The organism is Halomonas sp. 141, from assembly GCF_002810305.1.
Taxonomy (GTDB): Bacteria; Pseudomonadota; Gammaproteobacteria; order Pseudomonadales; family Halomonadaceae; genus Vreelandella; species Vreelandella stevensii.
On record NZ_PINZ01000007.1, the window covers coordinates 56913 to 112627 of the forward strand.

60 protein-coding genes and 1 pseudogene (1 of these 61 only partly in view) are annotated in these 55715 nt (G+C 57.3%); 42 read left to right on the forward strand and 19 right to left on the reverse strand.

Going from position 1 to position 55715, the window contains the following annotated elements; all coding sequences use genetic code 11:
- Positions 1–11: 11 nt before the first annotated feature.
- The 19 genes from argC to mgtE (CWI66_RS05415) all read left to right on the forward strand — a co-directional run bounded on the left by argC (position 12) and on the right by mgtE (CWI66_RS05415) (position 17721).
- Positions 12–1046 carry an N-acetyl-gamma-glutamyl-phosphate reductase gene (gene argC, locus CWI66_RS05325; RefSeq protein WP_100731121.1) on the forward strand — a complete coding sequence of 345 codons (1035 nt, stop codon included), beginning with the start codon at positions 12–14 and terminating at the stop codon, positions 1044–1046.
- 212 nt (positions 1047–1258) lie between these two features.
- A complete protein-coding gene (erpA, locus tag CWI66_RS05330) occupies positions 1259–1612 on the forward strand; it encodes an iron-sulfur cluster insertion protein ErpA (protein WP_026001913.1) in 354 nt (117 codons plus the stop codon).
- A 149-nt stretch (positions 1613–1761) separates the two neighbouring features.
- The gene (locus CWI66_RS05335) at positions 1762–2529 is read left to right on the forward strand and encodes a transporter substrate-binding domain-containing protein (protein ID WP_100731122.1); all 768 of its coding nucleotides are present in this window, start codon (positions 1762–1764) and stop codon (positions 2527–2529) included.
- A gap of 98 nt (positions 2530–2627) precedes the next feature.
- Complete coding sequence (locus tag CWI66_RS05340; RefSeq protein WP_016915590.1) at positions 2628–3299, forward strand: amino acid ABC transporter permease; 672 nt, start codon at positions 2628–2630, stop codon at positions 3297–3299.
- Positions 3300–3309: 10 nt separating this feature from the next.
- A complete protein-coding gene (locus CWI66_RS05345; RefSeq protein ID WP_016915589.1) occupies positions 3310–4068 on the forward strand; it encodes an amino acid ABC transporter ATP-binding protein in 759 nt (252 codons plus the stop codon).
- 543 nt (positions 4069–4611) lie between these two features.
- Complete coding sequence (gene mnmG / locus CWI66_RS05350) at positions 4612–6516, forward strand: tRNA uridine-5-carboxymethylaminomethyl(34) synthesis enzyme MnmG (RefSeq protein ID WP_100731123.1); 1905 nt, start codon at positions 4612–4614, stop codon at positions 6514–6516.
- Positions 6513–7178: a 16S rRNA (guanine(527)-N(7))-methyltransferase RsmG gene (gene rsmG / locus CWI66_RS05355; protein WP_100731124.1), complete on the forward strand. Its 666-nt coding sequence runs from the start codon at positions 6513–6515 to the stop codon at positions 7176–7178. Before mnmG ends, rsmG begins: the two co-directional genes overlap by 4 nt.
- Complete coding sequence (locus CWI66_RS05360) at positions 7178–7945, forward strand: ParA family protein (protein ID WP_039179044.1); 768 nt, start codon at positions 7178–7180, stop codon at positions 7943–7945. The genes rsmG and CWI66_RS05360 overlap by 1 nt, the downstream gene beginning before the upstream one ends.
- Positions 7946–8011: 66 nt before the next feature.
- Positions 8012–8956, forward strand: coding sequence for a ParB/RepB/Spo0J family partition protein (locus tag CWI66_RS05365; RefSeq protein WP_100731125.1), 945 nt, complete (start codon positions 8012–8014; stop codon positions 8954–8956).
- A gap of 202 nt (positions 8957–9158) precedes the next feature.
- Positions 9159–9557, forward strand: coding sequence for an ATP synthase subunit I (locus CWI66_RS05370; RefSeq protein ID WP_100731149.1), 399 nt, complete (start codon positions 9159–9161; stop codon positions 9555–9557).
- A gap of 15 nt (positions 9558–9572) precedes the next feature.
- Positions 9573–10400 (forward strand): F0F1 ATP synthase subunit A, encoded by an 828-nt coding sequence (gene atpB / locus CWI66_RS05375; RefSeq protein WP_016915583.1) that lies wholly within the window; start codon positions 9573–9575, stop codon positions 10398–10400.
- 71 nt (positions 10401–10471) lie between these two features.
- Positions 10472–10699: a F0F1 ATP synthase subunit C gene (gene atpE, locus CWI66_RS05380; RefSeq protein ID WP_016915582.1), complete on the forward strand. Its 228-nt coding sequence runs from the start codon at positions 10472–10474 to the stop codon at positions 10697–10699.
- Positions 10700–10775: 76 nt separating this feature from the next.
- Positions 10776–11246, forward strand: coding sequence for a F0F1 ATP synthase subunit B (locus CWI66_RS05385; RefSeq protein WP_016915581.1), 471 nt, complete (start codon positions 10776–10778; stop codon positions 11244–11246).
- Positions 11247–11257: 11 nt separating this feature from the next.
- The gene (locus CWI66_RS05390; RefSeq protein WP_100731126.1) at positions 11258–11794 is read left to right on the forward strand and encodes a F0F1 ATP synthase subunit delta; all 537 of its coding nucleotides are present in this window, start codon (positions 11258–11260) and stop codon (positions 11792–11794) included.
- A gap of 16 nt (positions 11795–11810) precedes the next feature.
- Positions 11811–13355, forward strand: a complete 1545-nt coding sequence (atpA, locus tag CWI66_RS05395; RefSeq protein ID WP_100731127.1) for a F0F1 ATP synthase subunit alpha — start codon at positions 11811–11813, stop codon at positions 13353–13355.
- A 65-nt stretch (positions 13356–13420) separates the two neighbouring features.
- Entirely contained in the window at positions 13421–14311 is an 891-nt protein-coding gene (atpG, locus tag CWI66_RS05400; RefSeq protein ID WP_016915578.1) for a F0F1 ATP synthase subunit gamma, read from the forward strand.
- A gap of 76 nt (positions 14312–14387) precedes the next feature.
- Positions 14388–15767 carry a F0F1 ATP synthase subunit beta gene (gene atpD / locus CWI66_RS05405; protein ID WP_016915577.1) on the forward strand — a complete coding sequence of 460 codons (1380 nt, stop codon included), beginning with the start codon at positions 14388–14390 and terminating at the stop codon, positions 15765–15767.
- Between the two features lie 24 nt (positions 15768–15791).
- Complete coding sequence (locus CWI66_RS05410; RefSeq protein WP_016915576.1) at positions 15792–16220, forward strand: F0F1 ATP synthase subunit epsilon; 429 nt, start codon at positions 15792–15794, stop codon at positions 16218–16220.
- Between the two features lie 118 nt (positions 16221–16338).
- Complete coding sequence (gene mgtE, locus CWI66_RS05415; protein ID WP_100731128.1) at positions 16339–17721, forward strand: magnesium transporter; 1383 nt, start codon at positions 16339–16341, stop codon at positions 17719–17721.
- On the opposite strand, the gene CWI66_RS05420 is transcribed toward mgtE (CWI66_RS05415), so the two are convergent.
- The gene (locus tag CWI66_RS05420; RefSeq protein ID WP_016915574.1) at positions 17718–18917 is read right to left on the reverse strand and encodes a cation diffusion facilitator family transporter; all 1200 of its coding nucleotides are present in this window, start codon (positions 18915–18917) and stop codon (positions 17718–17720) included. The genes mgtE (CWI66_RS05415) and CWI66_RS05420 overlap by 4 nt on opposite strands.
- An 88-nt stretch (positions 18918–19005) precedes the next feature.
- Positions 19006–20355 (reverse strand): magnesium transporter, encoded by a 1350-nt coding sequence (gene mgtE, locus CWI66_RS05425; protein ID WP_081138486.1) that lies wholly within the window; start codon positions 20353–20355, stop codon positions 19006–19008.
- Between the two features lie 567 nt (positions 20356–20922).
- Between mgtE (CWI66_RS05425) and CWI66_RS05430 the strand changes: the two genes are divergently transcribed.
- The 9 genes from CWI66_RS05430 (at position 20923) to nhaD (ending at position 30120) form a co-directional block, all read left to right on the forward strand.
- The gene (locus CWI66_RS05430; RefSeq protein ID WP_081138487.1) at positions 20923–21723 is read left to right on the forward strand and encodes an undecaprenyl-diphosphate phosphatase; all 801 of its coding nucleotides are present in this window, start codon (positions 20923–20925) and stop codon (positions 21721–21723) included.
- Positions 21724–21750: 27 nt separating this feature from the next.
- The gene (locus CWI66_RS05435) at positions 21751–22848 is read left to right on the forward strand and encodes an FAD:protein FMN transferase (protein ID WP_100731129.1); all 1098 of its coding nucleotides are present in this window, start codon (positions 21751–21753) and stop codon (positions 22846–22848) included.
- Positions 22849–22863: 15 nt separating this feature from the next.
- A complete protein-coding gene (glmU, locus tag CWI66_RS05440; RefSeq protein ID WP_100731130.1) occupies positions 22864–24231 on the forward strand; it encodes a bifunctional UDP-N-acetylglucosamine diphosphorylase/glucosamine-1-phosphate N-acetyltransferase GlmU in 1368 nt (455 codons plus the stop codon).
- Positions 24232–24274: 43 nt separating this feature from the next.
- Positions 24275–26101 carry a glutamine--fructose-6-phosphate transaminase (isomerizing) gene (gene glmS, locus CWI66_RS05445; RefSeq protein ID WP_100731131.1) on the forward strand — a complete coding sequence of 609 codons (1827 nt, stop codon included), beginning with the start codon at positions 24275–24277 and terminating at the stop codon, positions 26099–26101.
- Positions 26102–26164: 63 nt separating this feature from the next.
- The gene (locus CWI66_RS05450; RefSeq protein ID WP_081195025.1) at positions 26165–27178 is read left to right on the forward strand and encodes an ATP-binding protein; all 1014 of its coding nucleotides are present in this window, start codon (positions 26165–26167) and stop codon (positions 27176–27178) included.
- Between the two features lie 26 nt (positions 27179–27204).
- Entirely contained in the window at positions 27205–27720 is a 516-nt protein-coding gene (locus CWI66_RS05455; RefSeq protein WP_198517457.1) for a hypothetical protein, read from the forward strand.
- A 117-nt stretch (positions 27721–27837) separates the two neighbouring features.
- On the forward strand, positions 27838–28029 hold the full coding sequence (locus tag CWI66_RS18625) for a hypothetical protein (RefSeq protein WP_332868056.1): 192 nt from the start codon (positions 27838–27840) through the stop codon (positions 28027–28029).
- A 58-nt stretch (positions 28030–28087) separates the two neighbouring features.
- Positions 28088–28420, forward strand: coding sequence for a hypothetical protein (locus CWI66_RS17955; RefSeq protein WP_157808949.1), 333 nt, complete (start codon positions 28088–28090; stop codon positions 28418–28420).
- A 233-nt stretch (positions 28421–28653) separates the two neighbouring features.
- Complete coding sequence (gene nhaD, locus CWI66_RS05465; RefSeq protein WP_100731134.1) at positions 28654–30120, forward strand: sodium:proton antiporter NhaD; 1467 nt, start codon at positions 28654–28656, stop codon at positions 30118–30120.
- A gap of 98 nt (positions 30121–30218) precedes the next feature.
- Here the strand turns inward: nhaD and CWI66_RS05470 are convergent, their stop codons facing one another.
- From CWI66_RS05470 to CWI66_RS05480, 3 genes are all read right to left on the reverse strand, one after another.
- Positions 30219–30836, reverse strand: coding sequence for a CBS domain-containing protein (locus CWI66_RS05470; protein ID WP_016915567.1), 618 nt, complete (start codon positions 30834–30836; stop codon positions 30219–30221).
- Positions 30837–30953: 117 nt separating this feature from the next.
- Positions 30954–32357, reverse strand: a complete 1404-nt coding sequence (locus CWI66_RS05475) for an ATP-binding protein (RefSeq protein ID WP_100731135.1) — start codon at positions 32355–32357, stop codon at positions 30954–30956.
- Positions 32357–33028, reverse strand: coding sequence for a response regulator transcription factor (locus CWI66_RS05480; protein WP_100731136.1), 672 nt, complete (start codon positions 33026–33028; stop codon positions 32357–32359). Before CWI66_RS05480 ends, CWI66_RS05475 begins: the two co-directional genes overlap by 1 nt.
- Before the next feature lie 56 nt (positions 33029–33084).
- Here CWI66_RS05480 and CWI66_RS17960 point away from each other — a divergent pair, with 56 nt between their 5' ends.
- The 3 genes from CWI66_RS17960 to CWI66_RS05490 all read left to right on the forward strand — a co-directional run bounded on the left by CWI66_RS17960 (position 33085) and on the right by CWI66_RS05490 (position 35035).
- Positions 33085–33897 (forward strand): GNAT family N-acetyltransferase, encoded by an 813-nt coding sequence (locus CWI66_RS17960; protein ID WP_157808950.1) that lies wholly within the window; start codon positions 33085–33087, stop codon positions 33895–33897.
- Complete coding sequence (locus CWI66_RS17965) at positions 33848–34009, forward strand: hypothetical protein (RefSeq protein WP_157808951.1); 162 nt, start codon at positions 33848–33850, stop codon at positions 34007–34009. The genes CWI66_RS17960 and CWI66_RS17965 overlap by 50 nt, the downstream gene beginning before the upstream one ends.
- A gap of 210 nt (positions 34010–34219) precedes the next feature.
- Positions 34220–35035, forward strand: coding sequence for a c-type cytochrome (locus tag CWI66_RS05490; RefSeq protein WP_100731138.1), 816 nt, complete (start codon positions 34220–34222; stop codon positions 35033–35035).
- 100 nt (positions 35036–35135) lie between these two features.
- On the opposite strand, the gene rep is transcribed toward CWI66_RS05490, so the two are convergent.
- Genes rep through CWI66_RS05505 form a run of 3 tightly spaced genes read right to left on the reverse strand, consistent with a single transcriptional unit; the run spans position 35136 to position 38238 of the window.
- On the reverse strand, positions 35136–37196 hold the full coding sequence (gene rep / locus CWI66_RS05495) for a DNA helicase Rep (RefSeq protein ID WP_100731139.1): 2061 nt from the start codon (positions 37194–37196) through the stop codon (positions 35136–35138).
- Complete coding sequence (gene trmL, locus CWI66_RS05500) at positions 37193–37678, reverse strand: tRNA (uridine(34)/cytosine(34)/5-carboxymethylaminomethyluridine(34)-2'-O)-methyltransferase TrmL (RefSeq protein WP_100731140.1); 486 nt, start codon at positions 37676–37678, stop codon at positions 37193–37195. Before trmL ends, rep begins: the two co-directional genes overlap by 4 nt.
- A 5-nt stretch (positions 37679–37683) precedes the next feature.
- Positions 37684–38238: a YfaZ family outer membrane protein gene (locus CWI66_RS05505; RefSeq protein WP_100731141.1), complete on the reverse strand. Its 555-nt coding sequence runs from the start codon at positions 38236–38238 to the stop codon at positions 37684–37686.
- 104 nt (positions 38239–38342) lie between these two features.
- Between CWI66_RS05505 and CWI66_RS05510 the strand changes: the two genes are divergently transcribed.
- Positions 38343–39311, forward strand: coding sequence for an IS30 family transposase (locus CWI66_RS05510; protein ID WP_100731142.1), 969 nt, complete (start codon positions 38343–38345; stop codon positions 39309–39311).
- A gap of 60 nt (positions 39312–39371) precedes the next feature.
- Here the strand turns inward: CWI66_RS05510 and pyrE are convergent, their stop codons facing one another.
- The gene (gene pyrE / locus CWI66_RS05515; protein ID WP_100731143.1) at positions 39372–40043 is read right to left on the reverse strand and encodes an orotate phosphoribosyltransferase; all 672 of its coding nucleotides are present in this window, start codon (positions 40041–40043) and stop codon (positions 39372–39374) included.
- Positions 40044–40194: 151 nt separating this feature from the next.
- Between pyrE and CWI66_RS05520 the strand changes: the two genes are divergently transcribed.
- On the forward strand, positions 40195–40962 hold the full coding sequence (locus CWI66_RS05520; RefSeq protein ID WP_100731144.1) for an exodeoxyribonuclease III: 768 nt from the start codon (positions 40195–40197) through the stop codon (positions 40960–40962).
- A 71-nt stretch (positions 40963–41033) separates the two neighbouring features.
- Here the strand turns inward: CWI66_RS05520 and rph are convergent, their stop codons facing one another.
- Complete coding sequence (rph, locus tag CWI66_RS05525; RefSeq protein ID WP_100731145.1) at positions 41034–41771, reverse strand: ribonuclease PH; 738 nt, start codon at positions 41769–41771, stop codon at positions 41034–41036.
- A gap of 150 nt (positions 41772–41921) precedes the next feature.
- Between rph and CWI66_RS05530 the strand changes: the two genes are divergently transcribed.
- Both CWI66_RS05530 and CWI66_RS05535 read left to right on the forward strand, forming a co-directional pair.
- Complete coding sequence (locus CWI66_RS05530; protein ID WP_100731146.1) at positions 41922–42800, forward strand: YicC/YloC family endoribonuclease; 879 nt, start codon at positions 41922–41924, stop codon at positions 42798–42800.
- Positions 42801–43049: 249 nt separating this feature from the next.
- Positions 43050–44324: a tyrosine-type recombinase/integrase gene (locus CWI66_RS05535; RefSeq protein ID WP_081138515.1), complete on the forward strand. Its 1275-nt coding sequence runs from the start codon at positions 43050–43052 to the stop codon at positions 44322–44324.
- Positions 44325–44401: 77 nt separating this feature from the next.
- On the opposite strand, the gene CWI66_RS05540 is transcribed toward CWI66_RS05535, so the two are convergent.
- Positions 44402–45097, reverse strand: a complete 696-nt coding sequence (locus CWI66_RS05540; RefSeq protein ID WP_016915555.1) for a hypothetical protein — start codon at positions 45095–45097, stop codon at positions 44402–44404.
- Between the two features lie 333 nt (positions 45098–45430).
- On the opposite strand from CWI66_RS05540, the gene CWI66_RS17970 reads away from it, so the two are divergent.
- The 4 genes and pseudogenes from CWI66_RS17970 (at position 45431) to CWI66_RS05560 (ending at position 49478) form a co-directional block, all read left to right on the forward strand.
- Positions 45431–46969 (forward strand): hypothetical protein, encoded by a 1539-nt coding sequence (locus tag CWI66_RS17970; protein WP_157808952.1) that lies wholly within the window; start codon positions 45431–45433, stop codon positions 46967–46969.
- Positions 46970–47047: 78 nt separating this feature from the next.
- Complete coding sequence (locus CWI66_RS05550) at positions 47048–47248, forward strand: helix-turn-helix transcriptional regulator (protein ID WP_016915553.1); 201 nt, start codon at positions 47048–47050, stop codon at positions 47246–47248.
- Positions 47249–47688: 440 nt separating this feature from the next.
- Positions 47689–48222 (forward strand): inovirus Gp2 family protein, encoded by a 534-nt coding sequence (locus CWI66_RS18660; protein WP_263065550.1) that lies wholly within the window; start codon positions 47689–47691, stop codon positions 48220–48222.
- Between the two features lie 114 nt (positions 48223–48336).
- Positions 48337–49478, forward strand: a pseudogene (locus tag CWI66_RS05560) (IS3 family transposase).
- Between the two features lie 609 nt (positions 49479–50087).
- Here the strand turns inward: CWI66_RS05560 and cadR are convergent.
- Positions 50088–50495 (reverse strand): Cd(II)/Pb(II)-responsive transcriptional regulator, encoded by a 408-nt coding sequence (gene cadR, locus CWI66_RS05570; protein WP_004364961.1) that lies wholly within the window; start codon positions 50493–50495, stop codon positions 50088–50090.
- A 95-nt stretch (positions 50496–50590) separates the two neighbouring features.
- On the opposite strand from cadR, the gene CWI66_RS05575 reads away from it, so the two are divergent.
- Together CWI66_RS05575 and lspA are read left to right on the forward strand one after the other, a co-directional pair.
- On the forward strand, positions 50591–51487 hold the full coding sequence (locus CWI66_RS05575) for a cation transporter (RefSeq protein WP_100731148.1): 897 nt from the start codon (positions 50591–50593) through the stop codon (positions 51485–51487).
- A gap of 3 nt (positions 51488–51490) precedes the next feature.
- Positions 51491–52003, forward strand: coding sequence for a signal peptidase II (gene lspA / locus CWI66_RS05580; RefSeq protein ID WP_016915550.1), 513 nt, complete (start codon positions 51491–51493; stop codon positions 52001–52003).
- On the opposite strand, the gene CWI66_RS18665 is transcribed toward lspA, so the two are convergent.
- From CWI66_RS18665 to CWI66_RS05620, 7 genes are all read right to left on the reverse strand, one after another.
- The gene (locus CWI66_RS18665; RefSeq protein ID WP_083844212.1) at positions 51897–52118 is read right to left on the reverse strand and encodes a DUF3330 domain-containing protein; all 222 of its coding nucleotides are present in this window, start codon (positions 52116–52118) and stop codon (positions 51897–51899) included. The genes lspA and CWI66_RS18665 overlap by 107 nt on opposite strands.
- A gap of 65 nt (positions 52119–52183) precedes the next feature.
- Positions 52184–52420 carry a broad-spectrum mercury transporter MerE gene (gene merE, locus CWI66_RS05595; protein ID WP_001087807.1) on the reverse strand — a complete coding sequence of 79 codons (237 nt, stop codon included), beginning with the start codon at positions 52418–52420 and terminating at the stop codon, positions 52184–52186.
- Entirely contained in the window at positions 52417–52782 is a 366-nt protein-coding gene (gene merD, locus CWI66_RS05600; RefSeq protein ID WP_001277466.1) for a mercury resistance co-regulator MerD, read from the reverse strand. The genes merE and merD overlap by 4 nt, the downstream gene beginning before the upstream one ends.
- Before the next feature lie 17 nt (positions 52783–52799).
- Positions 52800–54482, reverse strand: a complete 1683-nt coding sequence (gene merA, locus CWI66_RS05605; RefSeq protein ID WP_003055149.1) for a mercury(II) reductase — start codon at positions 54480–54482, stop codon at positions 52800–52802.
- A 38-nt stretch (positions 54483–54520) separates the two neighbouring features.
- Positions 54521–54928 carry an organomercurial transporter MerC gene (gene merC / locus CWI66_RS05610; protein ID WP_000522993.1) on the reverse strand — a complete coding sequence of 136 codons (408 nt, stop codon included), beginning with the start codon at positions 54926–54928 and terminating at the stop codon, positions 54521–54523.
- 27 nt (positions 54929–54955) lie between these two features.
- On the reverse strand, positions 54956–55231 hold the full coding sequence (gene merP / locus CWI66_RS05615) for a mercury resistance system periplasmic binding protein MerP (RefSeq protein WP_016915549.1): 276 nt from the start codon (positions 55229–55231) through the stop codon (positions 54956–54958).
- Positions 55232–55246: 15 nt separating this feature from the next.
- Positions 55247–55597, reverse strand: coding sequence for a mercuric transport protein MerT (locus CWI66_RS05620; RefSeq protein ID WP_001294660.1), 351 nt, complete (start codon positions 55595–55597; stop codon positions 55247–55249).
- 71 nt (positions 55598–55668) lie between these two features.
- Here CWI66_RS05620 and merR point away from each other — a divergent pair, with 71 nt between their 5' ends.
- Positions 55669–55715, forward strand: the 5' end (the start) of a protein-coding gene (gene merR, locus CWI66_RS05625; RefSeq protein ID WP_001166628.1) for an Hg(II)-responsive transcriptional regulator. 409 nt of this gene lie beyond the right edge of the window; 47 of the gene's 456 nt are visible here — the first part of the coding sequence; it begins with the start codon at positions 55669–55671; the stop codon falls past the right edge of the window.

Here is a 55715-nt window from a genome sequence, read left to right on the forward strand (position 1 = left end):
AGGAGTGATCTGTGATAAACGTTGGCATTGTAGGCGGCACTGGCTACACCGGTGTTGAACTTCTGAGGCTGCTGGCCCAGCACCCCGAGGTAAATGTTCAAGCGATAACGTCGCGCTCGGAAGCAGGCGTCAAGGTCTGTGACATGTACCCCAACCTGCGAGGCCACTACGATACCCTGACCTTCAGTGAGCCCGATGCCAAGGCCCTGGGGGCCATGGACGCCGTCTTTTTTGCCACCCCTCATGGCGTGGCCCATGCGCTGGCAGGCGAGCTATTGGCCAACGGAACCCGCGTCATCGACCTGTCGGCCGACTTTCGCCTGCGCGATGCCGACGAGTGGAGCCGCTGGTACGACCAGCCCCACGGCGCCCCTGAACTGTTGAAGGAGGCGGTCTACGGTTTGCCGGAAATGCATCGTGAAAAGATCAAGTCCGCGCGTCTGATCGCGGTACCCGGCTGCTACCCCACGGCGGTTCAACTGGGTTACCTGCCGCTGCTGGAAGCGGGCCTGATCGACCCGAATCAGCTGATTGCCGACTGCAAGTCCGGGGTCACTGGCGCTGGGCGTGGTGCCAAGGTCGCCTCGCTGCTGGCCGAAGCCAGCGAGTCCATGAAAGCCTACGGTGCAGGCGGCCATCGCCATCTGCCGGAAATCCGTCAGGGCCTGGGCGACATGCAGCCAGACACCGTGGGATTGACCTTCGTCCCCCACCTGACGCCCATGATCCGCGGCATCCACGCCACGCTCTACAGCACCCTCAGCACCGAGCCAGGCGACTTGCAGGCGCTGTTCGAAAAACGCTTTGCCAATGAGCCGTTCGTGGACGTCATGCCCGCCGGCAGCCACCCGGAAACCCGCAGCGTAAAAGGCAACAATACCTGCCGCATCGCCGTGCATCGTCCGGGCAACGGCAATACGGTGGTGGTACTTTCCGTCATCGACAACCTGGTCAAGGGCGCCTCCGGCCAGGCCATCCAGAACCTGAACCTGATGTTTGGCTTCGATGAGCAGATGGGCCTCAACGCCCCCGCTCTGATGCCTTAAACACCTCACAAAACCAGCATGCAGAGGGCAGCTCAGAGAGGAGGTCATTTGCCAAGGAAGGCAAATGTAGCTTCCATGGAAGGATTCACAGCGCCTCCTCGGCGAGTTGCCCTCTGCTTGATATACCAACGCAATAGTTGACCATTTTGCTGGGAATTACCCATAATCCCCCCATGCCATCTATTCGTTCCTAAAGCTCGCGGGAGGTACCCATGAGCGGTGCAGAAGCTTTTGTTCCAACCCCTTTAATGCTGTCCGACAGTGCGCGCCAGCGCATCAAGGCACTCATGGCCGAAGAGCACAATCCAGCCCTCAAGCTGCGTGTCTATGTCACCGGTGGTGGCTGTTCCGGCTTTCAGTATGGTTTTGACTTTGCCGACAACGTGGCAGAGGACGACACCCTGATCGAATTTGGAGATGCCACGCTGGTGGTAGACCCGCTCTCCTACCAATACCTGGTCGGCTCTACCGTGGACTACGAAGAGGGCCTGGCAGGGGCGCGTTTTCGCGTGCAAAACCCCAATGCCACCACCACCTGCGGCTGTGGTGCCTCGTTCATGGTATGACCAGCGTTGGTCGCAACGACTTCCCCATGACTTGACGCCTTGGCGGTTTCTCGCCAAGGTAAAAAGGTCAATAACGGTTCATCGACCGGTTTATAAGAAGAAACACGCTATAAACGGTGACGGAAACCACATAAAACTCGGGGAAACTAATGAAACACTTTTTTACCACCTCCGCTATCGCCACTGCCGTTGCACTGGGCTTGGGCAGTACCACTGCGTTTGCTGACACACCCACGGTCAATGTGGTGACTGACCCAAGCTTTGTGCCCTTCGAGATGCTCGACCCCGAAACCGGTGAAATGATCGGCTTCGACATGGACATCATCAACGAAATCGCCGAACGGGCTGGCTTCGACGTCAATCTCACCACCATGGAGTTCGCGGGCATCATTCCGGCCGTCCAGACCGGCAGCCAGGAAATTGCCATTGCCGGTGTGACCATCACCGAAGAGCGTGCGCAGATCGTCGACTTCTCTGACCCCTACTACGACTCGGGCCTGCAGATCATCGTGCGTGCCGACAACGATGACGTAGAGTCCATCGAAGACCTGGCCGGGCTCTCCATCGCCACGCGCATCGGCTCCACCAGCTACGACTTCCTGCAAGAGCAGCTGGGCGACGACGCCGATATCACTCCCTATCCAGGTAATAGCGACATGTACATGGCCCTGCTGGGGCGTAACGTCGATGCCGCGTTCTACGATGCCCCCAACGTTGCCTACTTCTCGCAAACACGCGGGGAAGGTCGCACCAAAGTCGTCGGCCCCCTGTACGAAGGCCAGCAGTACGGCATCGTTTTCCACAAGGGTAGCCAGTGGGTAGAACCCGCCAATGAAGCACTCGCGGCCATGCGTGAAGACGGCACCTACGACGAGATTTACCAGAAGTGGTTTGGTGAGTCCTCCGACGAAGAGTAAGCACTGTCTGAGGTAAGTGCGTTATCTCGCGTTTACAGGGCCGGGCGGCCTAGCCCCCGGCCCTGAATCATTGTGTGGTGCTGTTCTGGAGACGTCACGTGGAAGTCACTTTTCAATTCGACTGGGCGGCCGCTTTCCGCTCGATTCCCTACTTGTTACCCGGTATTCCGTGGACACTGCTGATCTCTTTCGGCGGCCTGGCCATTGGCTTTTTCATCGGCATCTTCTTTGGCCTGCTGCGCATCAGCCGCACGCGCTGGCTGCGCTGGCCAGCCATCCTGTATGTCGAAGTCTTTCGCGGTACGCCCATCCTGGTGCAGGTGCTGTTCATTTTCTACGGCCTGCCCCAACTACTGGGTGGCCCCATCAATGCGCTGGTGGCCGGCATTGCCGCCATTGCCGTCAATTCAGGGGCCTATATCTCCGAAATCGTACGCGGAGGCGTGCAGTCGATCGAACGCGGGCAACGCGAAGCATCGCTGTCGCTGGGGCTCTCCCGAGCGCAGTCGTTTCGTTACGTCATCTGGCCTCAAGCCTTCCGCCGCATGATCCCTCCGCTGGGCAACCAGGGCATCATCAGCATCAAGGACACCTCGCTGTTTTCCGTCATCGGGGTGGGTGAGCTGGTGCGCCAAGGACAGATCTACATTGCCACCACCTTCACGGCGCTGGAAGTCTATTTCATGGTCGCCCTGATGTACCTGGCCATTACCTGGACCCTCTCTATCATCCTGCGCCAGTTGGAACGGCGCGGCGTCGTTGGCCAATAAGGAGCGCACAATGACTTCGACCTCATCGCCCATTGTGCAAATGCAGAAGCTCAACAAGCACTTTGGCAGCCTGCATGTGCTCAAGAACATCGATCTGGAAATCGTCCCTGGGGAAGTCGTCGTCGTGATCGGCGCCAGCGGCTCTGGCAAATCCACGCTGATCCGCTGCATCAACGGGCTGGAAGAGTTTCAGTCCGGCAGCCTCGATGTCGATGGCAATACGCTGCTGCCCGATGGCAAAAGCAGCAAGGCCCTGCAAACCATCCGCACCGAAGTCGGCATGGTGTTCCAGCAGTTCAACCTCTTCCCCCATCTGAGCGTCATCGACAACATTACCCTGGCCCCCATGAAAGTGCGTGGCTGGAGCCGTAAGGATGCCGAAGAGACGGCTCAGCGGCTGTTGGAACGCGTCGGCATTGCCGATCAGGCACAGAAGTACCCCAGCCAGCTCTCTGGAGGGCAGCAGCAGCGGGTCGCCCTGGCCCGCGCGCTGGCCATGGAACCCCGGCTCATGCTCTTCGACGAGCCCACCTCGGCGCTAGACCCGGAGATGATCGGTGAAGTGCTGGACGCCATGCGTGAGCTGGCCAAGGAAGGCATGACCATGGTCATCGTGACCCATGAAATGGGCTTTGCGCGGGAAGTAGCCGACCGCGTCATCTTCATTCACAAAGGGGAGATCACCGAGCAAGGGCCACCGGAACAGCTGTTCGATGCACCTCAGCATGAACGCACCCAGTCCTTCTTGGCGCGCGTATTGAAGCACTAGCAGCCCATCAGAGTACCTCCGCGACCGGCCTGTCCTTGCGACAGGCCTTTTTTTTGCCTGTGGATAATATTTTTTTCCTCGGCTGCCACTATCGGGCTAACACCCGCGCCATGGGCATCTTTCAACGCACATGGTGGTCATCAGATCACTTGTTCACAGGTGCGGTAACAAGCACGGTAGCCAGCGGTGGATAAGCCGTCGTTAACCTGGCCTGTGGGTAAGTAAGCTTTTCATCCACAGCTCCGTCACCGCTTCTACGCAGGCACTCCGCTGGTTCGTCACTGCTTGGTCAACAATACAAATGCATGATCTATATGGTAAAAAATCATTTATCAACAGATTTTGTCCACACCATTAGTAACTACATTTACAGAACTTCTCTTATATATTTTTATTTTGTTATTAATCTATAAACTCGCTGATAGCAAGGGTGTGGAAAAACCTGACGGTTACCCACAGGAGGTTTATACTGGCGGGCTTATTCCAACAGCGGTGATCCGCTGACCACATCATCCGTGCCTTGGGCACAAGACGAGGTGTCTCTTGAACTACCCCGACCGCTTTGACGTGATTGTCATCGGCGGTGGCCATGCGGGAACCGAAGCCGCATTGGCCTCTGCTCGCATGGGCTGTCAAACCCTATTGCTGACCCACAACATCGAGACGCTGGGCCAAATGTCCTGCAATCCCGCCATTGGTGGGATCGGCAAGAGCCATCTGGTCAAGGAGATCGATGCGTTGGGTGGTGCCATGGGGCTAGCCACGGATTTGGGCGGCATCCAGTTTCGAGTACTCAACGCACGTAAGGGGCCTGCCGTCCGCGCAACCCGCGCCCAGGCAGACAGGATCCGCTACAAGGCCGCCATTCGCGGCATGCTGGAAAACCAGCCGAACCTGACGATTTTCCAGCAGGCGGCTGGCGACCTCATTGTGGATAACGACACCGTACGTGGTGTAGTGACCGAGACAGGCATTCGTTTTCATGCCGAGTCGGTGGTGCTGAGCACGGGCACGTTCCTTGGCGGGGTTATCCACATCGGGTTGGACCAAAGCCGTGGTGGCCGCGCAGGCGACCCGCCTTCCAATGCGCTGGCCGAGCGACTGCGGGCACTGCCTTTTCACGTCGACAGGTTGAAGACCGGTACCCCTCCGCGTATCGATGCCAAATCCGTCGACTTTTCACAGCTGGAAGAGCAGCCAGGCGACACGCCTACGCCGGTCATGTCCTATCTGGGGCATCGAGGCATGCATCCTCAGCAGGTGAGCTGCCATATTGCGCACACCAACGAGCGCACCCACGAGATCATCCTGAACAACCTCGATCGTTCCCCCATGTACTCTGGGGTAATTGAGGGCATCGGCCCCCGCTACTGCCCGTCGATCGAAGACAAGGTGCATCGCTTCGCCGACAAATCGAGCCATCAGGTGTTCATCGAACCGGAAGGTCTGGATACCCACGAGCTCTACCCCAACGGGATCTCCACCTCACTGCCCTTCGATGTGCAGCTGCAGGTCGTGCGCTCTATCAAAGGGCTGGAAAATGCCCATATCACGCGCCCGGGTTATGCCATCGAGTATGACTTCTTCGACCCGCGGGATTTGAAGCACTCGCTGGAAACCAAATTTATCCACAACCTGTTTTTTGCCGGGCAGATCAACGGCACCACTGGCTACGAAGAAGCGGGTGCTCAAGGGTTGCTGGCGGGGCTTAACGCGGCACGGCGAGCCAAGCAGCTGGAGGCGTGGTACCCACGTCGTGACGAGGCGTATCTAGGCGTTCTGGTGGATGACCTGATCACCATGGGCACCAAGGAACCCTATCGCATGTTCACGTCGCGCGCCGAGTATCGGCTGTTGCTGCGTGAAGACAATGCCGACCTCCGCCTGACCGAGCAGGGCCGCCAGCTGGGGTTGGTCGATGACACCCGCTGGGCGGCTTTCAGCCAGAAACGTGATGCCATCGAGCGTGAAGTCACGCGCTTGTCCAGCGCCTGGGTACATCCCAACAGCCCGGCTGCCGCCAGCATCGCCGAGAAAACCGGCAAGCCGCTGTCGCGGGAGTACTGCCTGAGCGATTTGCTGAAGCGCCCTGAACTGACCTACGCCGATATTGCCGACCTGCCGGGCATGGAAAGCGGCGGCGTGGAGGATGAAGCTGTCGCCGAACAGGTGCAGATTCAGGCCAAGTATCAGGGGTACATCGATCGTCAGCAGGACGAAATCGACAAGCTCAAGCGCCACGAAGCCACAGCGCTCCCCGCTGAGCTGGATTATCACAACGTGGAGGGGCTCTCCCACGAGATTCGCCAGAAGCTCAGCGCCGCGCGGCCGGAAACCCTTGCCCAGGCTGCCCGTATCTCTGGAGTGACGCCTGCTGCCGTCTCGATACTGCTGATTCACCTGAAAAAGCGCCGCCTGATCAGCCATACCGAGGTCGCCAACGGATGAGTTTCTTGCCGCCGCTGATTGAAAGCCTGCCCGCTAGTGTGGCCCCCAGACTGGAGCAAGGGCTGTCCCAACTGGATATCGCCATTACGCCCGCCCAGCGTGAGCAGCTGCTGGGGCTGCTGGCGCTATTGCACAAGTGGAACCGGGCTTATAACCTCACCGCCGTACGCGACGTCGATGAAATGGTGTCTCGCCACGTGCTGGACAGTGCGGCGGTGGCGCCCTTCATACGGGGGCCCCGACTTCTGGACGTAGGCGCCGGGCCAGGCTTGCCTGGACTGGTGCTGGCGATTTTGAAGCCCGAACTTCAGGTGACGCTGCTGGACAGCAACGGCAAGAAGGTTCGCTTCCAACGGCAGGCCGTCATGGAGCTGGCGCTGAGCAACGTGACGCCTACTCAGGCAAGGGTCGAGCAGTTTGCGGGCCAGCACTTCGATCAGGTGATCTCGCGGGCCTTCGCCAGCCTGGTGGACTTCGTGACCTTGACGCGCCCGCTACCGACCGCCGACGGCCAGTGGCTGGCCATGAAGGGCCCCGGTGCCGATGACGAGCTGCGCGACCTGCCAGCAGGTGTTGAACTGAACGCTCGGCACCTGTTGAATATACCCTTCGAGACGGCCGAGCGGCAGCTGTTGATCCTGACCCCAAAAGGAGTTGAGTAGTGAGCCAGATCATTGCCCTGACCAACCAAAAAGGCGGCGTGGGCAAGACCACTTCAGCCGTCAATCTGGCCGCCAGCCTGGCCGCCCTGGACCGGCGCGTACTGTTGGTCGACCTCGACCCCCAGGGACATGCCAGCATGGGCAGTGGGATCGACAAGTACGATCTGGAAAAGAGCGTGCTGGACGTGCTCTTGGGGGAAACCTCGGCCAGCGACGCTATCGTGCGCGGTTTGTCGGTTCGTTACGATGTCTTGCCGGGCAATGGCGATTTGACGGCGGCGGAAGTCGAGCTGCTGGACGCCGAGCAGCGGCAGAGTCGCCTTTCTCAGGCGCTGGCCAGCGTGGCCGACGAATACGATGTGGTGCTGATCGACTGCCCGCCGTCGCTGAACATGCTCACGGTGAATGCGCTTACTGCAGCCCATGGCGTACTGATCCCGCTGCAGTGTGAATTTTACGCTCTGGAAGGACTCTCGGCGCTGCTGGATACCGTGGAACAGATCAAGCAGAGCGTGAACCCCGAGCTTGCCGTCTCCGGTATCCTGCGCACCATGTACGACAAGCGCACCAGCCTCACACGGGAAGTAGACAAGCAGCTGCGCGACTTTTTCGGCGATGCGCTGCTGAAAACCACCATTCCGCGCAACGTGAAAGTGGCAGAAGCGCCAAGCCATGGCCTTCCCGTGACCCAGTACGCCCGTTTTTCGCGGGGCAGCCAGGCCTACCGCGTGCTGGCCAAAGAGATGATTCGACGGTTGTCACTGTAACGCCTGTCGTTACGGCGGCTGTCGCTGTAAGGTTCGAAGTACGTAACGTTCAACGAGGGAAAGCGAATGACGCGTAAACGCGCGCTAGGACGTGGCCTGGATGCCCTGATTGGTGCGGGCGCCCGTCGTCGTGACAGTTTGGACCTGACCAGCAGCGCCTCGCAAGGCACAGAGGCGCTGCTGCCAGAAGGCTCCGCCGCCGAGGCAACGCAGGACGATGTCCATGCCGAACGCCTGGAGCGGCTGCCGCTGGGGCAACTGACGCGGGGCAAGTACCAGCCTCGCCGCGACATTCAGCCCGAGGCACTGGAGGAGCTTGCCGACTCCATTCGCGCCCAGGGGGTCATGCAGCCGATCGTCGTTCGCCCGATTGACCCGGACCGCTATGAAATCATTGCCGGTGAACGGCGCTGGCGCGCTGCCCAACTGGCCGAGCTGGATGTCATTCCGGCGGTCATTCGCCATGTCAGCGACGACGTAGCGCTGGCGCTGGCGCTGATCGAGAACATTCAGCGTGAAAACCTCAATGCCATCGAAGAAGCGCTGGCGTTAAAACGCCTGGCAGAAGAGTTCGAGCTTACCCAGCAGCAGGTGGCCGATGCCGTGGGCAAATCCCGCACGCAGGTGGCCAACCTGCTGCGTTTGTTGGCCCTGGACCCGGAAGTGCAGACCCTGCTGGAGCGTGGCGATCTGGATATGGGGCATGCTCGTGCCCTACTGTCGTTGAACAGCGCCCAGCAACGCCAGGTGGCCCATGAAGTGGTCAACAAGGACCTGACGGTGAGAGACACCGAGGCGCTGGTCAAGAAGGTGCACGACACTCAGCAGTCACCGGTAGCATCGGCCAAAAAAGTGGCCAAGACCGCCGATGTGGCGCGCCTCGAAACGCACCTGGGCGAGCTACTGGGCGCGCCTGTCTCCATCGACCACGGTCAAAAGGGCAAAGGAAAAGTCACCATACGTTATACAAGCCTTGAAGAGCTGGATGGCATTCTTGCCCATATAAAGTAGCAGGCTAATGAAATAAGCGGCCTTTTTTTAACCCTTTGGTCGCAAGTAAACGCCAAAACGTGCGAAATCCGTGCAACTTCGGTTGAAGGTGTGATAGCGCTTCCCTATAATCCGCCGTGTTTGTCGAAAGCTTGCTTGGACGAACGGGCGTACTCGTTACCCCATTGAGCAGCAGCCCAGCCTGCACGGAGTCGTGGTCAAAGTGAAAAGTGCAGCGCCTGTCCGTCGGCGTCTATTGGATTTTCGGCGGCTGTTTCTTGCTCAGCTGGTGGTGATCTTGCTGGTGGCCATGTTGGCAAGCGTCATGGTCGGCATCGAGGCAGCAGGGTCTGCCTTGTCGGGGGGGCTGATTAGCCTTCTACCGACCATCTATTTTGTGTGGCGTGGTCAAAGGCAGCAGCGTAACCGCCAACCACAGCGTAATGTGCTCAACTTGTACCAGGCTGCAGCAGGCAAGTTTGGTTTGACGGTGGCGTTATTCGCCATAGTGCTGACGATAGCGCCCCCTTCAAACCCAGCTTTTTTCTTTGTCGCCTATGTGGTGGCCCAACTGATGCACTGGCTAGCCCCCTGGCTCGTGCGTGAGCGGTCAACCCCTTAAACTTGAGGAAGCAGTATGGCAGCGGATAACGAAATATCGGCCATCTATTACATACAGCACCACCTCCAGAACCTGACGTTCGGAAAGCACCCGGAAAATGGTTGGTCGCTTGCGTCCACCTCTGCCGAAGCAACCGAAATGGGTTTTTGGGCCATTCACCTGGACACGATGGGTTGGTCCATCGGCATGGGTGCTCTGTTCCTGTGGCTGTTCCATAAAGCGGGCAAGGCAGCGACCACCGGTGTTCCGGGCGGTCTGCAGAATGCCGTTGAAATGGTCATCGAGTTCATCGATAACCTGACTCGCTCTACCTTCCACGGCAACAACAAGAACATCGGCCCGATCGCCTTGACGCTGTTCATGTGGATTCTGCTGATGAACAGCCTCAAGCTGATCCCGCTGGACTACTTCCCGGAGCTGTTCGGCAAGCTGGGCGTGGGCTACATGAAAATCGTTCCCACCACCGACATCAACGCCACGCTGGGTATGGCCATCGGCGTCTTCCTGATGATCATCTACTACAGCTGCAAGGTGAAAGGTGTTGCTGGGTTCGGCAAGGAGCTGGCGCTGACGCCGTTCAATACCTGGCTGCTGGCACCGTTCAACCTGATCCTCGAAATCGTCGGCCTGCTGGTCAAACCGATCAGCCTTGGTTTCCGTCTGTTCGGCGCCATGTTTGCCGGTGAAGTTATCTTTATCCTGATTGCCCTGCTACCGTTTTGGGCGATCTGGATGCTGGATGTGCCGTGGGCCATCTTCCATATTCTGGTGGTTTCGCTGCAGGCCTTCATCTTTACGACGCTGTCTATCGTTTACTTGAGCGCCGCGCACGAGCATCACTAAACCCGAGCAACGCTTTGCATTAAACCCTTAACCTAAACCCTTGAAATTAACGCACTATCAGGAGCTTCATCATGGAAATCGTCTACATTGCTGCCGCCATCATCATCAGTGTTAGCGCCCTGACCACTGGCTTTGGTTTCGCCATGCTGGGTGGCAAGCTGCTGGACAACACCGCTCGTCAGCCTGAGCTGAGCGACCAGCTGCAAACTCGTACCTTCATCATGGCCGGTCTGCTTGACGCCGTACCGATGATCGGTGTTGGTATCGCGATGTACCTGATCTTCGTTGTTGCCGGTTAATGCAGCTTGACCGAGCGGGCAACCGCTCGGTTTTGTTTCACTCCGGTCGCCACGAATTTGTCAGAGGTACATCCCTGTGAATATCAACATGACGCTTATCGGGCAAACGATCGCCTTCGCGATCTTTGTCTGGTTTTGCATAAAGTATGTGTGGCCTCCGATCAGCAACGCGCTTCACGAGCGTCAGAAAAAGATTGCTGATGGCTTGGACGCAGCCAGCCGTGCAACGCGTGACCTTGAGCTCGCTCAAGAGCGTGCCGAGCAGACACTGCGTGAAAGCAAGGAGCAGGCATCTCAAATCCTCGAGCAAGCGAACAAGCGCTCTGCGCAGATGATCGAAGAAGCACGTGAACAAGCACGTGCCGAAGGCGAGCGTCTGGTGGCCAGTGCTCGGGCTGAAATTGAGCAAGAAATCAATCGCGCGAAAGACGAGTTGCGTGCGCAGGTTTCTCACCTTGCGATCATAGGCGCCGAGCGTGTTCTTGAAGCCTCTGTTGACGAGAAAGCGCACCGCGACTTGCTTGATAAGCTTGCCGCTGAACTGTAAGGAGGTGATCCATGGCGGAACAAACGACCGTCGCTCGTCCTTACGCCAAAGCGGCGTTTGAATACGCGCGCGATCATCAGGCACTGGATACCTGGTCTCAGTCACTGACAATGGCAGGTCTCGTTGTCAAGGATCATCAGGTCGCCAACCTGTTAGGTAGTCCCAAACTGAGTAGCGAACAGAAAGTGGCGTTGCTGGCTGACATGCTGGGCGACGGTGCCGATGACGCTTTCCAGCGGTTTCTCACCACCCTGGCCGACCAGCGTCGGTTGATGGCGTTGAGTGCAATCGCTGAACAGTTTGAACACCTTCGCGCAGAACATGAAAAGCGTATCGACGTCACTGTGGTTTCAGCCTACAAGCTGGATAGCAAGCAGCAGACCAAGCTGGCAAACGCGCTCAAGAAACGTCTGAATCGCGAAATCTCCATTACTACTCAGGTCGACAAGTCGCTCATTGGCGGTGTCATCCTGCGTGCCGGTGATACCGTCATTGACGGTTCGGTGCGTGGTCGATTGAACCGTCTTTCCGAAGCGCTGACCGCTTGAGTCTGAGGGACATGGCATGCAGCAACTGAATCCTTCCGAGATCAGCGACATCATCAAGCAGCGAATTGAGAAGCTTGACGTCGCATCCGAAGCCCGTAATCAGGGCACCATCGTCAGCGTTTCCGACGGTATCGTGAAAATTCACGGCCTCGAAGACGCGATGTTCGGTGAAATGATTGAATTCCCCAACAGCATCTTCGGCATGGTACTCAACCTGGAGCGTGACTCCGTGGGTGCCGTTGTCCTGGGTGACTACCTGCAGCTTGAAGAAGGCATGACCGCTCAGTGTACCGGTCGTATTCTTGAAGTTCCGGTAGGCCCCGAGCTGGTCGGTCGCGTTGTCGACGCGCTGGGTAACCCCATCGACGGCAAGGGCGACATCAATGCCAAGCTGACCGACGCGGTAGAAAAGGTAGCGCCTGGCGTTATCACCCGTCAGTCCGTTGACGAGCCCATCCAGACGGGTCTGAAGTCCATCGACGCCATGGTGCCGATCGGTCGTGGTCAGCGTGAGCTGATCATCGGCGACCGTCAGATCGGTAAATCCGCCATTGCCATCGATGCGATCATCAACCAGAAAGGCAAGGGCGTGACCTGTGTCTACGTGGCCATCGGTCAGAAGCAGTCGACCATTGCCAACGTGGTGCGCAAGCTCGAAGAGCACGGCGCGATGGAACACACCATCGTGGTGGCGGCTGGCGCTGCCGACCCGGCACCCATGCAGTTCCTGGCGGCCTACTCTGGCTGCACCATGGGCGAGTACTTCCGTGACCGTGGCGAAGACGCGCTGATCGTGTATGACGATCTCTCCAAGCAGGCCGTTGCCTACCGTCAGGTATCGCTGCTGCTGCGTCGTCCGCCGGGCCGCGAAGCTTACCCGGGTGACGTGTTCTATCTCCACTCGCGTCTGCTGGAGCGCGCCGCGCGCGTCAACGCTGACTACGTCGAGAAGTTCACCAACGGCGAAGTGAAAGGCAAGACCGGTTCCTTGACCGCGCTGCCGATCATCGAAACCCAGGGCGGTGACGTATCGGCCTTCGTTCCGACCAACGTCATCTCCATCACCGATGGGCAGATCTTCCTGGAAACCAACCTGTTCAACTCCGGTATTCGTCCGGCGATCAACGCAGGTCTGTCGGTTTCTCGTGTTGGTGGTGCCGCACAGACCAAGATCATCAAGAAGTTGGGTGGTGGTGTGCGTCTGGCGCTGGCTCAGTACCGCGAACTGGCGGCGTTCTCGCAGTTTGCCTCTGACCTGGATGAAGCCACGCGTAAGCAGCTCGAGCACGGACAGCGTGTTACCGAGCTGATGAAGCAGAAGCAGTACTCGCCGATGTCCGTGGCGGAAATGGCCCTGTCTCTGTACGCTGCCAACGAAGGTTACCTGGACGATGTGAGCGTCGAGAAGGTGCTGGGCTTCGAACGTGCTCTGCACGACTACATGAAGTCCGAGCACGGCGAGCTGCTCGACAAGATCAACCAGACCGGCGACTACAACGGCGAGATTCAGGACGGTTTGAAGTCGGGTCTCGAGAAGTTCAAGGCGACTCAGAGCTGGTAATGTCTGGCCCGCCTGCGGGCGGGCTTGCATGCTTTCTGAGAGCCACGAACGAAGGGTAGATCGCTATGGCAGCTGCAAAAGAGATACGCACCCAGATCGGGAGCATCAAAAATACGCAGAAGATCACCAGCGCCATGGAAATGGTGGCTGCATCGAAAATGCGTAAAGCGCAAGATCTGATGAAGTCCAGTCAGCCCTACGCCAAGCAGATCCGTAATGTGGTAGCCCATATTGCGGATGCAGACGTAGAGCAGGAAGACAAGCACCGCTACATGGTCGAGCGCCCTGTCAACCGCGTGGGTTATATCGTGGTGTCGACAGACCGCGGCCTGTGTGGCGGCTTGAACGTCAACCTGTTCAAGGCCGTTCTGAAAGATGCGATGGCCTGGAAACAGCAAGGCGCTGAGCTGGACTTCTGTGCCCTTGGCTCCAAGGCCGGTGCCTTCTTCCGCAATTATGGTGGCAACCTGGTTGCTGCCAAGAGCGGATTAGGTGAAGCACCGACCGTCGAGGGTCTGATCGGTAGTGTGAAGGTCATGCTGGAAGCGTACGATGAAGGTCGGCTGGATCGCCTGTACGTGGTGTACAACGAGTTCGTGAACACCATGACGCAGCGCCCGGTCGTGCATCAGATCCTTCCGCTGTCCCCTGACATGGGCAGCGAAGAGAAGCATGACGAAGAAAACGCCCGTCCCGGAAGCTGGGACTACCTGTATGAACCGGATGCCAAGGCGTTGCTGGACAGCCTGTTGGTTAGATTCATCGAATCGCAGGTGTATCAGGCGGTAGTCGAAAACGGTGCGTGCGAACAGGCCGCCCGTATGATCGCTATGAAGAGTGCCACTGATAACGCGGGCAACCTGATTGACGATCTGGAGATGGTTTACAACAAGGCCCGTCAGGCCGCCATCACCCAGGAAATTTCCGAGATCGTCGGCGGCGCTTCTGCCGTTTAACGCCGAGGGAGTGGTCTGACTGACAGGTCATTCCCGGCAGACAGGTTTCATTTGCAGGTTTTTGAGAGGAACCAAGATGAGCGGACGTATCGTACAAATCATCGGCGCGGTGATTGACGTAGAGTTTCCGCGGGACTCTGTGCCCAAGGTCTACGACGCGCTGAAGGTCTCCAATGTTGAGACCATCCTCGAAGTCCAGCAGCAGCTGGGCGACGGCGTAGTACGCGCCATTGCCATGGGCTCCACCGAGGGTCTGAAGCGTGGCCTGGACGTGGTCAACACAGGTGCCGCGATTTCCGTACCGGTGGGTAAGGAAACGCTGGGCCGCATCATGAACGTGCTCGGTGAGCCGATCGATGAAGCGGGCCCGATTGGCGAGCAAGAGCGCATGCCGATCCACCGTAAAGCCCCCAGCTATGCCGACCAGGCAGCTTCCAACGAGCTGCTCGAGACCGGTATCAAGGTCATCGACCTGGTATGCCCCTTCGCGAAAGGCGGTAAGGTTGGTCTGTTCGGCGGCGCGGGTGTCGGTAAAACCGTCAACATGATGGAGCTTATCCGCAACATCGCCACCGAACACAGCGGCTACTCCGTATTCGCCGGTGTGGGTGAGCGTACTCGTGAGGGTAACGACTTCTATCATGAAATGACCGAATCCAACGTTATCGACAAGGTAGCGCTGGTCTATGGTCAGATGAACGAGCCGCCCGGCAACCGCCTGCGCGTAGCGCTGACCGGCCTGACCATCGCTGAGAAATTCCGTGATGAAGGCCGTGACGTTCTGCTGTTCGTCGACAACATCTATCGTTACACCCTGGCCGGTACCGAAGTATCTGCACTGCTGGGCCGTATGCCTTCAGCGGTAGGTTACCAGCCGACGCTGGCGGAAGAGATGGGCGTTCTTCAGGAGCGTATCACTTCCACCAAGACAGGCTCTATCACGTCGGTGCAGGCCGTTTACGTTCCTGCGGATGACTTGACTGACCCGTCTCCGGCGACCACCTTCTCCCACCTTGACGCTACCGTGGTACTGGCGCGTTCCATCGCTGAGCTGGGTATCTACCCCGCCATTGATCCGCTGGACTCCACGTCACGTCAGCTGGACCCGCTGGTCGTTGGTGAAGAGCACTACGAAGTGGCGCGTGGCGTGCAGAACGTTCTGCAGCGTTACAAGGAGCTGAAGGACATCATCGCGATCCTGGGTATGGACGAGCTGTCTGACGAAGACAAGCTGGCCGTATCTCGTGCGCGTAAGATCCAGCGCTTCCTGTCTCAGCCGTTCTTCGTGGCTGAGGTATTCACAGGCTCACCCGGCAAGTATGTTTCTCTGAAAGACACCATCCGTGGCTTCCAGGGCATTCTGGCTGGCGAGTATGACGATCTGCCGGAACAGGCCTTCTACATGGTCGGCTCCATCGACGAAGCTGTCGACAAAGCCAACCAGATGAAGAAGTAATCCCGTCCATTAGGGGGATTCGCTATGGCGAATAGCTTCACTTGCAATATCGTCAGCGCAGAAGCATCCATCTTCTCAGGCAAGGTCGAGCAGGTGGTGGCTTCCGGGATCATGGGTGACCTTGGCATCTTGCCGGGGCACGCCCCGCTGCTGACCGAGCTTCAGCCGGGCCCGATCCGCGTGATCCACGATGGCGGCAAGGAAGAAAACTTCTTTGTCTCTGGCGGCTTCATGGAAGTCCAGCCAGATGTCGTGACGATCCTGGCAGATGCTGCTGCTCGTGCCGGTGACCTCGACGAGGCCGCCGCCGAGGAAGCGCGTCAGCAGGCGCTGAAAGCCTTTAACGACAAGTCAGCAGAGCTGGATTATACCCGTGCTGCTGCTGAACTTGCCGAAGCCGTTGCTCAGTTGCGAACGATCCAGCAGCTGCGCAAGAAGGCGGGAAAAGGCTAGTTACACGCACTGTGTACCCAAACGCCCCTTAAACCCGACCAGGGTTTAAGGGGCGTTTTTTTTGTCTGTTAGTATGGTGGTCAGTCGTCCCGGATTTGAATGGCATCAGGAGAGAGCGATGGCGCTGAACGAAGAAGCCTTACAGGAATTGAAAACCGAACTGCTCGATGAGCTGGTCAAGGAAGAGCCCAGCAAGGCGCAATTGGCAGAACGCCTCGCTGAAATTCGCTCGGCCGATATTGGCGAAGTGCTGGAAGAGCTGATCGAAGAGGATGAAGAGCTACGTGCGGCTCTGACGGTGCTGGACATACTCTCCACCGAGCGAGCCGCCAACGTGCTGGGCTATCTGCCAGGCGAGAGTCAGCTCGAAGTCGTCGGTGAGCTGAGCGACACCCAAGTGCTCAAGCTGCTTGAGGAGATGGGGTCGGACGAGCGGGTGGATCTGTTCAACCTGCTCGATGAAGACCGCCGCGAAGCGTTGCTGCGTCGCATGGCGCACCAGGAGCGGGAAGATCTCAAGCGTCTGGCAAGCTACGAAGAAGGCACGGCCGGCGCCATCATGACCTCTGACTATGTGGCGATAGCCAGTGGCATGACGGTGTCACAGGCGATGATGCGGGTGCGACAGACAGCGCCGGATGCGGAAACGGTCTACCAGCTCTACATCCTCGACAAGGAAGGTGAGTTGGTCGGAACCATGTCTCTACGGCAGCTGATGGTCGCCCGTCCGGGTGCCATCGTCGATGACATCATGATCAAGGATGTCATCAGCACCCACGTAGACGAAGAGCAGGAAGAAGTGGCGCGTATCGTGGCGCGTTATGACCTGCTGGCGCTGCCGGTGCTCGATCAGGATGGACGCATGGTGGGGATCGTGACCCACGATGATGCCATGGACGTGGCCGAATCCGAGGCCACCGAAGATATCCACAAAGGGATGTCGATTGGCCAACTGGAAGACGGTGTCAGTCGGGTGCCCTTGGCCAGTCTTTACCGCAAGCGGGTGACCTGGCTGGTACTGCTGGTGTTTGCCAACCTGTTTTCGGGGGCTGGTATTGCGTACTTCGAAGATACCATTGCCGCTCAGGTCGCTCTGGTATTCTTCCTGCCGCTGTTGATTGGCAGTGGTGGTAATGCGGGCGCCCAGGCGGCCACGCTGATGGTGCGGGGTATGGCCACCGGGGACGTAGGGGTCAAGGACTGGAGCAAGATGCTGGGTAGGGAGCTGCTGGTGGCCGGTGCGCTGGGGCTGACCATGGCGTTGGCCGTCGCGCCCATCGGGGTCATGCGTGGCGGTGAGGAAGTCGCCATGGTGGTCGCGTTGAGCATGGTCACCATCGTGCTGTTCGGTAGCATGATGGGCATGTGTCTGCCGTTCGTGCTGGAACGCTTCAAGGTCGACCCGGCCACGGCCTCGGCACCGCTGGTGACGACCTTGATCGATGCCTCGGGGGTATTGATCTACTTCACCATCGCCACCGCCATTCTGACCAACGTCTAGCGCATGGCGCTGCTGGCCGCGCGGGTGATGAACATCACTTCCACGTGGCCCAGCCACTCGATGTCGCTGGCCAGCGCCTTGAGCTGGCTGGCCAGGCACTGGGGCGGCTGGTGGACTGCGTCACCGATGATCAGCGTGACCGATACCTTGTCGTCCAGGTAGTGAAGCTGCAGATCGTTCAACGTGCGCCATACCGGGTGCATGTACCAGCGCTCATCAAGAGCGGCTTCCACTTCTGGGCGCAAGGGCAGTCCGGGCAGGCGGCTCGGGTCGCCCTCACCGGCATCGTCTTCCGGGTCCACGTGGAAAATGACATCGGTCAGTAGCGGAAACTCGTGGCGCAGGCGGCGACTCACCTCATTGCCGATTTCATGAGCTTCGGAAACGGTGATACGCGGACCCACCACCACGTGCAGGTCCACCATCACCCAGCCTGCCGATTGGCGCGTACGCAGGTCATGCACGCTATCCACGCCGGGCACGCTGCAGGCCACATCATGCATCTGCTGCTGCACGTCTTCGGGCAAGGCGGTATCCACCAGTTCTCTGGCGGACTCCCACAGCAGGTCGATGCCGACCTTACCTACCAGCAGCCCCACGATGATTGCGGCCACGGCGTCCAGCCACCCCATCCCATACTGGGCACCCACCAGCGCTACCAGCACCACGGCCGTTGAGAGGGCATCGCTGCGGGAGTGCCAGGCATTGGCTTCCAGCAGCTTGGACTTGACCCGTTTGGCGACCCGCATGGTGTAGCGGAATATCCACTCCTTGCTGATCAGGGCCAGCACCGTCACCGCGATGGCAAAAGCGCCGGGCGCGCCTACTTCGGTACCGCTCAACAGACGGTCGATGCTCGACCAGGCGATACCGCCTGCCACGAAGATCAGCACACTGCCCAGCAGTAGCGTGGTCAGCGTCTCGATACGGCCATGGCCATAATGGTGGTCGTTATCCGGTTCCTGACGGCCATAATGAATGGCGGCCAGAACAAAGCCATCGGTGACAAGGTCAGACAGGGAGTGAATGCCATCGGCAATCAAGGCTGCCGAGCCAACCAGAAACCCCACCACCACCTTGACGACACTCAGCAGCCCATCCAGCCAGGCACCAATGTACGTGACGCGCTTGGCTTCCTGGCTATGATGGATGTGTGATGAATCGTCTGGAGTGGCCGTCAGTTGCTCTATCTTCATGGCTTGCGTTACCCGATGGCGTACACGCTATATAAAGGCCTCATTGTAGCGTACTGAGGTGAGAGGCTCACCTGATTGACTGCATTGTCTATACAGGAAGCCCCAAAATAGCCGTTGCCAGTGCAAAGTAGATCAGTACGCCTGACGCATCGGCAATCGAGGTCACCAGCGGTGCCGAGGCGGTCGCCGGATCTAGCTTGAAGCGCTGCAGAATGAACGGCAGAATCATCCCTATCAGACTACCTACCGTGACGATCAGCACCATTGATAGCGCGACGACCAGTGCTATTTCGCTGCCCGCGCGGAAAATACCCACCACGGACACCGCCAGTGCCATGGTCAGCCCCAGCGCCAAGGCGACGCCGACTTCACGACCCAGCAGCTTGGCCCAATCGCGGGTACGTACATCGCCGGTGGCCATGCCGCGTACCATCAGGGTGGCCGCCTGAGAGCCTGCGTTGCCACCGCTATCCACCAGCAGGGGCAGGAAGAACACCAGCGCAATGTAGGCTTCGATGGTTTCTTCGAAATAGGCGATACCGGCACCCGAGAAGATATTGGCGAATACCAGCAATACCAGCCACACCACACGCTTGCGGTAGAGCTCGAACAGGCTGACCGAACGCAGGCTGCCCTCCAGCTTGCCCACCGACACCCCCTTGTGCATGTCTTCGGTGGCTTCTTCTGCGGCCACGTCCATGGCGTCGTCGTAGGTCACGATGCCCACCAGGCGGTCACCACCATTGATCACGGGAAGTGCCAGCAAGTCGTAATGGGCAATCAGCCGACTGACTTCTTCCTGCGGCGTTTCCACGGAGGCAAACACCACTTCCGAGACCATTAGTTCTTCCACGCGTTGGTGGGGGGCCGCAAGAATCAGCTGGCGTAGCGATACGGTGCCCTGCAAACGGCCTTCTTTATCGACGCAATACACCTGGTAGATGGTTTCGGCGTCAGGCGCGCTGGCGCGTAGCAGGCTCAAGGCTTCCGCCACGTCGATGGTGACCGGCACGGAAACATACTCGGAGGTCATGACGGCCCCTGCCGTGCCTTCGGCATAGCTGGCCAGCTTGGTTAAGTCATCGCGCTCTTTTTGCGATAGTTGGCGCAGGATGGCAGGCTGCCTGCCTGGCGCCACCAGGTGGAACAGGTCAGCGCGCTCGTCTGCATCCATCGTGGCAGCCAGTTTTGCGAGTTCTTCATCGGTCATTTTTTCACCGATGTCCCGCTGTTGCTCCGTTTCCAGGTAGCCGAACGTAGGGCCACGCTGCGCTTCGGGAAGCTGCATGAGCAACGCCAACACCGTATAGGCGGGCTCGTAACGGGCAAAATCGGCAATATCGGCAGGCTGCATTTCCGCGACGATATGAGAAATCGCGGTGTGATCGTTGCGCTGCATGGCGCTTCTTAGTGAAGCGGCTAGTACGGCATAGCTCATTGTTCGCCTCCGGCAATGGCGGAATCAAGGCGAGACAACCCGATGTGAAGGCAGCGTTCATAACGACGCACCAACACGCATATAATCCACGCACACAAGGTTTTCTGGCCAAAGTGGCCTGACATGAGTCAGGGACACACGGTCGACAAAGTACTTGTGTGCATAGTGAACGACTAATGTGGCGAGTTGACGACAACGACTCGCGCATGGCGCGAAAGAGCTATGAAGAGAGGCGGGGGTATAGAGGGCCAGGCCACAACGGCTTGGAGAGCAGAAAGCTTACCGGCGGGTCGTGTGCACTAGCGAGCCAAACTTCATGGCTGCTTCACGCATACATAATCGACTACTGGGATCTTCCATGGGCTGCTCTCGGAACCTCTTTTAAGGGAAAGATAAGGAGTTGTATCGCATTCATGGACCACAGGTAGGGCGCTTGAACACGGCGCCATCCTAGGAGGCGTTTTCATGATTGTCAATCACAGAATATTTGCAGGCGGACATCATGGAATCGCACGTGTATCCTTGTGGCTTTTCAGAACGCCTCTCAACTGACGCTAGGATGAATCTATGGATTGGCTACAGGTCGTGATTTTGGCAGTGGTTCAGGGAATAACCGAGTTCCTGCCGATTTCCAGTTCCGCACATCTTATTCTCGTGCCCGTATTTACGCCCTGGGAAGATCAGGGGTTGGCATTCGATGTGGCACTCCATCTGGGTAGCTTGAGTGCCGTCATCCTCTACTTTCGTCATGAAATCATACGCATGGTCGTCAGCAGCGTGGCCGCGCTACGGGGCAAAGGCGTCGATGAGGATGCCAGGCTAGGGTTCTGGGTCGCATTGGCCACTTTGCCGGTGTGTATTATCGGCTTTTTGGGTCGTGATCTGATTGCCGATCACATGCGCTCGACCCTGATCATCGGGCTGAGCCTGGTCGCTTTTGGTTTACTGCTGGGCTATGCCGACTGGAAAAAGCGCGGCACCCGCAGCGAGTACAGCATGAATCTGAAGGATGTGCTGATCATTGGTTTTGCGCAGGCACTGGCGCTAATTCCGGGTACATCCCGTTCCGGTATCACCATCACGGCAGCCCTGCTGGTAGGCATGAGCCGGGAGGGCGCTGCGCGCTTCTCGTTTCTACTGTCGATCCCCGTGATTGTGCTGGCCGGAGGTCTGGAGGCCGTTGGCTTGCTCAGTGATCCCCAAGCCATCGACTGGCCCGCCATGATCGTGGGTACGCTTCTCTCTGGTATTAGTGCCTATCTCTGTATTCACTATTTTCTGGTCGTCATCAAGAAGTTGGGCATGCAGCCATTCGTGATTTACCGCGTGGTATTCGGTCTCTGGCTGCTGTGGTTCTTCCACTTCTAATCTCGTGCAAACTTCAAGGAAAATGCGATGAACATCGGCTATCGTCCCTTTTTAGCTGGCCTTGGTTTACTCACCCTGCTGCCCCTGATGGCAGGCTGTTCGGAGAGTGATCGCCCTCTGGAACCCCCCACCCGGTTTGAAGGCGGGGTGTTTGGCTCTTTCTATCAGGTAACGGTGATGGACCCGCTGACCCAAGGGCAAGCACAGGCGCTGGAAGAGGGGTTTTTGGCCGAACTCGAAAGCGTGGACCGCTCCATGTCGACTTACCGAGATGATGCCGAGTTGGTGACCTTCAATCATGCGCCGCTGAATGAGTGGCAGCCGCTGTCCAATGAGCTGATCGAAGTCTTGGCCGTCAGTCAGGCCGTTGCGGCAGACAGTGATGGTGCCTTCGATGTGACGGTGGGTGGTCTGGTGAACTTGTGGAGTTTCGGGCCAGAAGCAAGGCCAGAAGAAGTACCCAGCGATGAAGCCCTTGCCGAACGCCTTTCGACCGTCGGGTATGACGCCCTGGAAGTGGATACCCAGCAGATGCAGGCGCGACGCACGCGAGATGTGTTTGTCGACCTCTCTGGCGTGGCGAAAGGTCATGCCGTCGATCGAGTAGGCGCGTATCTGGACCAGCAGGGGATCGAGCACTACCTGGTGAATCTTGGGGGAGACATGATCGCCCGTGGTTACCGGGAGCCAGACGAGGAGCGTGCCTGGCGGATCGGTATCGAAGTACCGGAAGACGGTGAGCAAGCAGCTCAGCATATCGTGCCGCTCAGCAACCTGTCGGTAGCGACCTCCGGCGACTACCGCAATTACTTCGAAGTCGATGGGCAGCGCTACTCGCATACCATCGACCCTCGCGATGGCCAACCGATTACCCATGACCTGGTATCGGTGTCGGTGTTCCATCCCTCCAATGCCTGGGCGGATGCCTGGGCCACGGCACTGCTGGTGGTTGGTACGGAAGAGAGCATGGCGCTGGCCCTGGAACACGACTTGAACGTACTGCTGCTGGTGCGCGACGGCGACCGCTGGCGCAGCATCGCCAGCCCAGCATTCAAGGACTATTTTGGTGATACGCTGCTGGAAGAGCTGGGCATTGATGCCTGGACACCGGCAGCGGCCCAATAACGGTAGGTAATGAACATGCATGATCTCGACATCGTCATTCTGGCGGCCGGTAAAGGTACGCGGATGCGCTCTCCCTTGCCGAAAGTGCTGCATACCCTGGCAGGCAAACCCATGGTGCAGCACGTGCTGGAGACCGCTCAGGCGCTGAATCCGGCACGGACCCACGTGGTGATCGGTCACGGCGCTGACCAACTGCGTGACGCGCTGGCAGAGCATGACGTGCTGTTTGCGCTGCAGGAAGAGCAGAAGGGGACGGGGCATGCCGTGGCGCAGGCCCAGGCCCGCCTGGGCAATGGCGTCGTGCTGGTGCTTTACGGCGATGTGCCGCTGATTCGCCGTGACACGCTGGCGAGTCTGCTTGCCCAGGTGGATGAGCAGCATATGGGGCTGTTGACGGTCACGCTGGACGATCCCAGCGGTTACGGGCGCATCGTGCGCGATAGTGACGGGCAGGCCGTGGCGATTGTCGAGCAAAAGGATGCCAACGACGAGCAACTGGCCATCACCGAGTGCAATACCGGCATCATGGCCATGACCAGCGCTCAACTGAAGCGCTGGCTGCCCCAGCTCTCGGCAGAGAATGCCCAGGGTGAGTACTATCTGACCGACGTCATTGCCATGGCTGCTAGCGAAGGTATCAAGGTGGCTACGGCGCAGCCCCATGATGCTACCGAGGTGGAAGGGGTCAACAACCGTGCCCAGATGGCCCGTCTGGAGCGTGCCCACCAGCAGCAGACGGCGGAAGCGTTGATGGCTCAGGGCGTTGCCCTGGCAGACCCGGCGAGAATCGATGTACGCGGCACGCTTACCTGTGGCCACGATGTGTTCATCGACGTGGGCTGCGTCTTCGAAGGGAACGTGGAGCTGGGCGAAGGCGTGCGCGTTGGCCCTTATTGTGTGATCAAGAACAGTACCCTCGGTGCTGAAAGCGTCATCGATAGCCACAGCGTCATCGACTCCACGGTGGCCGCTGGCCATAATCAGATTGGGCCCTACGCTCGTCTTCGCCCCGGCACGCGTCTGGCGGTCAAGGCGAAAGTGGGCAACTTCGTGGAGACCAAGAACGCCGAGGTTGGTGAAGGCAGCAAGATCAATCACCTGAGCTACGTGGGCGATGCCACCCTGGGGCGCGAGGTGAACGTTGGGGCAGGCACCATTACCTGCAACTACGATGGCGCCAACAAGCATCGCACGCAGATTGGCGACCATGCGTTCATTGGCTCCAACAGCGCGCTGGTCGCGCCTGTTTCGATTGGTCAGGGAGCCACCGTGGGCGCGGGCTCCACCATCGCCAAGGACGTGGCAGAACATACCTTGGCGGTCACTCGCAGCCGCCAGTTGGAAAAGGCCGACTGGCCGGGCCCCACCAAAAAAGCAAACTAACTATCGGTGACACAGGCGCTTGGCGCCTCCAGGAGAGTGGAGTATGTGCGGTATCGTCGCAGCCGTGGCACAGCGCAATGTGCAGGGAATATTGCTGGAAGGGCTCAAGCGCCTGGAGTATCGTGGTTATGACTCGGCAGGCATGACGTTACTCAGCAGCGGATCATTGACCCGCCACCGGGCCCTGGGCAAGGTGGCGGCCTTGGAAGAGCGCCTGGCCAGCGAGGCACTGCCGGGGCATTGCGGTATCGCCCATACTCGCTGGGCCACCCATGGCAAGCCCTCCGAGGCCAATGCCCATCCCCACCACAGCAGTGACAATGTCGCCGTGGTACATAACGGCATCATCGAGAACTACGAGCAGATCAAAGAGGCGCTGCAGGGCAGCGGTTATACCTTCACTTCCGACACCGATACCGAAGTGATTGCTCACTTGCTGGCCGACAAACTGGCGACCGGCAAGACACTGTTCGAGGCGACCCAAGAGATCGTCAGTGGGCTGGGGGGCGCCTACGCGCTGGGCGTGATGAGCACGCACGAGCCCAACGTGGTGGTGGGCGCGCGCCAGGGCAGCCCGCTGGTGGTGGGCGTGGGGATCGATGAGGCCTTCCTGGCCTCTGACCCGCTGGCGCTGTTACAGGTCACCGACCGCTTCATCTATCTGGAAGAGGGCGATCTGGTCGAGCTGCGTGAACACGGTGCCATCCGTATCGTCGACCGACAGGGGAACGTTGTCGAGCGCCCGGTGCATACCTTCGAGCATGGCGATGGCGCCGCCAGCAAGGGAGAGTATCGCCACTACATGCTCAAGGAAATCTTCGAGCAGCCCAGGGTCATCGAGGCAGCGCTGGAAGGGCGCATGAGTGCCAACAGTGTGCTGGTCGAGAGCTTCGGGCCAGACGCCCAGGCGCTGTTCCAGAAAACCCGCCAGGTGCATATCATCGCCTGTGGCACCAGCTACCATGCGGGCCTGGTGGCCCGCTACTGGCTGGAGCGCTATGCTGGCGTGCCGGTGCAGGTCGAAGTGGCCTCCGAGTATCGTTACCGCCACCCGGTCGTGCCGGAAGGTACGCTATTCGTCACCCTCTCTCAGTCTGGGGAAACCGCCGATACGCTGGCAGCGCTACGGTTTGCCAAAACCCTTGGCTATGTCGGTACGTTGGCGATCTGCAACGTGCCCGGCAGTTCGCTGGTGCGCGAGTCGGATATGTCGCTGATGACCCGTGCAGGCCCTGAAATCGGCGTGGCCTCCACCAAAGCGTTTACGACGCAATTGATCGCACTGCTGCTACTGACGCTCTCCGTCAGTAAAGCGAAAGGCCAGCCGGAGCAGCCGGAGATTCTGGCGGGTCTTCAGGCCCTGCCATCGCTCTGCCAGCAGGTGCTAGGCCTCGATGCGCAGATCGAAGCGCTCTCCCAGGCGTTTGCCGAAAAGCACCATGCGCTGTTTTTGGGGCGTGGCGCTCACTACCCGATTGCCCTGGAAGGCGCCCTGAAGCTCAAGGAGATCTCCTACATTCACGCGGAAGCCTATCCTGCGGGCGAGCTGAAGCACGGCCCGCTGGCGCTGGTGGATAGTGAAATGCCGGTGATTTCGGTGGCCCCGAACGATGACCTGCTGGAGAAGCTGAAGTCCAACCTGCAAGAAGTGCGCGCTCGCGGCGGCCAGCTGTTCGTATTCGCTGATCGCAAGGTAGGCATTAGCGCTCAGGACGACATCCGCGTGCTGGAATTACCGGAGGTGCACGAGGCACTGGCGCCGCTGCTATATACCCTGCCGCTACAGCTGCTGAGCTACCACGTGGCCGTATTGAAAGGCACCGATGTGGACCAGCCACGTAACCTGGCGAAAAGCGTGACGGTGGAATGATCGGTGCTTCATGGTGTGGTATCAGGTGTGGGATACAAATAAAGTCGGCCAAGGAGAGCAGTCATGCTGAGTAAGGTAGAGCTCGTTAATTTTGGCCCTCTTGGATCTTTGAAGTGGTCGTCCTTGGGGCCGATCAATCTGGTCATTGGTGGTAATGGCACCGGTAAGACATTTCTGCTGAAAGCACTCTACAGTGCCATGCGTACGCTGGAAGACTATCAGCGTGGGGATGACCAGCGGACGGCGGCCGAGATACTGGCTGAAAATCTTTATTGGACCTTTCAGCCAGACAAGATTGGTGATCTGGTGGCCAAAGGTGCAGAAAGGCCTCTGCACTATTCGATGACATTTGATAACCGGAGCTTCATCTATAACTTTGGCAAGGATACGACCAAGCAGATTTCGTCGTTGGAAAATCATGTTCCGTCCAGGAGCAGTAATTCCATATTCCTTCCAGCCAAGGAAGTGTTGTCGATACATCACATCATTCTCAAATCCCGTGAGCAGGATAAGGCCTTTGGTTTCGACAATACCTATCTGGATCTTGCTCGGGCGTTGAGAAATTCCACCACCAGGGGCAACAACTACCGAGAATTCTCGAAATCCAGGCAGGACCTTGAGTCGATGCTTGGAGGGAAGATCGAGCTTGATGATGCCTCTAACAAGTGGACTTTCAAAAAAGGGAACCAGAAGTTCCCTATTGGTATGACAGCGGAAGGTATCAAGAAAATTGCAATTCTGGACACGCTTCTCGGTAACCGTTACTTGGATACCAGTTCGGTCATTTTTATTGACGAACCGGAGTCTGCGCTGCATCCGAAGGCCATTTCTCAGTTATTGGATATCATCGCTCTGCTATCTGAGCGTGGGATTCAGTTTTTCATGGCTAGCCACTCTTACTTTGTCATCAAGAAGCTTTTTCTAATCGCGCAGGAGAAGGGCATATCAGTTCCGGTGATTTCTGAGGAAAACGGAGAGTGGACATGCAACAACCTGCAAGAGGGGATGCCTGATAATAAAATCATAGAAGAGTCTATCCGGCTTTATCAGGAAGAAGTGGAGCTGGTTCTGGCATGACAAATCAGGCGATCCAGGAATCTGGAATGACGTTTGGTCCCTTTCCTGAAGGGTACTGCTTCTATATTGAGAAAAGTGATCTTTATCGACGAATACAAAACCATGTGCAAATGGCGGAGTTTCTTCTGCTCAAAAACAGTCGCAAGGGAGTGCCAGTACTTTGGGTTGTAGAAGCTAAATCGAGCAGTCCAAGGCCCGAAACCAAACCAAATTTTGACGAGTTCGTTGCTGAAATACGCGACAAGCTGATCAATGCCTTTTCGTTAACCCTTGCTGCCTGTTTGGGGCGACATGGCATAGTAGAGGAGTCTATACCGACCAGATTTCGTGAAGTGGATTGGTGTGGTCAGGAAGTGAAACTGGTTTTGGTGATTAATGGGCATCGAGATGAATGGCTGCAACCACTTAAAGATGCCATTGAAATGTCGTTGAAAACGTCAATTAAAACATGGTCTTTTGGCCCAACCTCTGTTGCGGTCATCAACGACAAGGGGGCCAAGAAATTCGGACTTATTCTCGATAACACGGGAGATGAAACATGAGAATTCTGGACCATCTCCTGAAAACCATCCGTGATGTCGGCATCTACAACCCGGATATCCAGCTAGCCCATTCGTAATGCAGGCTGCTTGTTGAAGCCGGAGACCATGCTTGGCGAAATGGGGTCCAAATTACGCAACCCGGTATTGGCTGCAGGGCTGTACGATCTGAACTTTGCTGAAACCAAAGGCTCGGGTACTCGTAACATGCGCTCTCTGTTGCATCAGCTATTTGATTGGTTGAAGATCAGCTGGCCGACTGGTCATGTGACTTGGGTGAATTACCTTTATTCCACAGCCAAGAGGCAGTAAATACGGGTGACTTGGGAGAAATACGGGTGACCTCGGTGCAAATAAGGGTGACCTCAGTGTGAATGCGGGTGACCTGCCTGACGCTTTGGCTCTTCGGATAGAGGAGCTCACACCCAAAACACGTAAGGATAAACTTTGGCCGGTGATCCTATGGTTGTGTGCACTACGTCCCTATAAAGCAGAACAACTGGCCAGCCTGCTAGGCGGGCGCTCAGTCAAGTCGCTCAAGAGTACTCATCTGAACGTTATGCGTGAGCATGAAAAAATGCTGTCTTACCTCTTCGCTGAAGTGGTGAATCATCCGGATCAGGCATATCAAACCACAGAAAAAGGTATTCAGTGGTTGCGGGAGCAGGGTATTGAGCCTTGTGGAGAACCCCTACATGGATAACGACCTGACTCTCTGCACGATCGGTGGCGAGTAACAGAGCAAGGAACCTGAATTATTGATCAAACAGATGGCTAATCACACGGACTTGGCATCCCATAGCAGTTGAACGCATAAAATGCTTTACAGGATGCGGCGAATGGCCGCATCTTATGCGCGATCGCTGCGTTGCAGCACATAGTTAGTGTGCTTATCATCGTGGCGGTACTCTCTTATCCTGCCAGGACCACACTGCCATGAAACCACCAGACGCCCTTGTAGCACGGCACGCCTCCCGCCGCGCTGCTCGGTTGTTGACCGCCCTCTGCTTGACCCTCTTTCCTTCCTTTGTGTTTGCTGCTGCTGGCCCGCTAGACCTGACCACCTCGATGGCCGGTATTGCCGCCGTTATCATTTTCATTCTTGCTTATGCACTGGTCATGAGCGAAGAAATTATCCACATGCGCAAGTCCAAGCCGGTGTTGGTGGCGGCGGGACTGATCTGGGCCATGGTGGCTTGGGTGTACGTGCAGGCCGGCATGCCTCATGAAGCAGAAGAAGCCTTCAAGGATACGCTGCTGGAGTACACCGAGCTGCTGCTGTTCCTGCTGGTGGCGATGACCTACATCAACGCCATGGAAGAGCGGCGTATCTTCGATTCGCTGCGTGCCTGGCTGGTGCGCAAGGGGTTCAGCTACCGAAGCCTGTTCTGGATTACCGGCTGTCTTGCGTTTGCCATCTCCGCGATTGCCAACAACATGACCACGGCCATGTTGATGTGTGCCGTCGTCTTGAAGGTGGCTGAGGGAGACAACAAGTTCATCAGCCTGTGCTGTGTCAACGTGGTGGTTGCTTCCAACGCAGGGGGCGCCTTCAGCCCGTTTGGCGACATTACCACGCTGATGGTATGGCAAGCCGGGCAAGTGCCGTTCGAAGGCTTCTTCGTGCTGCTGTTGCCCGCCATCGTCAATTTCATGGTGCCTGCGCTGATCATGAACTTCTTCCTCGTCAACCGTCAGCCCGCTGCCTTGACCGAGAACGTCTGGATGAAGCGCGGCGCGAAGCGCATCATCTTGCTGTTCCTGGTGACCGTGGCCATTTCGGTACTGTGCCATTCGATCCTGTATCTCCCCCCTGCCATGGGTATGATGTTTGGCCTGGGCCTGCTGCAGTTCTTTGGCTACTACCTGCGTCGCAGCCTGCCTCGCTCGCTGGAGCGCAAGCGCGAGCGCTACTCTCGCCGTGGCGATTGGCAAAAGCTGGAGCAACTGGGCAGCGTGGTGCCGTTCGATATCTTCAGCCGGATTGCGCGCTCCGAGTGGGACACGCTGCTGTTCTTCTACGGGGTCGTCATGTGTGTCGGTGGCCTGGGCTTCATGGGCTATCTCAGCCTGCTGTCTGAAACCCTGTACGGCGGCTGGAACCCGGTCTGGGCCAACGTGGTGCTGGGCCTGATTTCCGCCGTGGTGGACAACATCCCCGTGATGTTTGCCGTGCTCTCCATGGCGCCCGACATGAGCGAAGGCAACTGGCTGCTGATTACCCTGACGGCGGGGGTGGGCGGTAGCCTGCTTTCCATGGGGTCGGCCGCTGGGGTGGCGCTGATGGGCCAGGCACGGGGCATTTACACCTTTGCCGTGCACTTGCGTTGGGTACCCGCCATCTTACTGGGCTATGCGGCCAGTATTGCGGCGCACCTGATGATCAACGCCAGCTTGTTTTGAAACCGATCGTTTGCCCAGCGCTGGCCGCTGGGCAGGTAAATAAAAACGCCCCTGATCTTTTTGATAAGGGGCGTTTTTATTAGTAAGCGAGTGGAAACTTATAAGTCGTGGCCGGTGACCACTTGGCAAATGTCGGCGAAGCTGCGGGCCATGGGCACGACCGTGGCATCCGCTTTCCCTTTGGCCTGCTTGCCCATGACGGCTTGAATGTCCGTGGCCGATACGATTCCTCGCACGCTGAGTTCATGATTGGCCGTCTGCTCGGTAATCAGCAGGTGTTGCTCGGCAAACGTTTCCATGGACCGCACCAGATCCTCGATAGTGAGCGCTTTCAGCTGCTCTATTGGCATGGCGCTGAGTTTTTCCCAGGGCGTCATGATCATGTCGGCGGTGACGTCGGAGCGTTCCAGGTTGCGCTGCTGCATGGCGATATTGATGCGCCGTGAGCCAATTACTTCCTTGGCCGACAGCACGCCGACGCAGTGATTCTGCTTGTCCATCACGAACAGCAGGCGAACACCGCCGTGGCGCATCTTCTGATGGGCTTCATCGATGGGGGTATCGCCAGCGACAGATTGCGGCACCACCTTGGTGAAATCGGTCAGAACCGACAGCGCTGGGCTATCCGGCGTCAACGTCTTGGCGGCCGGGGTAGTCAGCAGCGGGGTAGTGCCAAATTGGATAAGGGCTTTGTGAGATTTCAGCAGTGAATTCATCGGGGGTACCTCCGTGGGGTGAATAACAGGTCATTGACTGATTGCCTGCTCTGTACCTTCACAGTTGCACGGAATTCTTATCGAAATCTTAACAGCCAGAATCTGTTACATTTTTTCTCATTCTTTTGCCTGGCGCTGGGTCAACGCATCTCTCGCCAACGTGGCGCGTACCCGCAGGCCTCCACTGGGTGCCTCCTCCAGTAACAGGGTGCCTCCATGGCGTTTCACGATGCGTTCGACGATCGATAAGCCCAGCCCAGCGCCCGCCCCAGGCCCTGCACGCTGAAAGCGCTCCACGACTCGGCTGCGCTCGCTGGGCGGAATCCCCTTGCCCTGGTCATCGACCATTAGCGTGATGTGGTGATGGGACGCGCTCAGGTGCACCGTCACAGCCCCACTGGGTGGCGAGTGTTGAAAGGCGTTGCCCACCAGGTTCTGTACCAGGGTCTCGATGGCCCCGGGCTCCTCTTCCATGAGCCAGCTCTGCTGCTCTTCGACTTCCATATGCAGCTGCTGGCGGCGCTCCGTGGCCAGCGGCAGGAGTTTCGCCAGAGTCTCCTGGGTCTCTTGCCGCACGTCGGCATGGCGGATTTCGGGTAGCGGCTCCTCTTCGGGGTCCAGCCTTGCCAGGGTCAATAGTTGGGCCACCAGCCGCGTCGAACGGGCCACGCCGCTGCGCAAATGGTGCAGCGACTCTTCACGATCCGCGCGGTTATCGGCGGTCAGCGCGTTTTGAGCGTGCAGATCGAGAATCGCCAGCGGCGTACGCAGCTCATGGGTCGCATCGGCGATGAAGCGCTTTTCGCGAATACGCATCTGCTGTAAACGCGCCAGCAAACGGTTGAGTGCCCCGGCAATGGTATCCAGCTCCTGAGGAAGGCGCTGCAACGACAGCGGCTGGAGGTTGTTAGGGTCGCGGCTGCGGATCTGTTCCGCCATGCGTGACAGCGGTGCCAGCCCCCAGCCAATCGACCACCACAGCAGCAGGGTGAGCAGAGGCAGGCCAATCAGGTCGGGTAGTAGCGTGCGCAGCGCCACTTCGCGGGTCAGCGCCGCGCGCACATCCTGGCGTTCGCTGACGATGACCCGTTTGTTGGCATCTGCCAGCGAAAGTACGTAGACCCGCCAGGTTTGCTCTCCCAGGATGGCGGTCGAATACCCGACCGGCTGGCTTACCAGCGGGGTCGTCGGGGCGTTATCGGAACGCAGCAGCAGCTGGTTGCCTTCCCACAGCTGAAACGCTAGCTGGTGGGTATAGCCATCGCTCAGATCCGGTGGTTCTGTGGCACCGGGCTGCAGTAAGGCGTTCTCCAGGCTTTGCAGTAGCAGCGTGCGGTCCTGAGTGGGCAAGGGGGCTTGTAGCAGGCCCTCCAGCAAACGGGCGTTTTGCGCTAGGCTGCGGTCGTGCAACTCTTCGATTTCCTGTGCCGCAAAGCGATAGCTGATGAAGCCGATGATGAACATGCTCACGCCGAATACCAGCAGCACGAGCCCTAGCGTGCGGCGACGAATGGAGCGCATCAGCTCTCCTTGCCCGTTTTTTCCATCACATAACCAATGCCCCGCACGGTGCGGATGGCATCCGCAAACAGCTTGCGCCGCAGGTGATGGATATGGACCTCGATGGCATTGCTTTCCACGTCCTCTTCCCAGCCGTATACCAGCCGGGCCAACGTATCACGGGTGAAGACGCGCCCCGGGTGGCTCATGAACTCCTGCAGCAGCGCCAGCTCGCGACGCGACAGGGGAATGGTCTGCTGCTGGTAGTGCACGGTGAGGGTTTGAGGGTTCAAACTGATCCCCCGGCAGGAGAGCAGGCCGTTGGGCTGGCCCTGGCTGCGGCGTAGCAAGGCCCGTAGGCGCGCTTTCAGCTCATCCACTTCGAAGGGTTTGGTCAAGTAGTCGTCGGCACCCGCGTCCAGCCCGGCAATGCGGCTCTCGACGGCGTCGCGGGCCGTCAGCACCAGAATAGGCACCTGATGCCCCTGGCGGCGCAGAGTTTGCAGCAGCTCGATGCCGTCCATGGTGGGCAGGCCCAGGTCCAGAATCGCGGCATCGAACGGTTCGTTTTGCAGTGCGATCAGGGCCGTGTCACCATCGGTCAGATGATCGACCGTGTAATGCTCGGGCTTTAGCGCCATGCGAATGCCCGATGCCAGGCTAGGGTCATCTTCCACCAATAAAATTCGCATACTGACGGGCCACTCCTCTTGTTGTGTTGCGCCTGCTGGCGACAAGGCTATCTGGCATGTTCTCGACCCACCCGGCAACGTCGATCATGGTCTGCCCGGCGCAGCAACGGCGCGAGGCGCTGCTGCAGTTGGCTGCTGTCCACCATCCTGCCCAGCAGGCTGCGCTACAGCAGGCGCTGGTCAAGGCCAGCACACGGCCCGAGGGTTGGTCGGGCTTGTGGGTGGCTTGCCAGGCAGGGCGAGTCTGCGCTGCCGCCTGGGTAGAGTGCCAGGAAAACCGCATCGCGCAGCTATGGTTGCCCAAGCAGAATAACCAATTTGTCGAGCCCCTGCTAAGTCAACTGCACCGTTGGGTGGCGACCCAAGGGCTGATGCTGTGTCACGTTGCCCTGGATGAGACCATGGCGAGCTGGGAAGCACCATTGCTGAACCTGGGCATGCAGCGGTTGGCCACCCTCGATCACCTGGTTTGGCACTGTCGGCCGGTTTCTCACGTGCGGGGGCTGCCACCGCTACGGCCGTTTGATGAGCTGACGCCCGCTCAGCAGCAGGTACTGGTCGAGCAGGTGGGGGAGGGCTCGCTGGATTGCCCTGCCTTGCGCGATGTATTGCCTGCGCAGGCTCTGCTGGAAGGCTTTTATCACCAAGCATCGAGCGCTTCCGAACACTGGTATTACCTGCAGGGGGAGCAGGGCCGCCATGCGGGCCTGCTGCTGCTGGATGCCAGCCCAGGCCGCGAGCACTGGAGCGTTCAGTTGATGGGACTGGTGCCTGGCTGGCGCGGCCAAGGGCAAGGCACTGGTGCAGCAAGCGCAGGCCATGGTGGCCCAGGCGGGCGCAAGCCAGCTGGCGCTGACGGTAGACCGTGACAACCTGCCCGCGCAGCGAGCCTATCGGCAGGCAGGGATGCTGCCTGCGGGTGAGCATCAACTGCTGGGCTGGTGTGTCTTGCCCGCCACCGAGTTGAACTGCCGCGCTTAGTAGCATTTTCCTACCCTTTGTGTTCTCGGTATACTAACTCCAAGAGGCATGTCTTGGCGTTTCGGCGGCAGAGTGCGTAGTGGCGCTGGTGCGCAGGGGTTCAGTGCTACATCTTCAAGCGTCCGGTTCCTGAGCACGGTTCCTGAGCTCGAGCTTCAAGCACGATTCTTAAGCACAACGTTTTATATAAAACTCAAAGAGGTGGTGAGAGTGAAATCTAAGCTGATCATGAGCGGGCTGGCGGCCCTCGGCGTCATGGCAGGCACATCGGGTGCTTATGCTCTGGACGACGCCGCACGTGACGCAATGGCTGAGCGCCTGGCACCAGTAGGCCAGCTCTGCCTCCAAGGCCAGGACTGTGGTACCGCATCGGCACCGGCAGCGGCTAGCGGTGGTGGTGGTGACGAGGTCGACGGCGCGGGCATTTACAACCGCGTTTGCATGGCGTGTCACGAGACGGGCGCTGCCGGTGCACCGGTACGTGGTGATGAAAGCGCCTGGGCCGAGCGTACCGAGCAGGGCTTTGCCACGCTGCTCGAGCACTCGATCAACGGCATTGGCGCGATGCCTGCCCGCGGCGGCAACCCCAACCTGTCGGATGCCGAAATGGAAGCCGCCACGGCCTATTTGGTCGAGCCGGTGATGGACGTGCCTGAGCTGGGCGGCGGTGAAGAAGCGGCTGCCGAAGACGAAGGTGCCAGCGAGGAAGTCGCCGCGGCTGAAGAAGCCACCAGCGAAGACGAAGCCGTGGCCAGCACAGAAGAAGCCGCCAATGGCGGTAGCGATCTGGATGGCGCCGCGCTTTACTCCAGCGCAGGCTGTGTCGCTTGTCACGCCGCTGGTGTGGCGGGTGCACCGGTGCTGGGCGATGCGGACGCCTGGGCAGCGCGAATCGACAAAGGAATGGATGAGCTCTACGCCAGCGTGTTCAACGGCCTGGGCGTGATGCCGCCGCGCGGTGGCAGCAGCGCTTCCGATGAAGAGATCATGGCCATCGTCGACTACATGGTCGCCGAAGCCGAGTAATCCTTCGTTAGCGGATGCTCCAAACTATCCACAGGCGGGTTCTCCCTACCCCCTGTGGATATTTTTTTGCCTTGAAAAACCGCCTTCCTATCAAACGTCCTCAGCCCAGCAAGGAACGCAGCCCCGCAATGGCATCCTTGCCCCGAGCCTGCTTCTTGTCGGGGTCTTCCTTGTCGGCGCGGCCCTCCCACTCCAGGTCGTCGGCGGGCAGCTCATCCAGAAAGCGGCTAGGCTGGCAGTCCATCAGTTCGCCATACGCCTTGCGCTGGCGCGCCAGGGTCAGCGTCAGCGTCCGCCGGGCGCGGGTAATGCCCACGTAGGCCAGGCGGCGCTCCTCCTCCACGGTGCCCATCTCGATGGCGTTACGGTGGGGCAGCAGATCCTCTTCCCAGCCCATCAGGTAAACGTGGGGAAACTCCAGCCCCTTGGAGGCGTGCATGGTGAGCAGCTGCACGCGATCCGAATCATCCTCTTCGGCCTGCTGCTCCAGGATGTCGCGCAACACCAGTCGCGAGATAGCGGCCTCGACGCTGTCGGTTTCCGTCTCGGTGCTGGCGGTACTCTCTTCCGGGTCGCGGTTCAGCGACTTTTCCAACTGGTCGATGAGGATCCATACGTTGGCCATGCGGCGCTCGGCAATGGTCGGGGCGCTGGCGTTCTGGTACAGCCATGCCTCGTAATCCATATCCCGCAGCATGTCGCGTATCGCGGCAATGGCATCGCCCTGGTCCATCCGTTTGCGTACACCATCGATGAAGTGCGTAAAACGCGACAGCCGCTCCACGGCGCGGGTGGGCAGCGTTTGCTCCAGGCCCAGCTCGTGGCAGGCGGAAAACAGCGAAATGGAGCGCTCGGTGGCGTAGTTGGCGAGCTTTTCCAGCGTGCCGGGGCCAATTTCACGCCGGGGCACGTTGACGATGCGCAAAAAGGCGTTGTCATCGGCGGGGTTGATCAAAAGCCGCAGGTACGCCATGGCGTCCTTGATCTCGTTACGCGAGAAAAACGACGTGCCGCCGGAGAGCTTGTACGGAATCTGGTAGTGCTGCAGCTTCAGCTCCAGCAGCCGCGCCTGAAAGTTGCCTCGGTAAAGCACCGCAAAATCGCGCCACTCGGCTTTTTCCTTGATGCGCCGGGTGAGCATCTCGCTGGCCACTCGCTCGGCTTCCGCCTCCTCATGGCGGTTCACCACCACGCGAATCGGCGCGCCGTCGCCCATCTCCGACCACAGGGTTTTGTCGTAGACGTGGGGGTTGTTGGCAATCAGCGTGTTGGCGGCGCGCAGTATCGTGCCGGTAGAGCGGTAGTTCTGCTCCAGCTTGATGACCTTCAAGCGCGGGAAATCCTCCCCCAGGGTGACCAGGTTTTCCGGCCGAGCGCCCCGCCAGGCGTAAATCGACTGGTCGTCGTCGCCGACCACGGTAAAGGTGGCGCGTTCGGCCATCAGCAGCTTCACCAGCAGGTACTGGGAAACGTTGGTGTCCTGGTACTCATCCACCAGCATGTAGTGGATTTTGCGCCGCCAGCGGGCCAGTGCTTCCGGGTCACGCTGCAAGAGCACCACGGGCAGCAGAATCAGGTCGTCGAAATCCACCGCGTTGTAGGCTTTCAGGTGGCGAACGTAGGCTTCGTACACCCGTGCCGCGAAATGCTCGTCGTCATCGGCAGCGAACGAAAGCGCATCCCCGGGCAGCACCAGGTCGTTCTTCCACTGGGAAATCTTGGCCTGAACGGCGTTGATCTGCTCGGCATCCACCTGAGCGTCCTTGTTCATCAAGTCCCGCAGCAGCGCCTTGGCGTCTTCCGGGTCGAACAGCGAAAACCCCGGCTTGTAGCCCAGCGTCTTCAGCTCGCCGCGAATGATGTTGAGCCCCAGGTTATGGAAGGTCGAGACCGTCAGCCCGTGGCCCTCCTTGCCCTTCAGCATCTGGCCCACCCGCTCTTTCATCTCTCGGGCGGCCTTGTTGGTAAAGGTGACAGCAGCGATCTTGCGCGCGCTCATCCCACACTCTTGCACCAGGTAAGCAATTTTGGTGGTAATCACGCTGGTTTTACCGGAACCTGCGCCCGCCAGAACCAGGCAGGGGCCATCAATATAGCGCACCGCCTCCTGCTGGCGCGGATTAAGGCGCTTAATGCGCTGAGTGATACTGGTGGTGCTCATGCTAGGTTCTTGTCGAACGGGCTGGCACCGACAAAATCGAGCTGCCGCCACGCTTCAAAAACCAGTACCGCACAGGCATTTGAGAGATTAAGGCTACGGCTATCGGGTAGCATGGGAATGCGCAAACGTTGGGATGCCGGTAGCGCATCCAGCATTGGTTGCGGAAGGCCGCGAGTTTCGGGACCAAATACCAGTGCGTCGCCCTCAGTATACGAGGGTTCGTGATAGCCTGTTTTACCGCGCGTTGATATGGCAAACACCCGCGTTGGCTTGGCCTCCTCTAAAAAGGCCTGCCAGCTAACATGGCATTTAACCTGGGCCCACTCATGGTAATCCAACCCGGCTCGCCGTAAACGCTTGTCATCAAGTGTAAAACCAAGCGGTTCGATGAGATGCAGACGAAAGCCAGTATTAGCACAGAGGCGGATTAAGTTGCCGGTATTCGGGGCAATTTCCGGCTGATAAAGAACGATATCGAGCATGGAAATTAAAACCCAGCACTGATGCCGAACACTGGGCCACTATCGAGCGTCTGACTGCCTTGCCCCTCGAATTCGGTGCGGAAATAACGGTAGCCACCATGCAGGTATGTTTGGCTAAATAAATTGACACGCGCCTGGACACCAAATTCATAGCTTTCTTCTAGGTTGCCGTGTGTGAAAGCGTCAGGCGTATAAGAGCCAAAGCCCCCAATGCTAGTGAGTGGGATAGGCGTAGGCACAAACGCAGATCCCGCTAGACCAAAACCACCGCCACTACCGAACCCCGTATCCATATACTGATAGCGAGTGCCGACAGAGAGGTCGAGAACGGGCAGTGGAGGTGTAAACATTAAGGAAGCTGAGTAGATATCAGCATGACGACCACTGTCATCGGAATGCATATAGCCAATCGAGCCGCGCAGTGTGGGAAGCAGGCGCTGGCTGGCTTCAACGCCATAGCTGTTGTTGCCAGCGCTAGCGGCTACACTCAGGGCATAGGTCTGCTGACCAAAAAACAGTGTGGCAAGGGCGATGGTCACCAAGGTGATTTTTCTGTGCATAACATCAATACTCTTTATTCGCGGTTTCGGATAATAAGTGCAATTGGTAAGAGGGCGGCCAGCTGGTAGAGTCGGCGCTCCTCCCGACCAAGAGAAAAGCACTGATGAGCTACAACCAGCTGACCGAAAACGAACGATACCAGATTTACATTCTAAAAAAAGCAGGCCACAGCCAATTGGCGATAGCGGAGAAAATGGAGTGGAGTCCGTCCACGATCAGCCGGGAGCTTCGCCGTAACAGAGGGCTTCGAGGTTATCGGCCTGGGCAGGCACAGAAGCTGTCGAGCGCTAGGAGGCATGATGCCTACAAGGCACGGAAGGTGACGGACGAGGTGCGAGGTGAGATAGAAACCTTGCTTCGTCAGGAGCTGAGTCCGCAGCAGGTTGCCGATTACCTGAGAAGGCACACAGGCGTATGTCTGCACCACGAGACGATTTACCAGTTGATTTACGCAGACAAGGCCAACGGTGGCGATTTGTATAGGCATCTTCGGGTAGCGTCAAAGCCCTATCGCAAGCGCTATGGCAGCTATGATCGGCGAGGGAAGATCAAGAACAGAGTGAGTATTGATGAGCGCCCTGCGGTCGTTGACCGGCGTAGCCGAATTGGTGACTGGGAAGGCGATACGATCATCGGCAAGGGTCGCAAGGGCGTTCTGCTGACGATGGTTGAGCGTAAGACGCTGTATACGGTCATTGTTCGCCTGACGGGCAAAAGAGCCGACCTGCTGGCGGCTGCAGCGATTGAGCATTTGGCGTCGCTCAAAGCCAGAATCAAAACCATCACCTTGGATAATGGTCTTGAATTTTCTGGGCACGAGGATATAGCGAAAGGTCTGGAGGCGGATATTTATTTTGCCCACCCTTATGCATCATGGGAACGAGGGATCAATGAGAATACCAACGGCCTTATCCGCCAGTACTTCCCCAAGGGAACAGACTTAAGCAAGGTGACGGATGAGCAGGTTCAGTTTGTTATGGATCGACTGAACAGCAGACCCAGAGCGACCAGAGGTGGACGATCACCGAATGAGTTATTTATAGGGCGGCGAGACGATTTACTCGCCGCGTAATGAAATTGCAGTTATTACTTGAAACCAAGATTGATTGGGTTCACCCAAGGGGGGTAGATATTACTGCTTCCCACCCACACCATAGCAACGTCTATAGTCACGAATTGCCGCAGCGCGTGCCAGCATTTCGTGCCCATTCTGATCTTCAAGATATTCTAACACTTGCTCAAGGGTAACAATGCTAATCACCGGCATGCCATACTGGGCCTTCACTTCCTGAATGGCGCTCTGCTCGCCCTGGCCGCGCTCTTGGCGATCAAGCGCAATGATCACCCCAGCGGCACGGGCACCGCTCTGCTCAATCAACGCCATCACTTCGCGAATCGCGGTGCCTGCAGTAATGACATCATCAATAATCAAAATATCACCGGCCAGTGGTGCACCAACGATACTGCCACCTTCACCATGGGTTTTGGCCTCTTTGCGGTTGAAGGAGTAAGGCATATCCAGGTCGTGATGGTCGGCCAGGGCCGCCGCGGTGACCGCCGCCAGGGGAATGCCCTTGTAGGCAGGGCCGAACAGCACATCGGCCTGCAGGCCGCTATCGACAATCGCCTGGGCATAGAAACGCCCCAGCTTGGCCAGCGCTCGGCCCGTCTGGAACAGGCCCGCGTTGAAAAAGTAAGGGCTTACTCGCCCCGACTTCAGCGTGAACTCGCCAAACTTGAGCACGCCCTGCTCAATAGCGAAGGCAATGAAATCGCGTTGGTAGGGTTGTAGAGTGGTGGCCACGGCGGTGTTCTCTTGTCGGTAGGTGTGGTCGATAGGAATGTAAGTCAAACGCAACAATAAAACGGGGCTAAATAGCAAGAATTGGTTTGTCTATTTACCCAAACGTCTAAACGTCGGGTATCATACAGCAGCGACGCAAAAGGGACGATTTATGAAAATTGCCAGCATCAATGTCAATGGTATTCGTGATGCCGTCGACCGTGGCTTCCTGGACTGGCTGGCTCAGCAGGATGCCGACGTGGTCTGCGTGCAGAACATCAAGGCAAAAAGTTTTGAACTGGGTGACCATATTCTCTATCCGGAAGGCTACGAAGGCTATTTCCTGGATGCCGAGGAGGATGGTTTCGCCGGAGTGGCACTCTATTGCCGCAAAATCCCCAAGGCCATCATGTACGGCCTGGGGTTTCCTCAGTGCGATCACGAAGGGCGCTTTCTGCAGGCGGACTATGACCGTTTCAGCATTGCCACTTTCCTGATGCCCGACGGAAGTGACCAGAAAGCCAAGCAGGTGTTCATGGAGCAGTACCAGGAGTACCTGACGAAGATGTCGCGCAAGCGCCGCGAATACATCATCTGCGGTACCTGGCACATTGCCCACAAGACCGTCGACCTGGCCAACTGGTCGGACAATCAGCTCACCTCCGGCTTCCGCCCGGAAGAGCGTGCCTGGATGGACCAGGTGCTGGGCCCAACCGGTTTCATCGACACCTTCCGCGAGATCAATCGCGATGCTGGCGAATACACCTGGTGGCCCAAGCTGGACCAGGAAGTACCCCGGGACCGGCAGGAAGGCTGGCGGATCGACTACCAGCTGGTCGGCCCCAACTTCCGGCGCCATGTGGTAGACGCGTGGATTGATTACGATGCGACCTTCTCCGAGTTCGCACCGCTGATCGTTGAGTATGATTTAGCGCTCTAAGCGTTAGCTACTTCCCGCGTCGCATCGGCAACAGGCCAGCTTACCGCTGGCCTGTTGCGTTTCAGGCCCGCCTAGCCGCGAATGCCCAGCGCTTCACGCTGCTTCTCACGCAATTCATCACCGGCTTTCTCGGCCAGGTCCAGCATGGCGTTCAGTTCCTGGCGGTTGAACGCGCCCGCTTCGGCGGTGCCCTGCACCTCGATCAGCTCGGCGTTTTCGGTCATCACCACGTTCAGGTCGGTATCGGCCTTGCTGTCTTCCGGGTAGTCCAGGTCCAACACCGGCACGCCCTTGTAAATGCCCACGGAAATGGCGCTGACCAGCTGCTTGAAGGGGTCGCCCTTGATCTTCTTTTCCCGCTGCAGGTAGCGAATGGCGTCCACCAGCGCCACGCAGCCACCGGTAATGGCCGCCGTGCGCGTGCCGCCATCGGCCTGGATCACATCGCAATCCACGGTAATGGTGAACTCACCCAGCTTCTTCAAATTCACCGCCGCGCGCAGGCTACGGCCAATCAGCCGCTGAATCTCCAGCGTGCGACCACCCTGCTTGCCCTGGGTGGCTTCGCGGTTGCTGCGGGAGTGCGTGGCGCGGGGCAGCATGCCGTACTCCGCCGTAATCCAGCCCTGATTCTTGCCACGCAGCCAGCGCGGTACGCCCGCTTCCACGCTGGCGTTGCACAGCACCTTGGTCTCGCCAAACTCCACCAGCACAGAGCCTTCGGCATGGCGCGTGAAGTCGCGGGTCAAACGAATCTCACGCAGCTGGTTGGCCTCGCGACCGCTGGGGCGAACTACATCAGGACGCATAGCACCTCACATCATCATTACGTTGAAAAGGCCTACCATTGTACACGTCAATGCCACCCGGCATGGGGCTATTCAGGCCAGGCCCATTCAAGGCACCCCGCCCCGACAAGATCAGGTAGACTGACCCAAATGCGACCCACAGGAGCCCCCATGGCCAGCCCCCGCCACGTTCACAGCATGACCGCCTTCGCCCGCGCCGAGCAGGCCGCCCCTTTTGGCACCCTGCAGGTCGAGATACGCTCGGTGAACCAGCGCTACCTGGAGCCGCATTTTCGTTTGCACGAAAGCCTGTGTGACCTGGAGCCGCTGCTGCGCGAAGCGCTGCGTACCCGCCTGGCGCGTGGCAAAGTGGAGTGCAGCGTACGTTTCGAGAGCACCGACACCGCCCAGGCCCCGGCGGTGAACATCGCGCGCCTGCAAGAGATTGCCGACGCCCTGGCGGCCATTCAGCAGCAGGTGCCCAGCGCCGTACCGCCCACCACGCTTGCGCTGCTCAACCAGCCCGGCGTGATGGAAACCCAGCACCTGGACCAGGACGCCATCAAGGCCGCCGCCAAAGCGCTGTTCGACCAGGCGCTCAAGGAACTGATCGACGCCCGCGCCCGGGAAGGCGAAAAGCTGGCCGAGATGATCACCACCCGCCTGGACGCCGTCAGCGAGCAAGTGGCCACCGTACGCAGCCTGCTGCCGCAAATCCTGGAACGCCAGCGGGCCCAGCTGCTGGAACGTTTAGAAGTCGCCAAGACCGAACTCGACCCCCAGCGCCTGGAAGCCGAACTGGTGTTGGTGGCCCAAAAAGCCGACGTGGACGAAGAGCTCGACCGCCTCACCGCACATATCGACGAAGTGCGCCACCAGCTCGCCCAAAAAGGCCCCAAAGGCCGCCGCCTGGACTTCCTGATGCAGGAGCTCAACCGCGAAGCGAATACGCTGTCATCGAAATCCGTGGTGGCAGAGACCACCCGCTGCGCGGTAGAGCTGAAGGTGCTGATCGAGCAGATGCGGGAGCAGATACAGAATATTGAGTGATGCCTATGGTCGTTTTTTTAATTCTATAAGATACTGTTTTATATATTTTTTAATAAAATTCTTGTCCATGCTCGTCCACCGAAATCCCGCTTAATCCACCGCCAAGTGGGTAGTAAAGTGGGTAGTAAAATGCCATGCTATCCACCAGTTGGGCGTATTTCTGAGGTTTTACTACCCAATATTAATATAAGTGTCTGAAATATAAATAAATATATGGTTTTAGGCGTGGCGGAGGGGGAGGAAAGAGCGATGGGGAGTTTTACTGCCAAGAAAATTCAATCATTGATCAGAGAAGCCAAGCCTGGGCGCTACGGTGATGGCAACGGTTTGTACTTGATGATTCCGAAGTCAGGAGCGGCCTATTGGATGTGCCGCTACACCTTCGCAGGTAAGCGTCGCGGTATGACACTGGGTAAATGCTCTGAACTCTCCTTGCTCGAAGCTCGTGAGCAAGTGGTTGAGACTCAGAAAGCCATTCGTAGCGGTACAGACCCTCTTGTAGAGCGCGTACGTGAAGAAAAAATAACCATTAGCACGGTGCAGGATCTGTTTGACGATTGGTATCAGGAGCTCGATAAGCGACTCAAGCATCCCAACATCCCTAAACGCGTCTTTGAAAAGGATATTGCTCCTGCCATCGGTTCGCTAACGCTGGCTAGCGTTACCCCTATGGATGTGCGTACCATTATCAGAAGGGTAACTAACAGCGGTCGCCCAACCGTTGCAAATGACGCTTTGATGTACTTAAAACAGCTATTTAACCATGGCATCAAGCTAGGGTTTTTGACCTATAACCCTGCGTCTGCTTTCAACGTCAACGATGCGGGCGGGGTCGAGAAAAGCCGTGATAGAGCACTTAGCGTTGAGGAGCTCAGGTTTGCCTTTGAGGTTTTCAGAGAAAATCGCACTAGCTTTACGCGTGACAACTATCTCGCATGCGCACTGCTTGTTGTGCTTGGAGTGCGTAAAACAGAGCTCACTGAAGCCACGTGGTCAGAATTTGACTTGAACAATGCAAAATGGAACTTACCCGGAGAGCGCAGCAAATCGGGTGTGGGAATGGCGATTCCTTTGCCACCACAGGCAGTCGAGTGGTTAGAGGAGCTTCACATCCGTGCTTGTGGTTCACCTTACGTATTTCCTAGCCGTCGTAGCAGTAAGCAGCCCCATATGGGCAAGGATACACTCAATCGCGCCATTGCTAAGCTATTTGGTAAAGAACCAGGCAAGAAGCAGCAACCTGAAAATAGAATGGGTGATTTACCCGAGTTTACGGTGCATGACCTTAGGCGCACTTGCCGCAGTCTGTTGGCTGAGACCGGCGTACCTAGCCATGTGGCTGAGCGTTGCTTGAATCACAAGCTGAAAGGCGTTGAAGGCGTCTATGATCGGTATGATTATTATGAGGAACGAAAGCGTGCTTTGATAAAAGTAGCAAATTTATTTAATTCTGTAATGTTACCAAGTTCCTGCACACCCTGCGCTGCTAATGCTGGGTGTGCTCTGTTAAATCATACTAAGTAGAAAAACTTTATTTTTAGTTTGATGTGAGTGTTGATTGTAACGCTATTGCTGGATTTCAGCTTGCCAACTTAAAATTTTTAATAATGATTGAATCCATGTCTACTACTTTTTTCTAAGGCTTTTTCAAGTATCGTAGAGTTTACGGATCCGTCACGAGACTGCATGATAGAGATTTTAGTTGCCAGCTCTGTAATACGCTCTCTGACTGAGTGAAAATAAATAGCGCGTACACTGAAGTCTTTAACTGGATCTCCTGCATTCTTCAGTACTTCAAGGTAACAGCGGTGATTTATTTCGTTCATCAACTCATCGATCAAACTATCCACGTCACTTTGATGTATATATTGTTGTGCTACATCTAAAAACGAATCGCTTAAATTGCTGGTTTCTTTAGCTATAAAATTCTTTTTTCCCAGCGCCTCGTTAATAAGGTCGCTGAGTGTTTGTGCTTGAGACTGTTTACGCTTTTTCGCTAAAAGCTTTAGTTGCTTTATTTTTTTCTCTGGGATTTGAAGAGAGACTGGGTTGCCATTCTTCTTACGGTATTGGTACGTATTCCAGGCTCCTTTCATTTGCCTGCTGGCTTCTCGATATTCAGCTTCATCAGGAAGCTTCTTCAAGCTTTTAGCCATCTCAACATAACCGTACTCAGCAGGCGGTTTTACCGAAATGAACGCCGTAGAACCTTTGAAAATCTTACGCGCCAAGTAACTAGCTATCCACTCCAGCTGAGCAGGATCACGAGTTACGATCCAATCGAAAGGTTGAGTCATGAACAATTTCCACTAGTGAATTAGATATATCTAATTTTTTTTGAGTCGGCTGTCACATGTCAAATACATTGTACACATGCAATGTACGGTTTCAATGGTTAATTACAATGTAATAGAACAACGTAAAAAAGTGAATTGTTAAAAGTCCGTGAAATCGGATTTTTATTTTTTGTAGAATGCCGTAAGCTGCATGCTATGCACACATCCATTCTGACCTACAAGAACGCTCGCCTAACGCCCGAAGAACGATGGCTACTGATGCAGTGGGCGTCTGTGATAGGCGCTGACCAGAGCTTTGATGGCACTTTGAAGGATCTCTTCATGAGCCTAGGCATGACGTATGCGCAAGGCCGTCGAGCCTGGGGTTGTCTCATAAAAAAACACGGAGAAAGGCAAAACCAGTTTATTGAGATTGAGCGGCTACCTGTTAAAGGACCAGGTCGGCCAGCGGTACGTTATCGTTTATCAGCAAAGTTTGTGAAAGAACTACAGAAGTATCCGTTGTCTTCTACGCACCACGTAGAAGAAATAGCCACACTTACCAAAACGACCCTACTATCTGCTGAAAATAAAAATAAGGATCTGGTAAGAGATGGACGTCGCCGCCGTTCAAGGTTGACCTTGCCTAACCGGTGGCTATTAATGGTGTTGCTAGCTCATGCTGATACGCCAGGTGTAATAACCAGCCTTGGAATATCAACAATACGTCACCTCACTGGGATGTCACGCTCCCGCATAGATAGGCAACTGAAGAAATTGGTTGATTTAGGTATCGTTGCTCACCATGAGCCAGGGCGATACTCACACCAAGCTAAAAAACGCAAAACCTCTATTTATCTGCTTGATTTAGCCCACCCCTCATTTGGAAAACACACAAGAACGCCCATTACAATTGTGTCGCCGCCTTCAAGCACCAAACCCGAGGTAACGGAATCAACAAAAGGTGAAATAAAAAGAACGGAGTTAGTCGGTGGAATAGTGGATGCAGTGATGACTGCAGGGGTATGCAGCTTGCAAATCGAAGCATTGTTGAAGGAGTACAATGCCAACAAGGGTTCTGATAGTACCGTGTCAGACGATACTAAGGATGAATCAAAACGAGAGCATGATCCTTATCGCGAGGCTAAAAAATATCAAGAGAGATACAACGAAATCAAAATGGTTTTTGACCTGGCGCTATCAATGCTGCCAAGCACACGTTATCTAGAAGGTGGCGTTGAAGAACTGCTTAAGCGCTACGATGTGGAGGATGCAAACTGGTTACTTACCAGTGTTCATATCGATACTTGTCATCTGCTAACTTCCTCCTGGAATGAATTGAAAGAAGGTTGTTCCGGGCCTGAACAGCCACAACATGACGTTATAGTGGCGACTGCTCGTCGTTTAGGCATAACGCCTGAATATGTGATCGAAACGAAACCTGAGCAGGAGTCAGAATGGGCGTCTGAAAAAGCAGACAACTATACAAAGGCCTTGGACGATAAGCCTCCCACAGTAGAACCAATAACAGAACAATTCTCTTATCACCCCTTGGCGCTACTGTTTTATGCCCTGTCACATCACCTAGCCAAACAGCTTCAGCGTGACATCATCCGTAATGGACACGGAGACGACGAAGCAATGACCTACATGCTTGTGCCTGTTTTTCCCAATTCACCTAACGGCTCGACCTTACCCGCGTTTCAACTACGTAGCTATGGCCTGCGTTCCGAAGATGCCGGTAAAGAGCCAACGACCACTATATCCCGCAGCCCTGTCAGCGAGGATCTAAAAACCTATTGGCAAACACATCATCAGGATTGCCTTTCAGCTATCAATGATGAGTCAGATGATGCCACAGAGTCTGACGCTCAAGAGCCTAGCGACGCATAACCACCAGTCGCCAAAGCCACTCTCCAATTAAAAAATACTCACCTGCCTCATCTCATGAACGAATAACAGGAGTTCGTCATGAGCAATCGATTAATCCGCATCAAAGACGTCATGGATCGTACTGGGCTGGCTAGATCGACGGTCTACAAGTACATCAGCCTTGGGCAGTTCCCTCAGCCCATCAAGCTGGGCACTCGGGCTGTTGCCTGGGTCGAGCGTGAAGTGGAAGCCTGGATCTGCGAAAGCATCGAGCGCAGGAATGAAGCAGTGCTGAAGTAACTCAATCTTTCCTCATTTAATTGAAGAGTGATTATTCGCTGACGGCGACTCACTCCCACCAGCAACCATCAGTACCTATCGGTCACTACCCATTCCCAAGAACCTTGTTTAATTATTATTAGTTAAATCAAATATTTAAATCAAAGGGTAATGGGAGGGGCATCAAGCCCCGTCCCTGAGTAGCGAGCGTAAAGGTAGCCATCCACACGTATCCGTCTCAATGAATCCAGCCTCCGCTGGAGGCTTCGTCGTGCCTGACATACATGCTCATGCCTCCGAAGGCATGGGTCGATCTCACTATCGAGGTAATTAAAATGCTTCAACGACACCCATCAAACGCTAATTTGTGCTTGAACGCTGCTCCTACCTTCAACGGGCTTGCTCTCCAAGTGAAACATCTCCCAATGGCCGATGAATACCTTCAGGCCCTTTACATTACAATGCACAAGGCTCTCGCTGACTACCCTCGCGTGCTAGCCTTCAGGGTCGATCCTGTCATTCCCACAACGATAAGCGACCGGATGAGGCCGGAGGATCACAAAGGCCTTATCGCAAGGTTCATCGCTTCCTTTAAAGCGATTATCAAACATGATCGTGAGAGTAAACGCCAAGCTGGCTGGGTGCCTGACACTAAGGTGCGCTACGTATGGTGCCGGGAGGTTGGCCTTAACGGCAAGCCGCACTATCACTTCTTCTTCCTACTGAATCGTGACGCGTATCACATGCCAGGTAAGGCAGGCTCTCAAAACGAGAACCTTATCAGCCGGGTGTCACGTGCTTGGTACAGCGCGCTGGGAATCACTTGGAACCCTCAAGAGCCATGGGTACACGTCCCTGATAACCCTTACTACTGGATCGACCGAGGTGACCTAACTAGCTTTGAGCAGGCTTTCACACGTGCCTCTTATCTCTGTAAAACGAATACAAAGCAGTACGGGCTAGGTGTACGAGCGTTTGGTACTAGCCGCCAATAAGGGACATTGTCTATCGATCCACAAGCTCACTAAACCTATCCAGGCAATGGATGAAGTGGTCCAATTGGAGCGGACACCCCGATAAGCCTCATAATGGAGGCCATGGAGGTGTTCATGACCAAGAAGACTCGACGTCGGTTTTCCGATGAATTCAAGGCGGATGCGGTGAGCCTGGTGATCGATCAGGGGTATTCCGTATCCGAGGCCGCCCGGCGCCTGGGCGTGGAGCGCAGCGTGCTGGACCGCTGGTGCCGCAAGCACCGTCAGCAGGTCTCCGGCATCCCGGGACGGCAGGAGGACGATCGCGATGCCGAGATCAAGAAGCTCCGCGAAGAAGTTCGTAAGCTTCAGATTGAAAAGGATATTTTAAAAAAGGCGGCAGCCTTCTTCGCCAAAGAGTCGAGCTGAGATACCAGTTCATCGAGTCGGAGAAGGCCACCTATCCCGTGGCCGTGCTGTGTCGGGTTATGCAGGTCAGCCGGAGTGGTTTCTATGACTGGCGACGACGTGGCCCTGATGAGGCGCGCCAGGCCCTGTACCACGAAGTCAGAGAGATTCATCTCCAGAAGCGTGGCAGCTATGGCAGCCGCCGCATGGCCAGAGAACTGCGACGCCGAGGCCACGATGTCGGCCGTTACCAGGCTCGCAGCCTGATGCGGGAGGCGGGTGTAGAGGCACGGCAGCGGCGCCGCTGGCGTCATACAACCGACAGTGAGCATAGCCTACCGGTGGCGCCTAACTTGTTGAACCGCCAATTCATGGTGGCTGAACCGAACCGGGCCTGGGTGGCCGATATCACCGCGATCTGGACGCTGGAAGGGTGGCTCTATCTGGCGGCGGTGCTCGACCTCTACGACCGGCAGCTGGTGGGCTGGGCAATGGCGGGGCACATGCGCACGCAGTTGGTCCTGGACGCCCTGGAGATGGCCGTGGGACGCCGGCAGCCCGAGGAAGGACTGATACATCACAGCGACCGCGGCAGCCAGTACGCGTCGCATGACTATCGATCCACGCTGGATCGGCACGGGTTCCAGGCCTCGATGAGCCGGAAAGGGAACTGCTGGGACAATGCCGTCATGGAGCGCTTCTTCGGCTCACTGAAAAGCGAGTGGCTGGCTGGCCAGCGATACGGAAGCCGACAGGCCGCACGGCGGGACGTGATCGAATACACCGAGATGGAGTACAACAGCTGCCGGCTCCACTCGACCCTGGGCTACCAAACGCCAAGGGAAATCGAATTGGCGGCTGCAGCTTGAAAATGTGTCCGCTCTGACTTGACCAGAACAGGATACGGTCAGTGGAGTATCGCTTTGCCCTCATGCCCCCACACCGCTAAACTCGGCTCACTCTTTTGTGGGGGCTAGGTATCCACCATGCCGACGATTACTGCCATATATGGAATCATCGATGAGCTACACCGTTACGCTGCAACAGCTGGAAACTCCAGTAGCACATGAATTTACGACCAAGAGATTATGAGTGCAACAAAATAAACTTTGGTATCGCGCCTGCAATGCGGAAACCAAGAATTATCAATACGTTATCTTTTCCAGGGATTACATTACTCACATGTCTTTCATCCTGTTAGCAGCCAGATGACAACCAGGCGGCGACCATATATCTGTGATATTGGCCTACCCTAAGAACATGAAGGACAACATAACACTTGCTGAAAAGGCCGCATTGAAAACACTGACCCACCAATTAAAGGAGGAAGTTTCTGGATGAGCATTTTTGACGAACTCCAAACATCGCTGCAGGAAGCCGTTGAGATTAATGGGTAAGCGGATTAAATGGTTGATCTTACCTTTGCATGAGAGTGAGACAGACCGGCATCTCATCGGATTATCTGGTTGATGCTTCACCTACTGCTGGTGCATGTTTCCTTCGCTAATTCCAGCAAGAACCCCACACGCCTCAACTTCCCGGTCATCGTTGCAACTCGCTCTCAGTGAAACGAGTTGTTTCTCAAGCGCTTGCAGAGCGGTTATCTGCGACCGCACATGAGAGATGTGATCATCGAGCAAGGCGTTGACGGCGGTACAAGGCTGATGAGGGTCGTCCTGATAGCTCTGTAGTTCGTGAATCTCAGCCAGTGACAGGCCCAGGATTCTGCAGCGACGGATGAAGGCCAGCCCCTCACCATGCTTCTCGGTATAGACACGGTAACCGTTGTCCTGCCGATCAGGCGGCGGCAACAAGCCCTGCTGTTCATAGAAGCGGATCGTCTGTGTTTCGACCCCTACCAACTGCGCCAACTGACCAATGCGCATCAGCCTCCTCCCCAACGGATTCTTTACTCTATTGACCTTATAGTAGCTTTATAGTTTTAAATGGTACCACAACATTGTTCAAGTGGAGTCGTATCATGAGCAAATCCTGTGGTGGCGCCTGTGGCGGTGATGCAACGTCCGCAGCGGATACCGATATACAGGCCTCCTCCGAGGCGCCAGGGAGATGGGTCAGTGTTTATGCCGTGCCGAAGATGGACTGTCCATCAGAAGAACGAATGATTCGCCTAGCCCTGAGCGGCTTTGAGGAGATTCGAGCGCTGTCCTTCGACTTGTCGAACCGCCGGCTGAAGGTCGTGCATGACGGCGAGGTCGAGCCCGTCACCTCGAAACTGAAGACCTTGGGGCTAGGCGCCGCGCTTCAGGAAAGCGTTGCTGCAAATCCGGAGACCATCAAGGCCGCCGAGTTCTCGGCAGCTTCTGCTAAGCAAGAATCCGGGACCCTGCGCTGGTTGCTCGGCATCAATGCACTTCTGTTCGTGGTGGAAATGACTGCCGGTCTGATGGCTCAGTCAACTGGCCTCATTGCAGAGTCCCTGGACAATTTTGCTGATGCGGCAGTGTACGGACTCGCTCTTTATGCGGTTGGGCATAGCGTGAAAAGGCAGGTCCGTGTTGCGCACGTTGCTGGTGTGGTCCAACTGGTTTTGGCTGTTGGCGTACTCGTAGAGGTGGTGAGACGCTTTGTATTCGGTAGTGAGCCTGAATCGCTGGTGATGATGGCTATCGCATTCGTCGCATTGATTGCCAATACCAGTTGTCTGCTGCTCATATCCAAACATCGGGAAGGCGGGGCGCACATGAAGGCAAGCTGGATATTCTCGGCCAATGACGTGGTGATCAACCTGGGGGTCATCACCGCCGGCGCCCTGGTCGCGTGGACCGGTTCCAATTATCCGGATCTGATTATCGGCACCATCGCGGGGGTCATTGTACTTAACGGTGCCAGACGCATTCTGGCGTTGAAGGGTTAAATAATGCTCATTATTGGCAAAAAGCTCTCGCCGTATGCCCTATTGTCCATATCGGGCCTGCTGGCAGCGTCTGATCAGGCTGTAAAGTGGCTGGTGCAGCAATCAATGGCCTATGGCGAGTCTATTTCAGTGACCTCATTCTTTAACTGGGTACACGTATGGAATACCGGTGCCGCATTCAGTCTTTTTGCGAATGGTGGAGGCTGGCAGCGCTACTTTTTTATCGGAATCGCGGTAGTGGTCTCGATTTTTCTGATCAAGCTGATCCTTGAAAATCGTCATAAAGGAGAAGCCATCGCTTACAGTCTTATCCTCGGTGGCGCCATGGGCAACCTGATTGACCGGGTCTTTCGCGGCTATGTTGTGGATTCCTTTGATTTCTATTGGCGAGACTGGCATTGGCCGGCCTTCAACCTGGCTGATATTGCAATTGTCCTCGGTGCCTTACTTTTCGTTTCCAGCAGCTTGTTGGGTAAAAAAGCAAACACCAATGCCGAGCCGGATGGATCTGACTGACACCTACGCCATACAATTCCGCGCCTTCCGGGGTGAAGGCGGCATCGAGCGGAATTTCTTTGCAGCATACGCAGCAGGTGGTGCAACTGGCAGTGTTCGGGGCGTTTGCGTTCATGGTGGTACTCCTCCAGATTGGTAGCGAAGCTCAAAGCTGCCCACTCTCGGCTGGCTGGGAAGCGGTCATGATCTTCCCTTGAAGGCCCGCAGCAGCCGCGTCACAGACAGGACAAACAAGCCGGTCAGCGTGAGGGCTGCAATACCCCAGTGCTCCCCGATGAACGCGCCGGCCGTCGTGCCGGCTAGCACAATGGCGAGAATCGGCAAATGGCAGGGACAGGTGAGCACGGCCAGCGCGCCCCACAAGTAGCCGGTGATCGGTTTGTGCGTCTCAGACGGCAAGTGCTCTGGGCTGTTCATGGCAGACTCTCCGCGTGCTGTGCCGGTTCGGTTGGCATGGCGGCCAGTTGCATTTCGAGGCTGGCCAGGGCCTCGCGCCGACGCTCGACGAGTTGCCGCAACACGGCAAGCTGCGCAGACGCACCGTCACCGTCCGCAGCATCCAGCGCCCGGCACAGCCGCGCCAGTGCGTCCAGGCCGATACCCGCTTCGAAGGCAGCCCGTACAAAGCGCAGCCGTTGCAACGCGGTGTCATCGAACAAGCCGTAGCCGCCCGTGGTGTACGCGACCGGCCGTAGCAATCCGCGCAGCAGGTAGTCGCGCACGATATGCACGCTCACCCCGGCATCAAGGGCCAGCCGGGACACTGTGTAGGCGCTCATTGAACACCTCCTTTTCCTCATCCGGCGCAGCACGAAAGCTGCTTCACGTCCTTGCTGAAGGTCTGCGCCGCGAGCTTCAGCCCTTCGACCATGGTCAGGTAGGGGAACAATTGGTCGGCCAGTTCCTGCACGGTCATACGGTTGCGAATGGCGAGCACCGCCGTCTGGATCAGTTCACCCGCTTCCGGGGCCACCGCTTGCACGCCGATGAGCCGTCCGCTACCTTCCTCGATGACCAGCTTGATGAAGCCGCGTGTGTCGAAGTTGGCAAGCGCACGCGGCACGTTGTCCAAGGTCAAGGTGCGACTGTCGGTCTCGATCCCGTCGTGATGTGCTTCCGCCTCGCTGTAGCCCACGGTGGCGACCTGCGGGTCGGTGAACACCACGGCCGGCATTGCGGTCAGGTCCAGGGCCGCATCGCCGCCAGTCATGTTGATCGCAGCACGGGTGCCGGCCGCTGCCGCCACATAGACGAACTGAGGCTGGTCGGTGCAGTCGCCAGCCGCATAAATGTGTGGCGTACTGGTGCGCATGCCCTTGTCGATGACGATGGCCCCCTGCGCATTGGCAGCGACTCCCGCCGCTTCCAATGCCAGGCTGCGCGTGTTCGGTGCCCTGCCAGTGGCGACCAGCAGCTGGTCGGCGCGTATTTCACCGTACCCGGTGGTCAGCACGAATTCGCCGTCCACATGCGCGACCTGGCTGGCTTGCGTGTGTTCCAATACCTTGATCCCTTCGGCACGGAACGCGGCTGTAACGGCCTCGCCGATGGCCGGGTCTTCGCGGAAGAACAGCGTGCTGCGTGCCAGGATCGTCACTTTGCTGCCCAGCCGGGCAAAGGCTTGCGCCAGTTCCAGCGCCACCACAGACGAGCCGATCACGGCCAGGCGCTCGGGAATGGTGTCGCTGACCAGGGCCTCGGTGGAAGTCCAGTAGGGTGACTCTTTCAGGCCCGGAATCGGCGGCACGGCCGGGCTGGCACCCGTGGCGACCAGGCAGCGGTCGAACGCCACCACACGCTCGCCGCCATCGTTTAAACGGACGGCAAGGCTCTGGTCGTCCTTGAAACGCGCTTCACCATGCAGCACGGTGATGGCCGGGTTGCTGTCCAGGATGCCTTCGTACTTGGCGTGGCGCAGCTCATCGACGCGCGCCTGCTGCTGGGCCAGTAGTTTGCTGCGATCAATCGCAGGCACAGTCGCCGCGATGCCACTGTCGAATGGGCTTTCACGGCGCAAATGGGCGATATGGGCAGCGCGGATCATGATCTTGGACGGCACGCAGCCGACATTGACGCAAGTACCGCCGATGGTGCCGCGCTCGATCAGCGTGACGTTCGCACCTTGCTCGACGGCCTTCAGCGCCGCCGCCATCGCGGCTCCGCCGCTGCCAATAACGGCGACGTGCAGTCCGTCCCCATCACCACCAGCCTTGTCGCCACCGCCCAGCCATCCCAGCGCCTTGCCAAGCAGTCTGCCCCGCGCTGAAGTGGATGGGGCATCGGCGGGTGTGGCCTTGTAGCCGAGGCCGGCCACAGCGGCGGTCAGCGCCTCTGGCGAGGTGCCGGGATCGGTGGCGAGTTGCGCGGAGCCTTTCGGGTAGGACACGAGCGCCGACAGCACGCCCGGCACTTTCTCCAGGGCGTCCTTGACATGTGTCGCGCACGAGTCGCAGGTCATTCCGGTGATATTCAAATACATTGCATCGTTCCTTTTCGTTTCGGCAACTGCCAATGCAGTTAGCCGTGTTTGGGTGGTAGTTCGCAGCGGCGGTTGGCCGGTGAGAGCAGATCCCAGATCGACACCCCGATCATCAAGGCCAGACCGACATAGAGGAGGTTCGCCGTCCACCAATTGCCAAAAAACAAGAGCATGGCCGCCAGCACGATGGCTGGGCCGACCATCCCGAGCAGGCTGCGGTACCATTGCCGATGACTCAGCCAGCCCAGTGCATTCGCCAGCAAAGCCACGACTGCGAACAGCGGCAGCAGCTTGGAGATAAACAACCCTTCGTATTCCTGTAGAAAGCCAAGGCCGATGGCCGCGCCCAGGCTGGCGATAGCCGGGAAACAGGCAGCGCATCCCATCGCGGAAACAACGCTGCCAAGCGCGCCAGCCTTGTCGGCAATGCGTGTAATCAGTCCCATGATCGCCCCAGGTTCGGGTTCAGTGGCTCACTGCTTGACGCTGGACGGAAAGCCCGCATCGCCAGTGGCCTTGATCAACTCATGCACACTGGTCTTGGCATCATCGAAGGTGACAACCGCTTCGCGTGGTTCGAAGGTAACGTCAACTTTATCAACGCCTTCAATCCTGGAAATCGCCTTCTTGACGATGATCGGGCAGGTGGGGCAGGTCATGCCCGGTACGGACAGCGTGACGGTCTGGGTGGCGGCCCACACGGGGGCAACAACGGCAGCGAGGGCGAGGGCGGCAAACAGTTTTTTCATGATGAACTCCTGTGATTAATAGAAAAATGGCATGACGTAGGGAAATCCGAGCGCGACCAGGACCAGCGCGGCCACGATCCAGAAAATGAGCTTGTAAGTAGCTCGCACTTGGGGAATCGCGCAGACCTCACCCGGTTTGCAGGCTTGCGCCGGGCGGTAGATGCGCCGCCAGGCGAAAAACAGCGCGACCAGCGCTGCGCCGATGAAGATCGGGCGATAGGGTTCCAGCACCGTCAGGTTGCCGATCCATGCCCCGCTGAACCCCAAGGCGATCAAAACCAGCGGCCCCAGGCAGCAGGCCGACGCAAGAATGGCGGCCAGCCCACCGGCGAAGAGCGCGCCGCGCCCGTTTTGTGGTTCAGACATACGCTTGTCCTTTCAAATTTGGTTTGGATAGCTTAAGCTTACTTCCGTAGTTATGTACGGAGTCAAGCGATATGCAAATTAATTTTGAGAATCTGACCATTGGCGTTTTTGCCAAGGC

Bases quoted from the DNA above. Each gene is read 5' to 3' on its own strand.
- erpA (WP_026001913.1), top strand. From the start codon at position 1,259: ATGAGCGGTGCAGAAGCTTTTGTTCCAACCCCTTTAATGCTGTCCGAC.
- CWI66_RS05335 (WP_100731122.1), top strand. From the start codon at position 1,762: ATGAAACACTTTTTTACCACCTCCGCTATCGCCACTGCCGTTGCACTG.
- CWI66_RS05345 (WP_016915589.1), top strand. From the start codon at position 3,310: ATGACTTCGACCTCATCGCCCATTGTGCAAATGCAGAAGCTCAACAAG.
- rsmG (WP_100731124.1), top strand. From the start codon at position 6,513: ATGAGTTTCTTGCCGCCGCTGATTGAAAGCCTGCCCGCTAGTGTGGCC.
- CWI66_RS05365 (WP_100731125.1), top strand. From the start codon at position 8,012: ATGACGCGTAAACGCGCGCTAGGACGTGGCCTGGATGCCCTGATTGGT.
- atpB (WP_016915583.1), top strand. From the start codon at position 9,573: ATGGCAGCGGATAACGAAATATCGGCCATCTATTACATACAGCACCAC.
- atpE (WP_016915582.1), top strand. From the start codon at position 10,472: ATGGAAATCGTCTACATTGCTGCCGCCATCATCATCAGTGTTAGCGCC.
- CWI66_RS05390 (WP_100731126.1), top strand. From the start codon at position 11,258: ATGGCGGAACAAACGACCGTCGCTCGTCCTTACGCCAAAGCGGCGTTT.
- atpA (WP_100731127.1), top strand. From the start codon at position 11,811: ATGCAGCAACTGAATCCTTCCGAGATCAGCGACATCATCAAGCAGCGA.
- atpG (WP_016915578.1), top strand. From the start codon at position 13,421: ATGGCAGCTGCAAAAGAGATACGCACCCAGATCGGGAGCATCAAAAAT.
- atpD (WP_016915577.1), top strand. From the start codon at position 14,388: ATGAGCGGACGTATCGTACAAATCATCGGCGCGGTGATTGACGTAGAG.
- CWI66_RS05410 (WP_016915576.1), top strand. From the start codon at position 15,792: ATGGCGAATAGCTTCACTTGCAATATCGTCAGCGCAGAAGCATCCATC.
- mgtE (WP_100731128.1), top strand. From the start codon at position 16,339: ATGGCGCTGAACGAAGAAGCCTTACAGGAATTGAAAACCGAACTGCTC.
- CWI66_RS05420 (WP_016915574.1), bottom strand. From the start codon at position 18,917: ATGAAGATAGAGCAACTGACGGCCACTCCAGACGATTCATCACACATC.
- mgtE (WP_081138486.1), bottom strand. From the start codon at position 20,355: ATGAGCTATGCCGTACTAGCCGCTTCACTAAGAAGCGCCATGCAGCGC.
- CWI66_RS05430 (WP_081138487.1), top strand. From the start codon at position 20,923: ATGGATTGGCTACAGGTCGTGATTTTGGCAGTGGTTCAGGGAATAACC.
- CWI66_RS05435 (WP_100731129.1), top strand. From the start codon at position 21,751: ATGAACATCGGCTATCGTCCCTTTTTAGCTGGCCTTGGTTTACTCACC.
- glmU (WP_100731130.1), top strand. From the start codon at position 22,864: ATGCATGATCTCGACATCGTCATTCTGGCGGCCGGTAAAGGTACGCGG.
- glmS (WP_100731131.1), top strand. From the start codon at position 24,275: ATGTGCGGTATCGTCGCAGCCGTGGCACAGCGCAATGTGCAGGGAATA.
- CWI66_RS05450 (WP_081195025.1), top strand. From the start codon at position 26,165: ATGCTGAGTAAGGTAGAGCTCGTTAATTTTGGCCCTCTTGGATCTTTG.
- CWI66_RS05455 (WP_198517457.1), top strand. From the start codon at position 27,205: ATGACGTTTGGTCCCTTTCCTGAAGGGTACTGCTTCTATATTGAGAAA.
- CWI66_RS18625 (WP_332868056.1), top strand. From the start codon at position 27,838: ATGGGGTCCAAATTACGCAACCCGGTATTGGCTGCAGGGCTGTACGAT.
- nhaD (WP_100731134.1), top strand. From the start codon at position 28,654: ATGAAACCACCAGACGCCCTTGTAGCACGGCACGCCTCCCGCCGCGCT.
- CWI66_RS05470 (WP_016915567.1), bottom strand. From the start codon at position 30,836: ATGAATTCACTGCTGAAATCTCACAAAGCCCTTATCCAATTTGGCACT.
- CWI66_RS05475 (WP_100731135.1), bottom strand. From the start codon at position 32,357: ATGCGCTCCATTCGTCGCCGCACGCTAGGGCTCGTGCTGCTGGTATTC.
- CWI66_RS05480 (WP_100731136.1), bottom strand. From the start codon at position 33,028: ATGCGAATTTTATTGGTGGAAGATGACCCTAGCCTGGCATCGGGCATT.
- CWI66_RS17960 (WP_157808950.1), top strand. From the start codon at position 33,085: ATGTTCTCGACCCACCCGGCAACGTCGATCATGGTCTGCCCGGCGCAG.
- CWI66_RS17965 (WP_157808951.1), top strand. From the start codon at position 33,848: ATGGTGGCCCAGGCGGGCGCAAGCCAGCTGGCGCTGACGGTAGACCGT.
- rep (WP_100731139.1), bottom strand. From the start codon at position 37,196: ATGAGCACCACCAGTATCACTCAGCGCATTAAGCGCCTTAATCCGCGC.
- trmL (WP_100731140.1), bottom strand. From the start codon at position 37,678: ATGCTCGATATCGTTCTTTATCAGCCGGAAATTGCCCCGAATACCGGC.
- CWI66_RS05505 (WP_100731141.1), bottom strand. From the start codon at position 38,238: ATGCACAGAAAAATCACCTTGGTGACCATCGCCCTTGCCACACTGTTT.
- CWI66_RS05510 (WP_100731142.1), top strand. From the start codon at position 38,343: ATGAGCTACAACCAGCTGACCGAAAACGAACGATACCAGATTTACATT.
- CWI66_RS05520 (WP_100731144.1), top strand. From the start codon at position 40,195: ATGAAAATTGCCAGCATCAATGTCAATGGTATTCGTGATGCCGTCGAC.
- rph (WP_100731145.1), bottom strand. From the start codon at position 41,771: ATGCGTCCTGATGTAGTTCGCCCCAGCGGTCGCGAGGCCAACCAGCTG.
- CWI66_RS05530 (WP_100731146.1), top strand. From the start codon at position 41,922: ATGGCCAGCCCCCGCCACGTTCACAGCATGACCGCCTTCGCCCGCGCC.
- CWI66_RS05535 (WP_081138515.1), top strand. From the start codon at position 43,050: ATGGGGAGTTTTACTGCCAAGAAAATTCAATCATTGATCAGAGAAGCC.
- CWI66_RS05540 (WP_016915555.1), bottom strand. From the start codon at position 45,097: ATGACTCAACCTTTCGATTGGATCGTAACTCGTGATCCTGCTCAGCTG.
- CWI66_RS17970 (WP_157808952.1), top strand. From the start codon at position 45,431: ATGACGTATGCGCAAGGCCGTCGAGCCTGGGGTTGTCTCATAAAAAAA.
- CWI66_RS05550 (WP_016915553.1), top strand. From the start codon at position 47,048: ATGAGCAATCGATTAATCCGCATCAAAGACGTCATGGATCGTACTGGG.
- CWI66_RS18660 (WP_263065550.1), top strand. From the start codon at position 47,689: ATGCACAAGGCTCTCGCTGACTACCCTCGCGTGCTAGCCTTCAGGGTC.
- cadR (WP_004364961.1), bottom strand. From the start codon at position 50,495: ATGCGCATTGGTCAGTTGGCGCAGTTGGTAGGGGTCGAAACACAGACG.
- CWI66_RS05575 (WP_100731148.1), top strand. From the start codon at position 50,591: ATGAGCAAATCCTGTGGTGGCGCCTGTGGCGGTGATGCAACGTCCGCA.
- lspA (WP_016915550.1), top strand. From the start codon at position 51,491: ATGCTCATTATTGGCAAAAAGCTCTCGCCGTATGCCCTATTGTCCATA.
- CWI66_RS18665 (WP_083844212.1), bottom strand. From the start codon at position 52,118: ATGAACGCAAACGCCCCGAACACTGCCAGTTGCACCACCTGCTGCGTA.
- merE (WP_001087807.1), bottom strand. From the start codon at position 52,420: ATGAACAGCCCAGAGCACTTGCCGTCTGAGACGCACAAACCGATCACC.
- merD (WP_001277466.1), bottom strand. From the start codon at position 52,782: ATGAGCGCCTACACAGTGTCCCGGCTGGCCCTTGATGCCGGGGTGAGC.
- merA (WP_003055149.1), bottom strand. From the start codon at position 54,482: ATGTATTTGAATATCACCGGAATGACCTGCGACTCGTGCGCGACACAT.
- merC (WP_000522993.1), bottom strand. From the start codon at position 54,928: ATGGGACTGATTACACGCATTGCCGACAAGGCTGGCGCGCTTGGCAGC.
- merP (WP_016915549.1), bottom strand. From the start codon at position 55,231: ATGAAAAAACTGTTTGCCGCCCTCGCCCTCGCTGCCGTTGTTGCCCCC.
- CWI66_RS05620 (WP_001294660.1), bottom strand. From the start codon at position 55,597: ATGTCTGAACCACAAAACGGGCGCGGCGCGCTCTTCGCCGGTGGGCTG.